Annotated in this window: 51 protein-coding genes, 1 tRNA gene and 3 rRNA genes (1 of these 55 running past the window's edge); 31 read left to right on the top strand and 24 right to left on the bottom strand. The window is 58.4% G+C overall.

All coding sequences use genetic code 11. The features are described 5' to 3' along the window. Positions 1–152, top strand: the final stretch of a protein-coding gene (yedA, locus tag ACL2XF_RS00275; protein ID WP_413727779.1) for a drug/metabolite exporter YedA. 787 nt of this gene lie to the left of the window's left edge; the window shows 152 of its 939 coding nt (coding positions 788–939); the start codon falls outside the window, past its left edge; its stop codon occupies positions 150–152. Positions 153–295: 143 nt separating this feature from the next. Here yedA and ACL2XF_RS00270 read toward each other — a convergent pair whose 3' ends face one another. Then, on the bottom strand, positions 296–1852 hold the full coding sequence (locus tag ACL2XF_RS00270; RefSeq protein WP_413721296.1) for a methyl-accepting chemotaxis protein: 1557 nt from the start codon (positions 1850–1852) through the stop codon (positions 296–298). A gap of 256 nt (positions 1853–2108) precedes the next feature. Here ACL2XF_RS00270 and ACL2XF_RS00265 point away from each other — a divergent pair, with 256 nt between their 5' ends. Then, on the top strand, positions 2109–2870 hold the full coding sequence (locus ACL2XF_RS00265; RefSeq protein ID WP_410013791.1) for a GntR family transcriptional regulator: 762 nt from the start codon (positions 2109–2111) through the stop codon (positions 2868–2870). 33 nt (positions 2871–2903) lie between these two features. Here the strand turns inward: ACL2XF_RS00265 and ACL2XF_RS00260 are convergent, their stop codons facing one another. Then, positions 2904–3791, bottom strand: coding sequence for an ROK family protein (locus ACL2XF_RS00260; protein WP_413727778.1), 888 nt, complete (start codon positions 3789–3791; stop codon positions 2904–2906). A 2-nt stretch (positions 3792–3793) separates the two neighbouring features. Further along, positions 3794–4477: an N-acetylmannosamine-6-phosphate 2-epimerase gene (locus ACL2XF_RS00255; RefSeq protein WP_413721298.1), complete on the bottom strand. Its 684-nt coding sequence runs from the start codon at positions 4475–4477 to the stop codon at positions 3794–3796. A 372-nt stretch (positions 4478–4849) separates the two neighbouring features. On the opposite strand from ACL2XF_RS00255, the gene ACL2XF_RS00250 reads away from it, so the two are divergent. From ACL2XF_RS00250 to speG, 7 genes are all read left to right on the top strand, one after another. Further along, positions 4850–5863 carry a Gfo/Idh/MocA family protein gene (locus ACL2XF_RS00250; protein ID WP_410013788.1) on the top strand — a complete coding sequence of 338 codons (1014 nt, stop codon included), beginning with the start codon at positions 4850–4852 and terminating at the stop codon, positions 5861–5863. Between the two features lie 34 nt (positions 5864–5897). Further along, positions 5898–7163 (top strand): ABC transporter substrate-binding protein, encoded by a 1266-nt coding sequence (locus ACL2XF_RS00245; protein ID WP_413727777.1) that lies wholly within the window; start codon positions 5898–5900, stop codon positions 7161–7163. 19 nt (positions 7164–7182) lie between these two features. Beyond that, on the top strand, positions 7183–8043 hold the full coding sequence (locus ACL2XF_RS00240) for a carbohydrate ABC transporter permease (protein WP_410013786.1): 861 nt from the start codon (positions 7183–7185) through the stop codon (positions 8041–8043). Beyond that, a complete protein-coding gene (locus ACL2XF_RS00235; protein WP_413721300.1) occupies positions 8036–8863 on the top strand; it encodes a carbohydrate ABC transporter permease in 828 nt (275 codons plus the stop codon). The genes ACL2XF_RS00240 and ACL2XF_RS00235 overlap by 8 nt, the downstream gene beginning before the upstream one ends. A gap of 33 nt (positions 8864–8896) precedes the next feature. Continuing rightward, positions 8897–10012: an ABC transporter ATP-binding protein gene (locus ACL2XF_RS00230; RefSeq protein WP_410013784.1), complete on the top strand. Its 1116-nt coding sequence runs from the start codon at positions 8897–8899 to the stop codon at positions 10010–10012. A 193-nt stretch (positions 10013–10205) separates the two neighbouring features. Continuing rightward, positions 10206–10535 (top strand): DMT family transporter, encoded by a 330-nt coding sequence (locus ACL2XF_RS00225; RefSeq protein WP_410013783.1) that lies wholly within the window; start codon positions 10206–10208, stop codon positions 10533–10535. 62 nt (positions 10536–10597) lie between these two features. Then, entirely contained in the window at positions 10598–11143 is a 546-nt protein-coding gene (gene speG / locus ACL2XF_RS00220) for a spermidine N1-acetyltransferase (RefSeq protein WP_410013782.1), read from the top strand. 92 nt (positions 11144–11235) lie between these two features. On the opposite strand, the gene ACL2XF_RS00215 is transcribed toward speG, so the two are convergent. The 3 genes from ACL2XF_RS00215 to glgX form a co-directional block, all read right to left on the bottom strand. Next, entirely contained in the window at positions 11236–11700 is a 465-nt protein-coding gene (locus ACL2XF_RS00215; RefSeq protein ID WP_413727776.1) for a GNAT family N-acetyltransferase, read from the bottom strand. A 20-nt stretch (positions 11701–11720) separates the two neighbouring features. After that, complete coding sequence (locus ACL2XF_RS00210) at positions 11721–12554, bottom strand: hypothetical protein (RefSeq protein ID WP_410013780.1); 834 nt, start codon at positions 12552–12554, stop codon at positions 11721–11723. A 274-nt stretch (positions 12555–12828) separates the two neighbouring features. Continuing rightward, entirely contained in the window at positions 12829–15126 is a 2298-nt protein-coding gene (gene glgX, locus ACL2XF_RS00205; RefSeq protein ID WP_410013779.1) for a glycogen debranching protein GlgX, read from the bottom strand. Positions 15127–15458: 332 nt separating this feature from the next. Here glgX and ACL2XF_RS00200 point away from each other — a divergent pair, with 332 nt between their 5' ends. The 3 genes from ACL2XF_RS00200 (at position 15459) to ACL2XF_RS00190 (ending at position 17414) form a co-directional block, all read left to right on the top strand. Further along, complete coding sequence (locus ACL2XF_RS00200; RefSeq protein WP_410013778.1) at positions 15459–16274, top strand: shikimate 5-dehydrogenase; 816 nt, start codon at positions 15459–15461, stop codon at positions 16272–16274. Between the two features lie 193 nt (positions 16275–16467). Beyond that, the gene (locus tag ACL2XF_RS00195) at positions 16468–16944 is read left to right on the top strand and encodes a hypothetical protein (RefSeq protein WP_410013777.1); all 477 of its coding nucleotides are present in this window, start codon (positions 16468–16470) and stop codon (positions 16942–16944) included. Between the two features lie 44 nt (positions 16945–16988). Next, positions 16989–17414 (top strand): hypothetical protein, encoded by a 426-nt coding sequence (locus ACL2XF_RS00190; protein ID WP_162366696.1) that lies wholly within the window; start codon positions 16989–16991, stop codon positions 17412–17414. On the opposite strand, the gene ACL2XF_RS00185 is transcribed toward ACL2XF_RS00190, so the two are convergent. Continuing rightward, complete coding sequence (locus ACL2XF_RS00185; RefSeq protein WP_410013776.1) at positions 17404–18411, bottom strand: alpha/beta fold hydrolase; 1008 nt, start codon at positions 18409–18411, stop codon at positions 17404–17406. The genes ACL2XF_RS00190 and ACL2XF_RS00185 overlap by 11 nt on opposite strands. Positions 18412–18570: 159 nt before the next feature. On the opposite strand from ACL2XF_RS00185, the gene ACL2XF_RS00180 reads away from it, so the two are divergent. Beyond that, complete coding sequence (locus tag ACL2XF_RS00180; protein ID WP_410013775.1) at positions 18571–19206, top strand: TetR/AcrR family transcriptional regulator; 636 nt, start codon at positions 18571–18573, stop codon at positions 19204–19206. Positions 19207–19279: 73 nt separating this feature from the next. Here ACL2XF_RS00180 and ACL2XF_RS00175 read toward each other — a convergent pair whose 3' ends face one another. The 12 genes from ACL2XF_RS00175 to ACL2XF_RS00120 form a co-directional block, all read right to left on the bottom strand. Then, complete coding sequence (locus ACL2XF_RS00175) at positions 19280–19705, bottom strand: VOC family protein (RefSeq protein WP_410013774.1); 426 nt, start codon at positions 19703–19705, stop codon at positions 19280–19282. A 21-nt stretch (positions 19706–19726) separates the two neighbouring features. Then, positions 19727–20713: a PDR/VanB family oxidoreductase gene (locus tag ACL2XF_RS00170; protein WP_413721307.1), complete on the bottom strand. Its 987-nt coding sequence runs from the start codon at positions 20711–20713 to the stop codon at positions 19727–19729. A gap of 91 nt (positions 20714–20804) precedes the next feature. Further along, positions 20805–22163 (bottom strand): type III glutamate--ammonia ligase, encoded by a 1359-nt coding sequence (gene glnT, locus ACL2XF_RS00165; RefSeq protein WP_413727775.1) that lies wholly within the window; start codon positions 22161–22163, stop codon positions 20805–20807. 38 nt (positions 22164–22201) lie between these two features. Then, positions 22202–23188 carry an aldo/keto reductase gene (locus ACL2XF_RS00160; RefSeq protein ID WP_413727774.1) on the bottom strand — a complete coding sequence of 329 codons (987 nt, stop codon included), beginning with the start codon at positions 23186–23188 and terminating at the stop codon, positions 22202–22204. A 43-nt stretch (positions 23189–23231) separates the two neighbouring features. Beyond that, positions 23232–24395: an aromatic ring-hydroxylating oxygenase subunit alpha gene (locus ACL2XF_RS00155; protein WP_410013770.1), complete on the bottom strand. Its 1164-nt coding sequence runs from the start codon at positions 24393–24395 to the stop codon at positions 23232–23234. A gap of 55 nt (positions 24396–24450) precedes the next feature. After that, positions 24451–25509, bottom strand: coding sequence for an LLM class flavin-dependent oxidoreductase (locus ACL2XF_RS00150; protein ID WP_413721310.1), 1059 nt, complete (start codon positions 25507–25509; stop codon positions 24451–24453). Between the two features lie 47 nt (positions 25510–25556). After that, positions 25557–26465, bottom strand: a complete 909-nt coding sequence (locus ACL2XF_RS00145) for an amino acid ABC transporter permease (protein WP_413727773.1) — start codon at positions 26463–26465, stop codon at positions 25557–25559. Positions 26466–26649: 184 nt separating this feature from the next. Further along, positions 26650–27432: an amino acid ABC transporter ATP-binding protein gene (locus ACL2XF_RS00140; protein WP_410013767.1), complete on the bottom strand. Its 783-nt coding sequence runs from the start codon at positions 27430–27432 to the stop codon at positions 26650–26652. A gap of 13 nt (positions 27433–27445) precedes the next feature. Beyond that, complete coding sequence (locus ACL2XF_RS00135; RefSeq protein ID WP_410013766.1) at positions 27446–28219, bottom strand: SDR family NAD(P)-dependent oxidoreductase; 774 nt, start codon at positions 28217–28219, stop codon at positions 27446–27448. Further along, entirely contained in the window at positions 28216–29946 is a 1731-nt protein-coding gene (locus ACL2XF_RS00130; protein WP_413727772.1) for an FAD-dependent oxidoreductase, read from the bottom strand. The genes ACL2XF_RS00135 and ACL2XF_RS00130 overlap by 4 nt, the downstream gene beginning before the upstream one ends. Positions 29947–29957: 11 nt before the next feature. Beyond that, positions 29958–30854, bottom strand: coding sequence for an ABC transporter substrate-binding protein (locus ACL2XF_RS00125; RefSeq protein WP_410013764.1), 897 nt, complete (start codon positions 30852–30854; stop codon positions 29958–29960). Between the two features lie 344 nt (positions 30855–31198). Next, a complete protein-coding gene (locus ACL2XF_RS00120) occupies positions 31199–31534 on the bottom strand; it encodes a DUF2002 family protein (RefSeq protein ID WP_410013763.1) in 336 nt (111 codons plus the stop codon). 272 nt (positions 31535–31806) lie between these two features. Here ACL2XF_RS00120 and ACL2XF_RS00115 point away from each other — a divergent pair, with 272 nt between their 5' ends. The 12 genes from ACL2XF_RS00115 to mprA all read left to right on the top strand — a co-directional run bounded on the left by ACL2XF_RS00115 (position 31807) and on the right by mprA (position 43287). Then, on the top strand, positions 31807–32121 hold the full coding sequence (locus ACL2XF_RS00115) for a YqjD family protein (RefSeq protein WP_410013762.1): 315 nt from the start codon (positions 31807–31809) through the stop codon (positions 32119–32121). 325 nt (positions 32122–32446) lie between these two features. Further along, a complete protein-coding gene (gene nrdH / locus ACL2XF_RS00110; RefSeq protein ID WP_413727771.1) occupies positions 32447–32686 on the top strand; it encodes a glutaredoxin-like protein NrdH in 240 nt (79 codons plus the stop codon). Positions 32687–32693: 7 nt separating this feature from the next. Further along, the gene (gene nrdI / locus ACL2XF_RS00105) at positions 32694–33107 is read left to right on the top strand and encodes a class Ib ribonucleoside-diphosphate reductase assembly flavoprotein NrdI (protein WP_413727770.1); all 414 of its coding nucleotides are present in this window, start codon (positions 32694–32696) and stop codon (positions 33105–33107) included. Beyond that, positions 33089–35239, top strand: coding sequence for a class 1b ribonucleoside-diphosphate reductase subunit alpha (gene nrdE, locus ACL2XF_RS00100; protein WP_413727769.1), 2151 nt, complete (start codon positions 33089–33091; stop codon positions 35237–35239). The genes nrdI and nrdE overlap by 19 nt, the downstream gene beginning before the upstream one ends. 20 nt (positions 35240–35259) lie before the next feature. Continuing rightward, the gene (nrdF, locus tag ACL2XF_RS00095; RefSeq protein ID WP_410013758.1) at positions 35260–36231 is read left to right on the top strand and encodes a class 1b ribonucleoside-diphosphate reductase subunit beta; all 972 of its coding nucleotides are present in this window, start codon (positions 35260–35262) and stop codon (positions 36229–36231) included. Between the two features lie 477 nt (positions 36232–36708). After that, on the top strand, positions 36709–37911 hold the full coding sequence (gene proV / locus ACL2XF_RS00090; protein ID WP_410013757.1) for a glycine betaine/L-proline ABC transporter ATP-binding protein ProV: 1203 nt from the start codon (positions 36709–36711) through the stop codon (positions 37909–37911). Then, positions 37904–39106: a glycine betaine/L-proline ABC transporter permease ProW gene (proW, locus tag ACL2XF_RS00085; protein WP_413727768.1), complete on the top strand. Its 1203-nt coding sequence runs from the start codon at positions 37904–37906 to the stop codon at positions 39104–39106. Before proV ends, proW begins: the two co-directional genes overlap by 8 nt. A gap of 80 nt (positions 39107–39186) precedes the next feature. Next, the gene (gene proX / locus ACL2XF_RS00080; RefSeq protein ID WP_413721315.1) at positions 39187–40188 is read left to right on the top strand and encodes a glycine betaine/L-proline ABC transporter substrate-binding protein ProX; all 1002 of its coding nucleotides are present in this window, start codon (positions 39187–39189) and stop codon (positions 40186–40188) included. Positions 40189–40314: 126 nt separating this feature from the next. Then, positions 40315–41514, top strand: a complete 1200-nt coding sequence (locus tag ACL2XF_RS00075; protein WP_413721316.1) for an MFS transporter — start codon at positions 40315–40317, stop codon at positions 41512–41514. An 80-nt stretch (positions 41515–41594) separates the two neighbouring features. Continuing rightward, complete coding sequence (locus ACL2XF_RS00070) at positions 41595–42338, top strand: AzlC family ABC transporter permease (RefSeq protein ID WP_410016739.1); 744 nt, start codon at positions 41595–41597, stop codon at positions 42336–42338. Continuing rightward, complete coding sequence (gene ygaH, locus ACL2XF_RS00065; RefSeq protein WP_410013753.1) at positions 42339–42674, top strand: L-valine transporter subunit YgaH; 336 nt, start codon at positions 42339–42341, stop codon at positions 42672–42674. A 94-nt stretch (positions 42675–42768) separates the two neighbouring features. Then, positions 42769–43287, top strand: a complete 519-nt coding sequence (gene mprA, locus ACL2XF_RS00060) for a transcriptional repressor MprA (RefSeq protein WP_413727767.1) — start codon at positions 42769–42771, stop codon at positions 43285–43287. 118 nt (positions 43288–43405) lie between these two features. Here the strand turns inward: mprA and ACL2XF_RS00055 are convergent, their stop codons facing one another. After that, a complete protein-coding gene (locus ACL2XF_RS00055; RefSeq protein WP_413727766.1) occupies positions 43406–44566 on the bottom strand; it encodes a tRNA/rRNA methyltransferase in 1161 nt (386 codons plus the stop codon). 222 nt (positions 44567–44788) lie between these two features. Between ACL2XF_RS00055 and trxC the strand changes: the two genes are divergently transcribed. The 6 genes from trxC (at position 44789) to ACL2XF_RS00025 (ending at position 51466) form a co-directional block, all read left to right on the top strand. After that, on the top strand, positions 44789–45226 hold the full coding sequence (trxC, locus tag ACL2XF_RS00050; RefSeq protein ID WP_410013750.1) for a thioredoxin TrxC: 438 nt from the start codon (positions 44789–44791) through the stop codon (positions 45224–45226). A 148-nt stretch (positions 45227–45374) separates the two neighbouring features. After that, positions 45375–46082 carry a tRNA-uridine aminocarboxypropyltransferase gene (locus tag ACL2XF_RS00045; protein WP_413727765.1) on the top strand — a complete coding sequence of 236 codons (708 nt, stop codon included), beginning with the start codon at positions 45375–45377 and terminating at the stop codon, positions 46080–46082. 47 nt (positions 46083–46129) lie between these two features. Beyond that, the gene (locus ACL2XF_RS00040; RefSeq protein WP_410013748.1) at positions 46130–48802 is read left to right on the top strand and encodes a bifunctional acetate--CoA ligase family protein/GNAT family N-acetyltransferase; all 2673 of its coding nucleotides are present in this window, start codon (positions 46130–46132) and stop codon (positions 48800–48802) included. Between the two features lie 136 nt (positions 48803–48938). Next, entirely contained in the window at positions 48939–50294 is a 1356-nt protein-coding gene (gene pssA, locus ACL2XF_RS00035) for a CDP-diacylglycerol--serine O-phosphatidyltransferase (RefSeq protein WP_413727764.1), read from the top strand. A gap of 157 nt (positions 50295–50451) precedes the next feature. Beyond that, positions 50452–50820 carry a YfiM family lipoprotein gene (locus ACL2XF_RS00030; protein ID WP_410013746.1) on the top strand — a complete coding sequence of 123 codons (369 nt, stop codon included), beginning with the start codon at positions 50452–50454 and terminating at the stop codon, positions 50818–50820. 166 nt (positions 50821–50986) lie between these two features. Next, the gene (locus ACL2XF_RS00025) at positions 50987–51466 is read left to right on the top strand and encodes a GNAT family N-acetyltransferase (protein ID WP_413727763.1); all 480 of its coding nucleotides are present in this window, start codon (positions 50987–50989) and stop codon (positions 51464–51466) included. Between the two features lie 520 nt (positions 51467–51986). Here ACL2XF_RS00025 and rrf read toward each other — a convergent pair. The 4 genes from rrf to ACL2XF_RS00005 form a co-directional block, all read right to left on the bottom strand. Next, positions 51987–52102: ribosomal RNA gene (gene rrf, locus ACL2XF_RS00020) — 5S ribosomal RNA — on the bottom strand. A 125-nt stretch (positions 52103–52227) separates the two neighbouring features. After that, positions 52228–55220 (bottom strand): 23S ribosomal RNA (locus ACL2XF_RS00015). Positions 55221–55535: 315 nt separating this feature from the next. Next, positions 55536–55611: transfer RNA gene (locus ACL2XF_RS00010), tRNA-Glu, on the bottom strand. 229 nt (positions 55612–55840) lie between these two features. Further along, positions 55841–57383, bottom strand: a 16S ribosomal RNA gene (locus ACL2XF_RS00005). Together the 16S, 23S and 5S rRNA genes with 1 tRNA gene alongside form the textbook arrangement of a ribosomal RNA operon. Between the last annotated feature and the right edge of the window lie 288 nt (positions 57384–57671).

The following is a 57671-nucleotide window of genomic DNA, read 5'->3' as shown; positions in this document are numbered from 1 at the left end:
CCGGCGAGCGCCTTAATCCCATCGAGTGGCTGGCATTGGGCATCATTATCCTGGCGGTGGTGATCGTCATGGTCGGCAAAACCTTCAGCGGTTCCGGCAAAGCCGGCGCCGTTAAATCGCCCGCCGGGGCGGCCCGCTCCTCCGATGGATAAAGACGGGCGGTTTTATCCCATGACGATGTCTTACGCCAAAGCCGGCGAAAATAGGGAAAGCATGCCCAAGCGCCATAAAAAAACTCCCGCCGGCTAAAACCCTCTCCAGGTCTTAGCCGCGGGAGCGTGTTACGCCGACGGCATCAGGCGGTTTGGAAGAAACTCACCGCCCGGCGCAGCTCCTGGCCCTGTTCGGTCAGCGAACGGGCGGCGGCGGCGGCCTGCTCCACCAGCGCCGCATTTTGCTGCGTAACCTGGTCCATCTGGGCCACCGCCTGTCCCACTTCCTGGATGCCCATATGCTGTTCGTTACTGGCGGTGGCGATTTCGTGGATGATGGCGGCCACCTTGTCCACCGAGTCGACGATTTCGGTCATCGCCTTGCTGGCGTTATCCGCCCGTTCAGATCCGGCGCTGATTTTGTCCACCGTGCCCTCGATCAACGATTTGATTTCCTTGGCCGCGTCGGCGCTCTTCTGCGCCAGCGTGCGTACTTCGCTTGCCACCACGGCGAAGCCCTTGCCCTGGGTGCCGGCCCGCGCCGCCTCGACGGCGGCGTTAAGCGCCAGCAGGTTGGTCTGGAAAGCAATGCCCTCGATAACGGCAATGATATTGACGATTTTTTTCGAGCTTTGGGAAATATCGCGCATATGCGTCAGCATTTCCGCCACGATTTTACCGCCCTGGGTGGCGGTGCGCGAGGTAGCGACCGCCAGTTCGCTGGCTTCCTTGGCGTTATCGGCGTTGTGGTGTACGGTCTGCGTGAGTTGCTGCATATTGGCCGAGGTCTGGATTAACGACGCCGCCTGCTCTTCGGTGCGCTGCGACAGGTCGGTATTGCCCTGGGCGATTTGACCGGAGGCCACCGAAATGGATTCGCTGCCGCTGATGATGCCGCTGATGGTATCGCGCAACTGTTGGCTCATGGCGTTGAGCGCGGCCAGCAGGCTGCTGCTGTCCTTGGCGCTCAGCTTAATGCCGGTGGTCAGGTTGCCGGCGGCGATTTTACGCATAATCGACGTGGCATAGGCCGGCTCGCCGCCCAGCTGGCGCCACAGATTACGGGAAATCACCGTGGCCAGCAGTCCGGAGATCAGCAGGGCGAACAGCGACAGGCCCATCAGGCTGTATTTGGCGATATCATAGCCCCGGGCCGCCTGTCTCGCCGCCTCCTGGCTACCGCCCACTTCCCGGTCGACCATGGTGGCCAGGTCGGCCATCAGCTGGGTGCGGTATTTGCGCGAGGTATCGCCGCTGATGCGGATGGCCCCGGTGACATCATTTTCCGACATGGCCGCGATCATCTTATCGTTCGCCAGGCTGAACTGATTGAAGTTGGCCATGATCTGACTGAATAACGGCGTGGAGCTTAAGGGCGTATTCAGCGCCAGGTAGGCATTCTGGGCGCGGAGGAAGTTCGCCACCGCCTGCATCAGTTCCAGCCGGTGTGACTCCCGATCCTGGTCCGTCGGAGAAGAAATATATTGTACCTGCTGCAAACGCAGTTCGGCTAGCGTACCGCGCATCTCCAGGGTATAGCGCACCCCGGGCAGCCAGTTATTGCGATAGGCGTCGATATGGTCATTATTGGCGCTGAGCTGGTAGAGGGACACGCCGCCCAGGCAAAGCATCAACGCGATAATAATAGCGAAGCCGCTGAATAGCTGCACCATAAAGGGTAAATGGAGTAATTTTTTCATGACCTTAGCCATCTAAAAAGAGAAGTAAGGGTTTATCGGCACGCAGAGGACGATAATGAGACTGCGCAGCGGGTTTAGTTGCGTTTCGTGATCAACCTGTCATTTTTGAACGCAAAGCTATCGTACCAATTCGCCCCGGCCTTTCACCCCAGGGGATATTCGCCGGACAGGACAATGCCGGGTAAGGGTATGCGCCCGCGGCGGCTTCGATTACAATCAGTGAACATCGTTAAACACGCACCAGCGGCCCGCCCTTATGGATGATAAGTTAATCGAGTTACTGAAGACCTATTGCAACGAGCGCAACCAGAGCGGCGGAGCCTTGTACCAGCGGCTGGAAAAAGGTTTCAGGGAACTGGTGGCCGGCGGCCTGATCAAAGGCGGCTATACCATCCCCAGCGAACGCGAGCTGTCGGAATACCTGGCGGTATCCAGGGTGACGGTGCGGCGGGCGTTAAGCCAGCTGGCCCAAGACGGGGTGATTATCCAGCGGCGCGGCGCCCGCAGCCAGGTTGCCGGCCGGCTGGAAAAACCCTTATCGTCGTTAACCAGCTTCAGCGAGGACATGCTGTCGCGCGGCCATCAGCCGGGAGCCATCTGGCTGGAGCGCGAGTTGATCCAGTCCTCGCCGTCGGAAACCATTGCGCTGAATCTCTCTCCCGGCGCGCTGGTCTACCGCCTTAAACGGCTGCGCACCGTGGACGGACGGCCGATGGCGGTGGAAATCGCCGTCATCCCCCAGGGTTTCCTGCCGTCGCTCGACGGGCTTGGCGACTCGCTGTACGCGGTGTTGCAACGCAGCGGCCATATGCCGAAACGGGCGTTGCAACGAATGCGCGCGGAACCGTTATCGGCCGAAAATGCGCTGCTGTTGGAGCTGCCGCCGCAAAGCGCGGCGCTGCATGTGGAACGCCACTGTTATCTTGAGGACGGACGCCCGATTGAATATACCCATACCTGGTATCGGGGCGACAGTTATGATTTTGTGGTGGAACTGCAGCGCGACGGCCTGTACTGACGGGCGGCAGACGCCGGGAACAGCCGGCGGGCATTAACCGGCGCCGCGCCGCGCCCAGCCGGCGGCGCCCATAAGCCCCGCGTCCGCGCCCAGCGCGGCGCCTGATACCGCGACCCGTCCCAGCGGCGGCAACGCGTCCTGCGCCTGGCGGATCCTGTCCAGCATGCCCGCCGCCAGCCCGACGCTGCCGCCAATCACCACCTCATCAATATCCAGCAGCATATGCGTATTGGCGATGGCCTCGGCCACCGCCGCCGCCGCGTTGTCGATGATATCGTTTGCCCGCGCGCTCGTGGCAGCCAGCGCAAACAGCGCGCGACTGTCGATGGCCCGCCCGAACAGCGCCCCGGCCTGGCGCGCCAGCGCGGTGCCCGAGGCAACGGATTCCAGGCAACCGTAACGGCCGCATCCGCACGGCCCCCCGCGGCCGGGCATCACATCGGCCGGCGGGCGGCTCACCGTGGCATGGCCGAGATGTCCGGCCAATCCGTGCCCGCCGGTGCGCAGTTCGCCGTCAAGCACCAGGCCGCCGCCGACGCCGGTGGACAACGTCATAAACAGCAGGTTGCGCACCCGTCCCTGCCGGACGCTATACTCGCCCCAGGCGGCGGCCTGGGCATCGTTCATCAACACTACCGGACAGGAATACAGTTGGCGCAGCGCCGCTTCCAGCGGGAATCCGCGCCAAAAGGGGATGGTGTCCAGATTGACCGAATAAACCCGCCCGGCGCGCACGAAACCGGTGGCGGCTACCGCGATCATGCCGGGCGTGACGCCAAACGCGGTCACCTCGCGCAGGGCGGTGATAAACCCGGCCTCGTCAAAACGCATCGGCGTTTGCCGCCGTTCCACGCAGCGCCCCTGCTCCACCCTGGCGGCGGAGATTTTGGTGCCGCCGATATCCAGCGCGATAGTCGCCATAATCAGCTCCGGGTTGCGGCCTGTGCCAGCGCCTCGATAAACCATTGGGTAATATGCTCAACGCGCGTAACGGCCGAGCCGACGGTTACGGCGAACGCGCCCTGCGCCAGGGCGGCGGCGGCATGATCCTGCGTGCGGATGCGCCCTTCCGCCATCACGTTATAACCCCGCGCCGCCAGGGCGGCAATCAGTGCCAAATCGGGGCGCGCCATCGGCTGATCGGCGGTGCCGGCCGTATAGCCGGACAGCGTGGTGCCAATCAGATCGCAGCCCAGACCTGCCGCCGCCACGCCGTCCGCCAGGCAGGCGCAATCCGCCATGATAAGGCGTTGACACGCCCGCGCCGCCCGGTAGAGTTCCGCCACCGGCACGGGCCTGACCCGGTCGGTGGCGTCAAAGGCGATAATCGACGCGCCCGCCCGCGCCAGATCCTCCACATCCGCTATAAAAGGTGTGATACGCACCGGTGAATCGATTAAATCACGTTTTACGATGCCTATCACCGGGATGGTCAACGCGGCGGCCACCCGACGCACATTCTCCACGCCCTCGATCCTTACCGCGGCCGCGCCGGCCGACTGCGCGCTTTGCGCCATGGCGACGATAATCTCCGGCCGGTCCATCGGTCCGCCGGTCACCGGCTGGCAGGATACCACCAGGCGGTGCTTAAGTTCATTCAGGGTCATCTGCGTCGTTTTCCTTAAAAAATAACCTCGGCACCGCCAGCTAACCACAACAATACCAAATATGTAAACTGGTATTTTATTTTATCGAGCAACGCACAAAAAAGGTGCTTAAAGCTATTCAAATGCACAATAATTGTGCTAATAGTTATGCGTAGCGTGAGATTAACAGCCTGATACTCAGGAATAAAAACGCAACAGTTTCGTTAAGTTAATAATATAGAACCCTTTTAAGCATCTGGCTCTAATCTGGACTTAAACTGGCATGCTTATTGTATTGCTTATCCTATAAAAACCAATAGCGACAGCGGCGGACCGCGGCCCCGAAGCCACCCGGCCGGGCCGCCGCCCAACAAAAAACCAAGAGGCCAGTCGATGAAAGACGGAACACTGAAAGTCGCCGTGGTGGGCGCGGGATTTATGGGCACCATGCATGCCAGGGTGTTCAGCCAGCTCTACGGCGTGGAAGTGATCGCCATCGCCGATCCGGATCCGGCGCGCTGCGAGGCGGTAAAGGCGTTTATTCCCGGCATCCAATGTTTTAGCGATTATCAGGACATGCTGACGCTTGAGGGATTGGATATCGTCAGCATCTGCACCAAGGATGATTTCCATCTGGCGCCGGCCCTGGCCGCCGCCCGGGCCGGCAAGCATATCTTCCTGGAAAAACCCATCGCCGCCGCCCTGGCCGACGGCGAGGAGATTGTCGGCGCGGCCCATGCCGCCGGCGTCAAGCTCGGCATCGGCTTTTTGCTGCGTTTCGACCCGCGCTATTCACGGGCGCGGGACATCATTGAAGCCGGCGAGGCGGGAGAGATCAGCCATATCGCGGCGCGGCGCAATAGCCCGGCCATTGAGGGACCGGCGCGCTACGGCGGCAGCCTGCCGCTGCCGCTGCATGTCACCGTGCACGACGTGGATATGGTCCTCTGGCTGTTGCACCGCACCAAACCGGTGAGCGTTTACGCCCAGACCACCAATAAGCGCCTCGGGCATTTGGGGACCGAGGACGCGGTTTTCGCCATTATCCGCTTTGCCGACGGCGCGGTGGTCAATCTGGAAAGCGCCTGGGCGCTGCCGGCGGGTTCACGGACCCTGCTGGACGCCAAGATGGAAATATTGACCACCGCCGGCCTGTTTGAAATCGAGTGCGGCGAGTCCGGCCTTTATCATGCATCCGAAACCGCCAACCGCTATATCGATACCCAGCACTGGCCGCTGAGCCAGGGCGAAATCAAAGGCGACCTGCGCGAGGAACTGATGGCCTTTATCAGCGATATCCGCAGCAACCGTACCACGGTCGCCACGGGAGAAGAGGCCAACGAGGCGTTACGGATTACGCTTGCGATCATGGCATCCGCCCGTACCGGTCAGGTCGTTGCCGTCTGATCGCCTCATTTATCCACTGAATAAGGATTTACGCATGAAAACGACGCTCTCCCGGTTTACCGCGCTCGTCTGCGCCTGGCTGTTCTGCGCCGGCGGCGCCCATGCGCAGGATACCCTGCGCGTATTGCTGGAAGGCCATAGTACCAGCGACTCCATCAAGGCCATGCTGCCGGAATTTGAAAAGGCGACCGGCATCAAGGTACAGGCGGAAATCGTCCCCTACGCCGATCTGACGTCCAAGGCGCTACTGGCCTTTTCCTCCAAAAGCGGCCGCTATGACGTCGTCATGGACGACTGGGTGCATGGGGTGGGCTACGCCTCGGCGGGTTACATCGCCCCGCTCGACCCGCTGATGAAAGCCGACGCGGGTTTTGATCGCGCGGACTTCGTCAAAAGCTATGCCGATACGCTGCGCTATAAAGACCGTTATTACGGCGTGCCGGTGTACGGCGAAAGCACGTTTCTGATGTACCGCAAGGACCTGTTCGCCCAATACGGCATCGCGGTGCCGACCACCTTTGACCAACTGCTGGCGGCGGCCAAAACCCTCAAGGAAAAAAGCGGCGGCCACATGGCCGGCATCACGCTGCGCGGCGGCCAGGGCATCCATAACACCTTCTCCTGGGCGGCATTTCTGTGGGGCTATGGCGGGCAATGGATCAAGGACGGCAAATCCGCCGTCGACAGTCCCGAAGCCATCGAGGCCACCAAGGCCTACGTTAATATCCTGAAGAATTACGGCCCCATCGGCGCGGCCAATTTCGGCTGGCAGGAAAACCGCCTGGTGTTCCAGCAGGGCAAAGCGGGCATGATTATCGATTCCACGGTCAACGGCGGCTATAACGAGGACGCCCGGGAATCGACGGTGGTCGGCAAGGTCGGCTACGCCCCGGTTCCGGCGCAGCCGGGCAGTCATCCCGGCGGCAGCTCGGCGCTGCAGGTGCATGGCCTGTACCTGGCCAGCGCCAGCAAGCACCAGCAGGCGGCATGGCAATTCATCAGTTGGGCCACCAACAAGCAAACGCAGATGAAATCGGTGGAGATTAATCCCAACGCGGGCGTCAGCTCCCTGAGCGCCATTAACAGCGAGGCCTTCGTGCGTAAGTACGGCGCGTTTAAGGACGGCATGCTGGCGGCGCTGAAAAACGGCAATCCCAACTACCTGCCCACGGTGCCGCAGGCCACCATTCTGATCAATAACACCGGCATCGCGCTGTCCCAGGCCCTGGCCGGCACCCTGTCCGCCGAGGACGCCATGGCGGCGGCAAACCGCCAGAACGATAAAGCCCTCGCGCGGTGAAACCGGGACCGGAGTCAACATGAAAGCAACGTTTACACGTTGGGCGTTTACGGTGCCGCTGCTGGCGGCACTGATGGCGGTGTCGGTCTACACGCTGGGCTATTCGCTGTACCTGGCGCTGCACGATATCGACATGATGGCGCCGCCGCCGTTTGGGTTTGTCGGGCTGGCCAATTTTATCGACGTGCTGCAGCAGCCGCGCCTGTGGTTTTCGCTGTGGCATACGCTGGTGTACGTGGCGGCGGCAACGCTTATCGAGCTGGCGCTGGGATGCGCCGTCGCCCTGTTTATCAGCCGCGATTTTCCCGGCCGCAAACTGACGCGGGCGCTGCTGCTGCTGCCGATGATCGTCACGCCCATCGTCGGCGGCCTTATCTGGCGCATTTTTTACGATCCCAACGCCGGCTTGTTTAATTACCTGGCCGGCCTGCTGGGCATCGCCCCCGTCGACTGGCTCGGCAATCCGTCCTATGCCATGGCGTCGCTTATCGTCGCCGACGTCTGGCAATGGACGCCGTTTATCATCCTGCTGGTATCGGCCGGCCTGGACTCGTTGCCGCAAGAGCCGCTGGAGGCGGCGGAACTGGACGGCGCGCGCGGCTGGCGCCTGCTGGCCTATATCAAACTGCCGATGCTCAAGCCGATTATCCTCATCGCCCTGTTCCTGCGCATGATTGACGCCTTTAAGTCGTTCGATCTGATTTATGTCATGACGCGCGGCGGGCCGGCGCTGGCCACCGAAACCACCAACATGTTCGCCTACCTGACCGGCTTTCAGGATTTTCGCATCAGCGAAGCGGTGGTGATCGCCATCATCAACACGCTGCTGGTTATCCTGGTGCTCTCCATGGCAAGCAACCGGATTATGAAAGATGCCTGATTCTCTGAAACGCACCGGCCGCTGGGCGGGGTTTTATGCTCTGTTAGTGCTTATCCTGGCATTTTTCCTGCTGCCGATTTTCTGGCTGGTGTCGATGTCGTTCAAAACCTATATCGACGCGTTCGCCATGCCGCCCAGGCTGTTTTTTACGCCCATCCTGGACAACTACGCCACCGTACTCGGTAACAGCGATTTTATCCGCGCCTTCTTTAACAGCGTGGTGATCTCCCTGGCCGCCACCCTGCTGTGCCTGCTGCTGGGGGCCTTGTTCTCCTACGGGCTGGTGTTTTTTGTCATCAAGAAGGCGCGCGCCAAGCAATTTATCATGAGCCTGCGTTTTGCCCCGGTGATCATGCTGGTGCTGCCGGCCTACTACCTGGTGACGTCCCTCGGCCTGACCGACAGCTACCTGGTGCTGATTGCGGTCTATACCCTCGCCAATGTGCCCTTCACCATCCTGATGATCACCACGTTTTTCGAGGATATTCCGCCGGAATTACGCGAGGCGGCGCTGGTGGACGGGGCCAGCGAATGGCAGGTCTTCGCCCGGATCATTCTTCCCCTGGCCCGTACCGGGCTGGCCGCGTCCGGGGTGCTGACGCTGTTTTTTATCTGGAATGAGTTCCAGATCGTGCTCACCCTGTCCGGCGAATCCACCCAGACCCTGCCGGTGGCCATCACCTCGTTCCTCACCTTCCAGGGCACCGAATGGGGGCCGCTCACCGCTGCCGGCACGCTGGTTATGCTGCCGATGCTGGTGCTGGGACTGCTGGTGCAAAAACATCTGGTCCGGGGTTTAACCATGGGCGGCGTGAAATAACGCCCGACCACCCTACAACAGGAGAGCCGGACGATGGCTGCCATACGCTTACGCAATGTCTTTAAAAGTTATCACAACACCCAGGTCATCAACGGGGTCAACCTGGATATCGAGCATGGGGAGTTCTGTGTGTTTGTCGGCCCCTCGGGCTGCGGCAAATCCACCTTGCTGCGCATGATAGCCGGGCTGGAAACCATCAGTTCGGGAGATATTATTATCGGCGACCGGGTAGTCAACCGCCTGCCGGCTTCGGAGCGCGGCGTGGCCATGGTGTTCCAGAGCTATGCCCTGTACCCCCATATGTCCATTTTCGACAATATGGCCTTCAGCCTGAAGCTGGCCAAGGTCGACAAGCGGGAGATAGCGCGGCGGGTGCACGACGCCGCCGGCATCCTTCAGCTTGACCCGCTGCTCGACCGCCTGCCGAAGGCCCTGTCCGGCGGCCAGCGCCAACGCGTGGCCATTGGCCGCGCCATCGTGCGCGACCCGGAGGTCTTTTTATTCGACGAGCCGTTATCCAACCTGGACGCGTCGCTGCGCGTCGCCACCCGGGTCCAGATTGCCAAACTGCATCATGAGCTGGGCAACAGCATGATTTATGTCACCCATGATCAGGTGGAGGCCATGACGCTGGCTGATAAAATCGTATTGCTCAACAGTGGCGCCGCCATGCTCAGCCAGGGTTCCATTGCCCAGGTCGGCCATCCGCTGGCGCTGTATCACCACCCGGTCAATCGCTTTGTCGCCGGTTTTATCGGGTCGCCCCAAATGAATTTCCTGGCGGCGAGGTTAACCGGCGCCGGGGCCGACCGGGCGACGGTCACCCTGGACGGAACCGACGCCGTCGAGCTTTGCGTCGACGCCAGGCTCGCCGACGGCGACGACGTCTGTGTGGGCATCCGTCCCGAGCACCTGCGGCTGTGCGCGCCGCAGGACCGGCAGCTGTCGGGGCGTATCCAGCACATTGAACATCTGGGCGAAGCGGCTTATTTATACATTGCACTGCCGGACCGCGAGCCGGTGATACTCCGGCACGGGGAAGACCGGCGCCTGGCATTGGGCGATACGGTGGATCTCGCCATCCCCGCCGACAAGGCGCACCTGTTTGACGGCGCGGGCAACGCTTTCCGGCGCACCGTGGATATTTAGCCTGCGGCGGCGTGGGCGGCGGCGCGGCGGCGACGACCCCCGCGCCCATCCGTTACCGTTGCCCGTAACACGTCCACGTTAGAGCAATGATTACAGAGATTATTCACTGAATTTGTCATAATATTGCCAATTTTCTTCTGCAGGCGGGCTATGATAATATCAGTAGCCATTTAGAAACCGAAAGAATAATCTTATGACCTATCTGTACCTGTTAATAGCAATAATTTCTGAAGTCATAGCCACAAGTTCGTTAAAAGCCTCCGCGGGTTTTACCAAAATGTACCCTTCCATTATCGTTATTGTCGGGTATTGTATTTCTTTTATATTGCTTTCCCAAGTACTCAAAACCATGCCCGTGGGCGTCGCTTATGCGGCATGGGCAAGCTTAGGCATTGTATTTGTTGCCGTTTCAGGTTATTTCTTTTTTGACCAAAAGCTCGATATCTATGCCATACTCGGTATGTTCATGATCATTGGTGGTGTTTTGGTCATGAATGTTATTTCTAAAACCACTAATCATTAATTAGCTTATAATATCATTCTTTTTATTATGGGGAATATAATCAAGCATGCCTGGCAGCCATCATGATTGTGGAAAATGAAATATCGCATAGTTATAATATTAAGCTTCGTCCATTAGAACGGGAAGATCTGCATTTCGTTCATCAGCTGGATAATAATGAAACTGTCATGCGTTATTGGTTCGAGGAACCTTACGAGGCTTTTGTCGAACTTAACGACCTTTATGACAAGCATATCCATGACCAAAGCGAACGGCGGTTTATCATCGATAAGGAAGGTGTGGGCATCGGCCTGGTGGAACTGGTTGAAATCAATCATATCCATCGCCGCGCCGAGTTCCAGATCCTGGTCGACCCGGCCCATCAGGGGCACGGCTATGCCAGCATTGCCGCGCAGCTGGCCATGAACTATGGATTTATGGTGCTTAACCTGCATAAGCTGTATCTGATTGTCGATCAGGAAAACGAAAAGGCCATCCATATCTACGGCAAGCTGGGTTTCAAGGTCGAAGGCGTATTGCTGAAAGAATATTTTGTCAACGGCGAATACCGCAACACCATCCGGATGTGTATTTTCCAGAACGAATATCTGGCGAGTAAGAAAAGATAACACGACGCAACCCGGCTGGCGCCGCCCGCGCCATGGGGAGCCGCCTGTCGCGGCAAGCGAACCCAAAATGCGGCGCCTGGCGCGAAGGGCGCTTAAAAGACATTATCCGCAATGGGCTTATGCATATAGAGGCTCAGGGGATCATCCGGGTAAGCGCCAAAACGGCCGACGCGGCTGAAGCCCTGTTTTTCATACAGCGCCACGGCATCCATCTGGTAAATGCCCGTTTCCAGATACAGGTCGCGAAATCCCTGGCCGCGCGCCCAACCCTCCAGCCGAGTCAGTAATGCCGAGGCAATACCGCAGCCGCGAAAAGCCGGATCGACATACAGGCGTTTGATCTCCGGCAGCGTATCCTCGCCCACAAACAGGCAGACGCAGCCGGCGGCCCGCATGCCCGCCCGCCAAACCCGCACCCCGGCTGCGCGCAGCGCGCCGATCGGCAGGCCATGATTGCTTTGCGCCGGGTACAGCGGTATTAAATACGCGTCGAGCGCGGCGACCAGGCGGGCAAACTCCGGGTCGCTGGCCTCAACCGGCATGATGCGCACGTCCATACCCTTCCTTGCGGTGACTTTTATATATTTATATTATAAAATTCCCTGGTATTGAACACCTCAGAACTGCAGTTAACGTAAAAATCATCCACCAAAGACATCGCGTTATCCAGATAAACTGAAATATCGCAACCGTAGTTAATTTTGCTTTTTTGCAGGGTATTGGTCGGCAGGGTCTTATTGATACAGGTGATCGCCGCCTTACAGCCGCATTTATCGGCGATAATCACCCGTTCCGGCGTAATAAGGTTTACATTCCAGCCCGCCTTGATCACCGTGGTCCGGATATCAACATCCTGGCCGGACACCGCCGCCACATCGCGCATGATGTCGACCTGCTCAAGAATAAAGGCCTTGACTGAATCGGCATCTAAAATAACCTTTTGATAAGGTTCAAGAATTTTACTCAGCACCCCTTTAACCATCAACGTGATTTCAGTATCTTTATTGAACTGGAAATAGGACCCGTAACCGTCGGTAAAGACCAGTTCCTGCCGTTTATCAAAAAAAATCGGCGCCAGGTCAATTAATTTATCATGGATCTGCGCATCAAGCTTCAACGCCGCGCCCTGATCCGAGCGGTGATGGTTAGACCAAAGCTTAACGGCATCGGCGATTCTGTTATTGGCTACATAAGACATGGCATAATAATTAGTCTTTAGGAATTTATTAACTTCAATCAACTTTTTGAATAACACATCCGATTGGATAAAACTCAGATTGAATTCGCGCGCTAATGTCGCCTGCGTCAGAAAAGGATTGCGCAGCATCAAATAGACCGCGTCCAGCAGCAGATCGTCGCCAAAGTCAAACTGGCGGATAAATCTTAAGGCGCTGTGGGGGAACGTATTCATCTCATCTCAAGTCCCATGGCATGTTGCCGTTGTTCGGTAGCCACAACAGGGCAACGGTTATCCTTCTGATTAACTCGTTCCAAAGGGTTTGCGTTTAAGGAGTATCGGCAGCGGGGCGTGAATATTTAGCAAAAAAACGTGAAAAGAGTGCGCAGGGTTTACCGCAGAGGTCGTGATGGGGAAACGTGGCCAGGGGGGCGGGCGGGTTTCCCCCGCCCGACCGGGGCCCCGCGACGTGGCAGGCCCGCTAACACCTTACTTGCTTAAGGCCGGCTTAAGCGACCACCATCGTGGTCTTGGTATTCACCAGTTCAAACAGCACCACCGTTCGCGACGGACAGGTATAGGCATGGCCGAAACCAAAGCTATGCTCATTGATATCATCCGGCTGAAAGGTATCAAATATATGCCGCCAGCCGTACCCGTGCGCCACCTCCGGCAGGGTAAAGACCAGATTCTCGTGGGAGGCGCTGAACAACAACAGCACGGTACTCTGCGATCCCACCCGCAGCAGCCCGGTAGGCTGCGCGCGACCGTCCAGCAGCATGCCGATGCTCTTCAGATTGGCGTCGCCCCAGGCCTCCTCCGACATTTCCTCGCCGTTGGGCTGCACCCAGGTCACATCCTTAATATTGAGCTTCTCATTGAGCTTGCCGCTGAGAAAACGCCCGCGATGCAAAATCGGAAAACGGTTGCGCAGGGCAATCAGCCGGTAAGTAAATAAAATCAGCGATTCGCCCTTATCGTTGATCTCCCAGTTTACCCAGCTGATATCGCTATCCTGGCAATAGCCATTGTTATTACCCTGTTGGGTACGGGCAAACTCATCTCCCGCCAGCAGCATCGGCGTACCCTGCGAGAACATCAGCGTCGCCAGCATATTGCGCATCTGGCGCAGCCGCAGCTCGTTAATCGCCGGGTCGTCGGTGGGGCCTTCGACGCCATAGTTGGCTGAAATATTATCACTGTGGCCGTCGCGGTTATCCTCGCCGTTGGCGTCGTTATGCTTATGCTCGTAGGACACCAAATCGTTAAGCGTAAAACCATCGTGGGCGGTGATAAAGTTTACCGACGCATGGGGTTTACGGCCGCGATGATTGAAGATATCGGCGGATCCGGCCAAACGGGTGGTAAAGTCCGCCAGTTGCCCTTCGTCGCCGCGCCAGAATTTACGTACCGAATCGCGATATCTGTCGTTCCATTCCGACCAGCCCGGCGGAAAACCACCCACCTGGTAGCCGCCCGGGCCGCAGTCCCAGGGTTCGGCAATCAGCTTGCACTGGCTCAGGATGGGGTCCTGGCGGCAGGTGTCCAGAAAGCCGCAACCCTCGTCAAAGCCGTACGCCTCGCGCCCAAGGATAGTCGCCAAATCGAAACGGAAGCCATCCACCTGCATCTCGGTGGCCCAGTAGCGCAAGGAATCCGTCACCATCTGCAGTACCCGCGGGTGGCTTAGGTTAATGGTGTTGCCGGTGCCGGTATCGTTAATGTAATAACGCTTCTCCTCGGGGAACAGGCGATAGTAGCTGGCATTATCGATACCTTTGAGCGACAGCGTAGGCCCAAGCTCGTTGCCTTCGGCGGTGTGGTTGTACACCACATCCAGGATCACCTCGATACCCGCGGCGTGCAGCGTGGCGATCATCTGTTTAAATTCATTGACCGTCGAGGTGGCCATATATTGCGGATGGGGCGCAAAAAAACACAGGGTATTGTAGCCCCAGAAATTATGCAGTCCGTTTTCCTGCAAATGACGATCGTCGGCGAAGGCGTGGATCGGCATCAGTTCAATGGCGGTCACGCCGAGTGATTTAATGTAATCGACAATCTGCGGCGTGCTCAGGCCGGAGAAGGTGCCGCGCTGATGCTCCGGTACCGCCGGGTGGCGCATGGTATAGCCGCGCACATGGGTTTCATAAATGAGCGTTTTTTCCCAGGGGATAAAACTTTTGCCGTTGGACGGCCAGGAAAACGCCGGATCGATCACCCGGCATTTCGGCATAAAAGGCGCGCTGTCGCGCTCATCCAGGCTCAGATCCTTATCTTCCGCCTCGAAGTCGTAGGAAAACAGCGCGTCATCCCACTTCAGCTCGCCCCAGATCTGTTTGGCATAGGGATCGAGCAGCAGTTTGGCGGGGTTGAAACGATGTCCTTCCTCGGGGGCATAAGGACCGTGGACCCTATAGCCATACAGCAGGCCGGGACGCGCGTCGGGCAGGTAGCCATGCCAGACCTCGTCGGTATATTCCGGCAGCTCTATCCGGTCATACTCCTCCCCCTCCTCGGTGAACAGGCACAGCTCCACCTTGGTGGCGTGGGCGGAGAAAATGGCGAAATTGACGCCCAGTCCGTCCCAGGTTGCTCCCAGCGGTACCGGCATGCCTTCCCTGACGCGCGTTTTGCGATCCGCGTCCAGGCGGCTGATAATGTCATGATCGCTATTGGGATGGGCAATGCGCACCCCTTTATTATCAATGGTCACCACCACCTGATTATCCACTTTGCTCGCCATGGTGGTGGTAGTGGTCGGAATAACAATTTCGTTAACCTTCTTCGACGATCCCTTAGCCATCAAACTCGTCTCCTGCGCATAATTTTTAGTATATCCAGTCACAATGCCGACCGCCGCCCGCAAGGTCTGCCAGCATGCGATGGACAGTCAGATAATCAATATAGTTCCTGCCGGTGAAGGCATGAGGTAAACGGCACGACGGCCGGGAAAATTGGAGTGGTAAGACACGCCTTATTGGAGTGTAGTACCGGTTCGCGGTTATGCCAGAAGCGCGCGGCAATGTTTCAGCCCGGCCATCCGCGCCGGTAACCGCCGGATGACGGCGCCATGATGTGATATCCTTTTATCCACAGCGTAACGGCATTTGTTTACGACTCAGGCAATAGGACCCTATGATGAATATCAATAAAGATACCCTGTTATGCATGTCTCTGGCCGCCCGCCCCGGCAACTTCGGCACGCGTTTTCATAATTATCTCTATGAAAAGCTCGGTCTGAACTATATCTATAAAGCCTTTACCACCCGCGATCTTGCCGCCGCCATCGGCGGCGTCAGGGCGCTGGGCATCCGCGGCTGCGCGGTGTCGATGCCGTTTAAAGAGGACTGCATCCCCTACCTGGACGAGCTTGACTCCTCGGCGCGCGCCATCGAGTCGGTGAATACTATCGTTAACACCGACGGCTATCTGAAAGCCTATAACACCGACTTCATCGCCATTGAGCGCCTGCTGGCAAAGCATCAGGTCAGCCCGGACAGCGCCTTTGCCCTGCGCGGCAGCGGCGGCATGGCGAAAGCCGTGGCCGGCGCGCTGCATAATGCCGGGTTCCGCCAGGGGGTGATTATCGCCCGCAATGAAAAAACCGGCCGTCATCTGGCGGAACTCTACGGCTACCGCTGGCAGGCCGATGAAACCGGGCTGGACGCCGCGCTGCTGATCAACGTCACGCCGGTGGGCATGGCGGGCGGCGCCGGGGCCGAAGAGCTGTCCTTCAGCGAGCCGTATATCGCCCGGGCCGGGCGGGTGTTCGACGTGGTGGCGCTGCCGGCGGAAACTCCGCTGATTCAATATGCGCGCCTGCATGACAAAGCCGTGATTACCGGCGCCGAGGTGATTGCCATCCAGGCGCTGGAACAGTTTGTGCTGTATACCGGCGTGCGTCCCGACGACGCGTTGGTGGAACGCGCGGCCGCCTACGCCCGCGGCTAACGTGGTGCAACCCATGCACCACTATCGTTCGCGCTGAACGGCGGGGAAAGACGGTCAGCGCGGATCCTTTGCAACACATTGATTATTCAAGAGCTCATCGCTGTTTCTCTGTTGGCATATTACTTGCTTATTAATTAGTTAATTAATTAATAAGCTTTAGATAGCTTTATCAAGCCAACCGGAGAGTATCAGAATGACCGTCGACGAAGTAATCGCGCGTTTCGAGCAGGAGCGCGAAAAAATATGGTTCGAGCAGCCGGACGAAGTGCGGGATCTGGGCAAGGGTATCGTGCCGCGCGGTACCGGCGCGCGCGGGCAATACCTGAGCACTATTATTTTCGCCGAGGGGGAAGCGCGCACCATGGCCGACGAAATGCTGTGGGGCCTGATCCGCGTGGCGGAGGATACCGACGCCGATTTGGCGACGCTGCAAGCCATTATTAAGGAAATCATCGGCTATAAAGCGGACTTTTTTGATTTTGTCAGCCTGCCCCACGCGGCCGCCATGATCCATCTGTATGTGGATACCGCCTGCCAATGCACCACCCTGCATGACCTGTGCCGGTTGTCGCATGCGGCGCTGTCCTACGCCAACCGCCTGCATATGTGGGTTGATTTTATTCTGCCATGGGGCCTTGGCGACGGCTTCCGCCGGGTTAAACCGGCCTGACCTCCCTTATCTTATTTCCTTTTACGTTATCATCAGGTGCCAGAATGAAACTCAGAATGAACGTTGCGGACGAACCTATTTGCATTATCGAGGTATGGGAAGATAAAGTGCCCAACCTGGTTAAGGAACTGCGGGCCAAATTGCCGATGAAAAGCGTCTTGCAGCACGGCAAGCTTATCGGCGATATGGTGTTTTTCACCATGCCCATCGTCGCCCCGTGGGAAAATAAATTCAAAACCGAAGAAGTGGGCAAAATGCGCCGGGAAAAATACGGCAAGGTTACCGGGTCGGTGTGTTTTTACAGCCCGCGCCAGCAATTTTGCGTCGTGTACGGCGATGATACCGCCGAAGAGCCTTTGCCTATTTCGTATATCGGCGAAGTTATCGAAGGCGACCTGCAGTTGCGCGTCACCGGCCTGGAAACCTGGTTTGACCAGGGCCGGGTGGTGGAACTGGAGATTATTGAGTAAGCAGTTCGCGTATCGCTTGCTCGATAACGGCGGTTTCCGCGGCAAAACGTCCGGGCGCGCCGGCGCAGTGGCCGTAGTCGGACGTAAGCGGCCGCCATTTCCCCTGTTTAAGCCATGAAAACTCCTTAAACGCCTCCTCCTGGGTGAAATACTGGTCGGTATTGCACGGCATCACAATGGTCCTGGCGGTAACCGCCGCCAGCGCCGCCTGAAGGCTGCCGCCATATCCCGGCGCCCGCCCCGCGTCGGCATCCTGCCAGGTGCGCAGCATGCACAGCAAGTCGTTGGCATCCCACGCCTGATGATCGCGCTCCCAGTCCCGCAGCAGATCCTCGCGCGTGGCGAAGTGGAGTCCCTGATACAGCGCGTCACGGTAAAAGGCCGCGCTATAGGCCCATCCGGCATAGACCCGGCCGAATGCCGCCAGCCCGGCCAGCGGCGGGGAGGCATAATGGCCGTCATTGAACGCCGGATCCGCGCGCAGCGCCGCCTTCACTCCTTCCAGAAACACATGATTCAGCGGCCAGCAGCGCGCGCTGCCGCAAATGGGCAATAGCGCCCGCACCGCCGCCGGATAGGCCGCGGCCCAGTGCCAGGCCTGCATCGCCCCCATCGACCAGCCGCATACCAGCGCCAGTTGCTCAATACCCAGAGAGTCGGTAATCAGCCGGTGCTGCGCCCGCACGTTATCCCCTACCGTCACCGCCGGAAACAGCGGTCCGCCCTGGCGCGGGGAGTTGCTGGGCGAGGTGGAAACGCCGTTGCCGAACATATTGACGGCGATAATGCAATGGCGCGCCGGGTCCAATGCCCGCCCCGCGCCGATAATCGCGCGGTAGGATCGGTGCGTGCCGGTGTACCACGACGGCAACAGCACGGCATTGTCGCGCCGCCGGTTAAGCCGGCCGTGGATTTCATAGGTCAATGTGGCGTCATAAAGCGTTGCGCCGCCTTCCAGCGCAAACGCGCCCAGGTCGCAGACGTGGTAATCCGGCATGATGCCTCCCTCCGGCGTAGCCGGTATGATAGATGTTAATTAATCAGCTAGTTAACTTGTTGCTGATTTCCCGCCTGTGGTAGTATTCACCTATTAAAACTGATTATCCCCATGCTGCAATAACGCCATTCAAAGAATTGGGCTGCCCGGACGCAATGTATGAAAACCAATGACATAAAAGAAAAAGTCGCGGCTAAAAATGGTAAGAATTTGCAAAACGATGTCGCTCATGCCCTGCAGGACTCCGCGCTGGAATTGTTTGCCAAACAAAATTACTCCTCGGTCCGCATCAAGGATATCGCCGAGGCGACCGGGCTTAATTCCGCTTTGATTTATTATTATTTTGGCTCCAAGGAAAACCTATTTCTCAAGGTCATCGAATCCACGGTGGAAAAGGCCTTCGAGCAATTTGATTCCATCAAAATGAATGCGGATAATCCCAAGGACGTACTGTTCCTGTGGATCCAAATCCACATTTTGCAATTCTACCTGCTGCAGAAATTAGCCAAGATTAGCCTTGATTACGCCGGCACCAACGGGCGTACGCCCGATATCGACAAAGCCGTGAAGAAATTTTATGAAAAAGAGTCGGTGATCCTGAAAAACACCATTAAGGACGGCATCGCCGCCGGCGTTTTCCGCGAGGTCAATCCGGTGGATATGGCGATGTTTATCTCCACCTTTCTCGATGGGGTGTTATTTCGCACCGTCATGTTCCCTACATTCAAATATAAACACGCCATTAACTGTATGCGGGACTTTGTCTTCGAGCATCTGGACGTCAAGACGAAATAAATCCGGCGCGCCGCCGGCCACGCGGCGGCGCGGGGATAATCGGGTTATTAAAGAACGCCGGCGGCGCCGGACCTCAGTGCGCGAACAGCTGGCCGATATCCTTGAACGCCTTGAACTCCAGGGCATTCTGGCAGGGGTCGAGCAAAAACATCGTCGCCTGCTCGCCGATTTGCCCTTTGAAACGAATATAGGGTTCAATCACAAAGGCGGTGCCGTGGGCGGTCAGCCTGGCCGCCAGCGCTTCCCAGTCGTCCCAGGCCAGTACCACGCCAAAATGCGGCACCGGCACATCGTGGCCGTCCACCGGATTGGTATGCGCGTGCTCCTGGCTCGGGGTTTTCGGGTGCTCGTGGATAACCAGTTGGTGGCCGAAAAAGTTAAAATCCACCCACTGCTCGCTGCTGCGTCCTTCTGCAAGGCCAAAAATTTCACCATAAAAATGGCGCGCGGCGTTCAGGTCGTAAACAGGAATTGCCAGGTGAAAAGGTGCAACGGACATAGCTTGACTCCTCTGATGGTATTAAAGATCGATCACTAAACGTGTAGAGCGCGCCCGTGAGCAGCACAGCATGATTTTGTTGTTCGCGTCCTTCTGCGCGGCGCTAAGGTACTCATCCCGGTGATCCGGTATGCCCGCCTTGACCCCGGCCAGACAGGTGCCGCAAACCCCCAGTCCGCACGATACTTCCACCGCCACCCCCGCCTGGTTAAGCGCCTCGGCAATACTCAGATCGGCGGGTATCGGGATAACCGCGCCGGTGCTGAAAATCTCGACGTCAAACGTGGTCTCGCCGCGCACCTCCGGCGGGGTAAAGGACTCATAAAAACACGCCTCGGCGGGAATTTCCGCCGCGGCGCATTGATCGCGCACGCTTTGCATAAACGGCAGCGAGCCGCAGAAGTACAGGCTGAACCGGCCGTGCCGCCGTTGCCAGTCGCGGATCACCACCGCCAGGGACTGCTGATAATCCGCGTCAGCAGGGGCTGCGCCGTCCCGGCAATGGGGGACGATATGCCGCGCAAGCCGCGTATAATCCGGCTGTTCCATAAAGGCGCCGAGGGTGTCGGGCCTGCCGTAATAGTGCAACCCGAACTCCCGCCCCTGCGCCCTAAGCGTCAGCGCCATCGCCAGCAGCGGTGTAATGCCGATACCGCCCGCCAGCAGCAGCGCCGGCTCCCGCCGCTCCGCCAGCGGGAAATCATTGCGCGGCGCGGATATCCAAAGGCTATCCCCCCGCTGCAGGCTATCGCGGATATAGCTGCCGCCGCCACGGGAGCGGCGGGCGGCCAGGATCGCCAGCCGGTAGCTATCGCGCCGCGCCGGATCGCCGCATAACGAGTACTGCCGCAGCAGTCCGTCCGCCAGGCGCAGCTGGATATGCGCCCCGGCGGAAAACGGCGGCAGCGGCGCGCCGTCGGAACGGGCCAGGGTGAGAAACACCACCCCGTCGCCCCGGTGGCTTTTCGCCACCACCATGACCTCAAAAAAATGCTGTGATACGTTCATAAATCGCCGCCCTGCCGGCATCGCGACGGTGGAACGCATCCGCCGCCGCGTGGTTTAACGGTATCGCGTAACGGGCAATACAGGCCCCGCCTCAGAATATCGTGCTGTATTGATCGATTTCCCACTGGCTGACGTGCAGATGGTAGTTGTTCCATTCCTGGGTTTTATATTTCACGAACTCATCGCGCAGCGCGGTGCCGAGCGTGGCTTCGATAAAGGGATCGGCGGAGAACGCCTCCACCGCTTCCTGCAGGTTTTGCGGCAGGAAATCGATGCCGCGGGCGCGGCGCTCCTGTTCGCTGATGGCATACAGGTTGTCCTCGTTCGGCTCGCGCGGGTCGATTTTTTCGCGGATGCCTTCCAGGCCCGCCGCCAGCGCCAGGGTGGCCGCCAGATAAGGATTGACCGCGCCGTCCGCGTTGCGCGATTCGCAGCGGCCGCCGCCGGCGGGCACCCGTACCGAGTTGGTGCGGTTGTTGGATCCATAGGAGTTAAACACCGGCGCCCAGGAGAAATAGTTCATCGCGCCCTGGCGCACCAGGCGTTTATAGCTGTTGACGGTGGGGGCGAACGCCGCGCACAACGCCCGGCCGTGCTTGAGCAGGCCGCCGATAAAATAATAGCCGGTATCGGACAGGCCCAGGCCGCGCGGGTCGTCTTTGCTGGCAAAGATATTGGCGCCGCTGCCGATATCGTATAACGACATATTGAAATGGGCGCCGGTGCCTGTTTTATTGGCAAAGGGCTTGGGCATCATGGTCGCCACCAGGCCCAATTCCTTGGCGTAATGTTTGGCCATAAAGCGGAAAAAGATAAACCGGTCGCAGCTGGTCAGCGCATCGGCATAGTTGAAATCAAATTCGTATTGCGAATTTCCGTCCTCGTGATCCAGGGAATAGAGGTCCCAGCCCAGATCGTTGATGGTGGTGGAGACCTTATCCAGCCAGGCGAACTGATCGACAAAGCCGCGCAGGTCGTAACAGGGCTTATTCAGCTTATTGTCTTTTTCCGGCACCGACAGTCCGCCGTCCTCGCCGCGTTTGAGCAGATAGATTTCGCATTCGATGCCCAGGTTAAAACCAAATCCCATTTCTTTCGCCTGCGCCAGCACGTTTTTCAGCGCCACGCGGGTATTAAGGGCGTAGGGTTCGCCCTTAAAGGCGTTGTCCGCCGGCATCCAGGCGATTTTCGGCTCCCAGGGCAGCTGGATGATATGATCCAAATCCGGTATCGAGGTCAGCTCATCCTCATTGGGCAATTGGCCCAGTCCGTCCAGCGCATAGCCGGTGTAGCGCTCCGATCCGGCCGCCATCTGGCTGAAATGGCCGATGGGCACCACCTTGCCTTTGGGCACGCCGTGGATATCCACATAGGCGCCCATGCAATATTCCACCCCTTTCTGCTTTAACTGCTGGGCAATTTCCGCTATCTGCTGCTGACTTTTTTTCATAATAGGCTCTGCTCTGTAGGTAAATATCGCGTATCGGATCAGGTGTGCTCGACGATCGCATGGGGAATATAAGGGGCCTCGAGCGCCGCGATTTCATCAGGCGTCAGGGTCATTTCCGTGGCGCCGGCCGCGTCCTCAAGGTGACGGAAAGACGTGGCGCCGATAATGGGCGCCGCCACCTCGGGTTTGGTAAACAGCCATGCCAGCGCCACCTGGGCCTGGGGTACGCCGCGCGCGGCGGCCACCTGGGTGACCGCTTCAATCACCGCCCGGTCGGCCTGTTCGGTGGCCGAGTATAAAAAGCCGGCATACGCATCGTTGGCGCCGCGTCCGGTGGCGGCCGCCTGCTGCCATGGCCGGGTCAGGCGTCCGCGCGCCAGCGGGCTCCACGGCGTTACCCCGATGCCCTGCGCTCGGCACAGCCCCATCATTTCCCGCTCTTCCTCGCGATAGAGCAGGTTGAGATGGTTCTGCATGGCGATAAACGGCGTCCAGCCGTTTTCCCGCGCCACGTGCAGCGCCGTGCAAAATTGCCAGGCATACATGGAGGACGCGCCCAGATAACGCACCTTGCCCATCTTCACCAGGTCGTGCAGCGCCTCCAGCGTCTCCTCCAGCGGGGTGTCATAATCCCAACGGTGGATCTGGTAGAGATCGATATAATCCGTTCCCAGGCGTTTCAGGCTGGCATCGATTTCGGTCATGATGCATTTGCGCGACAGTCCTTTACTGTTCGGTCCCTGGCGCATGGGGTTGAACACCTTGCTGGTGATCACCACATCCTCGCGCCGGGCGAGATCCCGCAGCGCGCGGCCGAGGATTTCCTCGCTGTCGCCTTTGGCATAGGCGTTGGCGGTGTCGAAAAAATTAATCCCCAGCTCCAGCGCCTTTTGGATAAACGGCCTGCTTTGCCGCTCATCCAGCGTCCAGGCGTAACCGCTTTTTTCCGGGCGGGCATAGGTCATGCAGCCCAGGCACAGTGCGGAGACCTCAAGCCCCGACCGGCCGAGTTTTACCATTTTCATGCAACGTCCTTTCGTTATCGTGCGGCGCCACGCGCCGTCCGCCCTAGATGCGGGTGCGGATATAATTGGCCAGATGCCAGACCGTGGTTTCCAAATGTCCCAGTCGTCCCGGCCGCGCCAGCGAAGACAGGCTGCCGCGCTGCTGGGCGGCGTTGATGGCCAGATCCTCATCGATAATCGACAGGCTGGACGCCTTCATGGCGGCGGCGGTGTCGGCAAAACCGGGTTGGCTGCTTGACGCTTTCGACACCAGCACCAGGCGGTGCCAAACGGTCATATGCTTATTGATGGGCAGCAGCTGGCTGATGCTCAGCCGGTCGGGATTGAGGCCGATAAGGCAGCTGGGGTAGATCAGCATCAGGTCGATTTGGCGCATATCCTGCTCGCTGAACCCCGACAGCGGGATCAGTCCCTCGGTCAGCACCTCCGAGAGTTCGCCATTCTTGCGCAGCGGCTGGTGGCACAAGGTCCAGCCGGGACCGTCCTCGCCGATATAACTCAGGCGTCCGGGAAAGCTGTCTTCCAGGGTGGTGCGGTGAACGGCGGAATGGTGGTAGCACTCCATAAAAGTTTCCACCGCCATTTTCCAGTTGAACGGACAGTCGTAATCCAGGGTATAAGCGGTATCCAGCTCCGCCACCTGGTACTTGTCGAACATGGCGTTGAGCGGCTTGAGCCGTTGCGCTATCGATTCCACCTGATCCGAAAAGGTGATAAAAATCAGGCCGTGGAAAATCTCGTGCCTGATCCGCGGCAGCTTGCATTGCTTACGGTCGAATTCCGCCGCCTGGTTCATATAAGGCGCGCCGATCAGGTTGCCGGTCAGATCATAAGTCCAGTTATGGAACGGGCACACCAGGGCCTTGGCGTTGCCGCTGCCCGAGACGATAGGCGCCCAGCGGTGCAGGCAGACGGCGGACATCACGTTTATCCCTTCCGCGTCGCGCGTCACCACCAGCGGTTCGTTAACGATATCCAGGGTAAAATAATCTCCGGCATGGGGTATTTGCGATATATGGCCGGCAAAAATCCAATCCCCCCGATATATTTTTTCCATTTCATGGGAAAAGAACGCATCGCTATTATAGGCTTCCGGCGGCAGCGTCGATGATAAGGCGGCATCATCGGAACGCTGCTGTTTAATTTTTTCCACGATAGTGGCGCTGTCGTCAATTGCGCAGTCAATCCGCCGTGAATAGTCAGGCATGATTTATCCCCTCGATTAACAAATATTGTGGGTAAGAGGTTATACGGGATAGTCTTTAATGAATATCCACCGTGACCTTACCCAGCGCTTTTTCCAATAGCGGAATCACCTCACGCCCGAATTTCTCCAAAGATTGCCTGGCGGCCTCGATCGGCATATCGCCAAATTGGAAAAAACAGTTATAGTGCGAAGGATTAATATCCGTTACTTCGTTAATAATCCGCTCGGCGACATAATGCGCGTCGCCAATAATCAAATTATCACGCACCACCGATGCGTCCGGTTCATCGGGGAATTTAGGCGCGGTGATAAACGCGCCCTGGGTCTCCAGCGTCTTACCGTGCAGGGCGCTTATCATCCTGGCGACGAATAATGCGCGTTCCGCCGCGTCCAGCGCCGCTTTTTTACTGTCGGTGACGTGGATATACTGCTGCACCGCCAGCGGCGTGGACGCCATCAGGCCGGCCTCGCGCCATTGCCGCCTGGCGTCCAGGGCCATCTCCTTCAGGCGCGGCGAACCGCGCCAGCCGGCGGTGATAAACGCGGTGGCGCCCCAGCGTGTAAACCGCTGCAACAACGCCGGATTGGTGGTGGTGATAAACAGCGGCGGCAGCGGCTGCTGGAGAGGCGTCAGTAAAAAGTCCGTTTCCACCCGCTCGCCGTTATGGGATAAGGATGCCGCCTTGCCGCCGGTCAGCGCCGTCTCGATAAATTGCCAGTTATCCAGCAGGACGCGATTGCGCTGTTCAACATCAATATTGTAGCGTTCGAATTCATAGGCCTGGTAGCCGCTGCCGATGCCCAGCACCAGCCGCCCTTCGGTCAGGCGATCCACCAGGGCGATTTCCTGCGCCAGGCGCATCGGCTGGTATAACGGCAGGACGATAACCGCGGTGCCGAGCTTGATGCGCCGGCTATATCCCGCCATATGGGCCGCCATTAATAACGGCGAGACGCTGATGGAATAATTGGTAAAATGATGTTCGGCAAACCAGGCGGTTTCAAAACCCATTTCTTCAGCCAGCGCCACCATCACGCGCGTATCTTTAATCACCCCTTGTATTCCCTGGGGATTATCCTGGTAAGACATTAAATTAAACAGGCCTAATTTCATCACAATCCCCTGAAGATAATATCAACCGATGTCAACGCTATTTATGATCATGCCGGCGCACCCTGGCCCTTGCGGAAATATTTTTCAATCCGCCCCTGGAGCCAGCTCAGCACGGTGGTGGCGATCAGGTACCAAATACAGGCCACGATCAATAGCGGAATATTTTCAAACGTCCGCGAATAAATCGACTGCGCTGAATACAATAAATCCGATAATGAAATCACGCTCACCAGCGACGTGGTTTTCAGCATGCCGATCACCTGGTTGCCGGTGGGCGGAATAATAAAAGGTATCGCCTGGGGCAGAATAACCCGCCGCAGCCATTGCGCTTTATTCATGCCCAGGGCGCGGGCCGCTTCCTGCTGGCCGTTATCCACCGAGGACATGCCCGCGCGGATAATCTCCGCCATATACGCCGCTTCATTCAGCCCCAGCCCCAGGATGGCGGCGGTATAGGGGGTAATGATATCGTTCATGCTGCCCTGGTAGAGGGTAAACACATGAGGTATCCCGATATAGGCCTCTGGATACAGCGCCGCCAGGTTGTACCAGAAAATCAACTGCACCAGCACCGGCGTGCCGCGGAAAAACCAGATATAACCGGAGCTGAAGTGCGCCAGCAATGGGTTGGCGGACAGGCGCAGGGTAGCTATCACCACGCTCAGCACAATCGCCAGCAGCATAATCGTCAACGTCAGCCACAGGGTGACCCATAAGCCGGTCAGGATGGTCGGCGAAAACAGATAATGTCCGACGGTCGGCCAGCCGAAGTTCTCATTCATTACCATCGAATGCACCAGCATGATCAGCAGCAGCGTGCAGACGGCCACTGAAATCCAGCGCCCCGGATAGCGGGTCGGCACCACGGTCAGGGCGTCGTGGGGAAAGGCCGGCGCGTCATGGCCCTTATTGCGCGGGTGTTGCCCCACGGCCTGATATTGCTGGTTATCTGTCATGTTATCTCTCATTCATGCTCGCTGACTTCTGTTAACACAGGCAGGATACGGCGCCGGCAACGGTATTAATTAATCAGTTAATTAATAATATGCACCTGCATTCTGATACTGTCAATAAAAAAACCGACGCAATTTAATTTTTTAATTAAAATTAAATCCATATAAAACAATTCGTTAGTTAAATTCATTTGCCGGCAAGATGTTTAGCCAGGAAAGCACGCGTCCGGGAGTGCTGTGGGCGCTGAAACATTTCCGCCGGCGGGCTTTTTTCGATGATCGCCCCGTTATCCATAAACGCCACGCTATCCCCGACTTCGCGGGCAAAGGCCATTTCGTGGGTCACCACCACCATGGTCATGCCCTCCTCGGCCAGGCCGCGCATGACATCCAGCACTTCGCCGACCAGCTCCGGATCCAGGGCGCTGGTCGGTTCGTCGAACAACATCAGCGCGGGTTTCATCGCCAATGCCCGTGCGATGGCGACGCGCTGCTGCTGGCCGCCGGAAAGCTGCGCGGGATAAGCATTCAGCCGATGCGACAATCCCACCCGCGCAAGCAGGCTCCTGCCCTGCTCCAGCGCCTCGGCGCGCGGCACTTTACGCACCCGCATCGGCGCTTCGATCACATTTTCCAGCGCGGTCATATGGCCGAACAGGTTAAAGCGCTGGAACACCATGCCGATGCCGGCGCGCTTGCGGGCGATTTCCGCCTCTTTCAGTTCATAGAGCTTATCGCCCACCCGGCGATAGCCCATCAATTCCCCGCCGACGTACAGCGCGCCGCCGTCAATTTTTTCCAGGTGATTGATACAGCGCAGAAAGGTCGATTTGCCGGAACCGGAAGGTCCGATCAGGCAGACCACTTCCCCCTGCCGTATTTGCAGATCCACGCCCTTGAGGATCTCCTGGCCGTGAAATCGTTTTACCACCTGATAAGCGGCCACCGCCGGCGTATCGTGTTCTGACATCGTTACCGCCTCTCTATCTCGTCATATACCAGGTACACAGCCCGCCGCCGTCCACCACCAGCATCTGGCCGGTGGTATAGGCGGCGCCGGGGGACAGCAGGTACCCCACCGCCGCGGCCACCTCCTCCGGCAAGCCGGCGCGCCGCAGCGGCAGGCGCGCCACCTCGGCGGCCAGCTGCGGTTCACGCCGTTGCCAGTCGCCGGCCGCGGATCGTATCGGCCCGGGACTGACGCCATTGACCCGGATGCCATAGTCCGCCCATTCCACGGCCATCTGCCGGGTCAGATTGACCACCGCCGCCTTGCTCGGGCCGAAGGCCCCGGCGCCGGGATAGCAGCGATGGGCCGACGCCCCGGCAATATTCACGATGCCGCCCCCGCCCCGGGCGCGCATGATCTTCGCCACTTCGGTGCCCACCACAAAACACCCGGTCAGGTTGATATTCACCACCTGCAGCCAGGCGTCATCGTCCAGGCTGAGCAACTCGCCGGCGGCGGTGGCGCCGGCGTTATTCACCAGCATATCGATCCCGCCGAACTCGGCGGCGATCGCGGCCACCTGAGAACCAACCGCGCCGCGATCGGTGATGTCGCCATAATAGGCGCGCGCCTGGCGCCCGGTTTGGCGGATCTCCGCCACCAGCCGATCGGCTGAATCCCGATCCCGCCTGAGCAGCAATGCAATATTGGCGCCAGATCGGGCGAGCGCCAGGGAAACGGCGCGGCCGATGCCTTTGGATCCGCCGGTTACCAGGGCGGTTGGCGCGGGTTTGATATCAGGTATCATGACAACTCCGTGGTGATGGCCGGGGAAGCGACGCCCGCGGCCGGTAAAACATCATCCCCGCCTCCCGACGCCGGACCGGCGGCCAGGGTCCGCCCGCAGATATAGCCCCAGGTCAGGTTAGGTCCAAGCGTGGTGCCGGCGCCGACGCCGCGGGTGCCGATGGGATTGGCCATGGCCACGCCGGCGCAGAACAGCCCGGGGATCACATGGCCGTCAAGGTGGATCACGCGGCCGAACTCATCGGTGCGCGGGCCGCCTTTAGTGGCGGTGAAGCTGCGGTTAAACGGCACGGCGATAAACGGCGCCCGCTGGATAGGCAGCAGGCCGCCGTGAAAACGCCGATCGCCCCGCCCATGGCCCGCGGCCAGATGCCGCTGGAAATCCTCATCCACGCCGCGGGCGCAAAAATCGTTAAAACGCGCAACGGTTTCCTCCAGGGATGCCCGCGGCAAACCAAGCTGGTCCGCCAGGGCGCCGATGCTGCCGGCCCTGCGCATCCATCCCCGGCTGCGCAGGGCGCAGGCCAGCAAAAACGGCGCGCGCCACAGCAGGCGGGCATCGGCAATCAGCCAGGCGGGAAGATGCCGCGGTAATCCGCCCTGCCCATCACGCGCATCCAGCGCTTCGCCGAGGTTAAAGGCAAACTCGTTGGTAAAACGCCGGCCCTCTCGGTTAACCAGGATGGCGTTGGGTTCGTATTGAAAAAACACCGACAGGCCATAGGGACGCCCTTCGTAGCGGGTCGGCAGCGATCCGCTCATATTCGCCTGATCCATGTGCGCCAGCCGCGCGCCCACGGCCTGGGCCATGCGGTGGCCGTCGCCCTCGTTGGTGCGCGGGCTGGAAATGGCGTCAAACGGCCCGGGAAAATGCGCCGCGCGCCGCAGCGCATCCCATTCAAAACCACCGCTGGCCAGCACCACGCCGCGCTGGGCCGTAATCCGGGTCAGACGGCCGTCGCGGCTGAACCAGGCGCCCGTGACCGCCCCCGCGGCGTCGGTGATGAGATCAACGACCCTGGCCGACATTTCGATCCGGCAGCCATGGGCCAGGCAGCCGGCCAGCAGCCCGGTAATCAGCGCCGCGCCCTTGGTGCGGGTGCGGGTGATGGCGCGCCATAGCAGCCGTGGCGCCAGCTTGAGCGCTACCCTGACCGGATGATGATAGATATCCTCGCCGATGACTTCCTGGTAGGTATAGACCTGAGGCAGGGGGGAACGCCTGACCGGACAGCGTCTTTTGCCCAGCACCCCGGCCCGCAGCGGATCGGGCGTCAGCATACGGCCGAAGGCCTTGGCGCCGGCGCAGTCCATCAGCGGATCGGCCTCCGGCGTCAGGCTGAAACGCAATGGCGTATGGGTTTCCAGAAAACGCAGCATCTCGGGCGCGGAACGCGCAAACTGTGCCCACAGCCGGTCTTCGCCGGCGCGCCAACCCGCGGGCGCGGCGGCGCGCAGGTATTCCAGCGCCTGCGCGGGGCTATCCTCGACCCCGCGGGCCAGGGCGTGATGATTGGCGGGCACCCATACCGCGCCGCCCGACATGGCCGAGGTGCCGCCCAGGACAGCGGCTTTTTCCACGATCAGCACCGCCAGTCCCGCCGCCGCCGCGCTCAGCGCCGCGCTTAACGCGGCGCTGCCCGACCCCACCACCAGCACATCGCACCGCAGCTGGCTGTCGGCAATCGGGACAGGGGCTGTCCCGGTCTGTTTATCCGCCCGCATCATCGGTTGCGCGCTTATTGCATCGGGCGGGTGGTGAACAGATTAATACCCGGCTGTTCCAGCATCACGGGTTCCAAATCCCATTTTTTCATGATGCGGGCGTATTCGCCGTTGGACCACAGTACCTTCAGCGCGCCAAGCAGGGCCTGGGCCAGTTGCTGGTTATCGGGCTTGACCACGATGCCAAGATAATATTTCGGCATCAGCGGCATGGTCACGGTGCGAATCGGCCGGGGCGCCACTTTTTTGATTTCGGCGGCGGCGGCGGCGTCGTTGAGCACAAAATCGATACGTCCCGCGTACAGCGCCAGCAGCACGGCGTCAGCCGACGGCAGGGTGGTCACCTTAATGGCCGGTTTATTATTCTTCGTGCAGTTAGGTGAAAAAATTTCGCTGATGGCATGTTCAAAATCGGTGCCTGACTGCACGCCGACCTTCAGGCCGCACAGCGATAACGGATCGTTGACGATGCTTTTATTACTGGCCAGGGTATAAACTTCATTGGTGGCATAGGCATAGTTCACGAAGGTCACCTGCTTTTCACGCTCCAGGCTGTCGGAAATGCATTCCATCGCCATATCGTAACGTCCGCTTTTCACGCCGGGGATCAAGCCGGCGAAATCGATGGAGACCGGATTGATGCCCACCCCCAACACTTTGCCGATGGCGTTCCACAGATCCGGCTCAAACCCCACCATGGTTTTATTATCATCGGCGAACACCTCGCACGGCGGGTAATGGGCATCGGTCACCAGATTGATAACGCCCTGGGTTTTGATCTTGTCCGGCAATAGCGCGTGCAGGGCGTTGTCCATGGCGATCGGCGCCGGGTCCTCGGCGCTCGCCGCGCCGCACAGAGTCAGGCCGGCGCACAACAACACAGCGTGGAGCAGGGATGGTGTCATTCTCATGCTTGCAATACTCCCGAAAGGTCTTTATCTGGTTTACCCGATGATCTGGGCGTAAACACCGGCAGACACGTCATGACGCCTGCGGCGATGGCCGGCCGTGGTAGCGTACCGATAAAGGGGAAGTAGCAACTAGCGTGCCATCGGTTAACTAATCAATTAATTAACTGATTAATGGCTCAATCCCGCCGTGCGAATCGATCCGCCCGCCGGGATCATGCTGGAAAAATGACCTATGAAAGTGCAGATGTTGCAATTTTTCATCATAGTAGTGCGCGTCCACCGGCGATTGATGGCATGACCAAACGCCGGTATAGCATGATGAATCCACCGTGGAGGGGATCGGGTTAATTGAACATTTTCTGCAAATAGCGGGTTAACGAGGCGCGGGAAGAAAAACCATGGGGGATGCCGTAATGGCTGTCGGGCTTGCCGTCCGGATCGGAAGGAAAGACTTGATAGTTGTCGCTGGAGCGTACCGGCGACGTCGGGGCGGCAAACAGGCTGCTTTTATCGCGCAGCGAAGGATGAACGACCAGGGCGGTTCGGCCCAGTTTAGCCTCCCGATTCACATAGACATAGTGGTGACCTTTACGGTAACCGTAACATTGTCGGGTGATATAATCTCTTTCGAATCCGGAGTTTTCCAGTTCGCGAGCGACTTCATCGGGTCTTAAATACATTATTTGTCCTCTCTTCAGTCACAGTGAAGTGATCCCAGCTAATGTAATCAGTTAAGCGTCCGGTCAGTAGACGCAGCGCGTGATTTCGGATTAATCCAAAAACCGGCTCCGGCCGGGCTCCGGCAACGCGCCAGACCGCGCCAAGCCGCCCGTCGCGCTTGTTCCGGCCCCGCCGACGCCTGTCCCGACGACGGCAGGCGGCCTTACCGCCGCGGCAGGAATGGCGTGGATAGTCTACAGTTAAACTATCATTAGCCAAAAGGGAGAAACAAATGTTTACGAAAGCTGAAAAAAATGATCTGCAAAGAGATATTAAAGACGATGTTTCTCTGTTAGCCGATACACTGGATGAATTGCTTAGTACGTCTGAAAAAACCACCAAAGAACAGCTGGACGCGCTGCGCAGTAAAGCTAAAGACGTTTTGAAAGACGCGCGCGCGCGCGCCGGCGGCACCAGCCGTATCGGACAGTACGCCCGCGACACCGCGGTCCAGACCAAAAATTACGTGGTCGAGAAACCGTGGCAGAGCCTTGGCATCACTACCGCGGTCGGTATCGTGCTCGGCGTGTTGCTCTCGCGCCGTTAAGGCCGATGGGCAATAAGAGACGCGGGGGTGATGCAGGACCTCCTACCTGGTAACCGTGCCGGGTGATTTTCAAGACATCACTATTTTCTTGCACCGCCAGCCGTATCCTTTGCAGTACCGCAGCCCGCGCTCCCCAAGGAGCGCGGGCTTTTTTGTCGCCTGTTCCCCGCCCTCAGTAAAAAAATGTCGCATCATCCCATATATTGTGTGGTTGATAAAAATAATATCTACATATAGTATTAGTTCCAGGCAAGCCACCCTACCGGCCAGCACCGCCTGGGCGATATTACCACTATAATGTTAACGCGTAAGGGGAATGCGAATCATGACTATTACTATTTACACTAAACCGGATTGCGTCCAATGTCACGCCACCTGCCGCGCGCTGGACAGAAAAGGCATCAGCTATCGGTTAGTGGATCTGGTGGCAGACGGCCAGGCGCTGGCCCATGTGAAATCGTTGGGGTATCAGCAGGTTCCGGTAGTGCAGACGCCCAGCGAGCACTGGAGCGGCTTCAGGCCGGATAAAATCAACCTGCTTGCCGCCGCCGCCCTGGCGTCGTGAGCCGATCATGTTATCTGCGCAACCGCTGCTGGTGTACTTTTCCAGCAGCTCGGAAAATACGCATCGGTTTGTCGGCAAGTTAACGCTGCCGGCGCTGCGCATTCCCCTGGCGACCAGCCAGAAACTGCAGGTGGACCGGCCCTATATCCTGATAGTGCCGAGCTATGGCGGCGGCAGCCAGCACGGCGCCGTGCCGCCCCAGGCCATCCGCTTTCTTAACGATGCAACTAACCGTTCCTGGCTCCGCGGCGTCATCGGTGCCGGTAACCGTAACTTTGGCGCAGCCTTCTGTCTGGCGGGCGATATTATCGCCAGGAAATGCCAGGTGCCGTTCCTTGATCGCGTTGAGCTATTGGGTACGGCGGAAGACGTGGCGCGGGTACGTATGGGAGTAACCACATTTTGGCAACAGCAGAACTGAACATCACTCAACCCGGTCCGGCGCTGGCGGATTATCATGCCCTGAACGCCATGCTCAATCTCTATGACGAGCACGGCAATATTCAGTTCGATAAGGACCGGCAGGCCGTCGAGCGCTATTTCGAGCAGCACGTGGTGCCCAACACCCGGCGGTTTCCCTCCCTGGCCGCCCGGCTGCGCTATCTGGTGGATGAGGGTTACTACGAGGCGCAGGTACTGGCCCCCTACTCCCAGGACACCCTGGAGGCATTGTTCCGGCAGGCCGACGCGCGCCAGTTCCGTTTCCAGACGTTTATGGGCGCGCTGAAATTCTATACCAGCTATACCCTGAAATCATTTGACGGCAAACAGTATCTGGAGCGCTTCGAGGACCGGGTATGCATGGTGGCGCTGACGCTTGCCGCCGGCGACGGCGCCCTGGCGTCCAGGCTGGTGGATGAAATGCTGTCGGGACGTTTCCAGCCCGCGACCCCCACCTTTCTCAACTGCGGCAAACAGCAACGCGGGGAGTATGTCTCCTGTTTCCTGCTGCGCATCGAGGATAATATGGAATCCATCGGCCGCTCGGTCAACGCGGCGCTGCAGTTGTCCAAACGCGGCGGCGGCGTAGCCTTTATGCTCACCAACCTGCGCGAGGCCGGGGCGCCGATCAAGCGTATCGAAAACCAGTCGTCCGGCGTTATTCCGGTGATGAAAATGCTGGAGGACGCCTTTTCCTACGCCAACCAGCTTGGCGCGCGCCAGGGCGCCGGCGCCGTCTACCTGCATGCCCATCATCCGGACATCATGCGTTTCCTCGATACCAAACGGGAAAACGCCGATGAAAAAATCCGTATCAAAACCCTGTCGCTGGGCGTGGTCATTCCGGATGTCACCTTCGAGCTGGCGCGCGACAATAAGCCGATGTACCTGTTCTCGCCCTACGACGTCGAGCGGATTTACGGCCAGCCTTTTTCGCAACTCAGCATCAGTGAAAAATACCATGAGATGGCGGCCGACCCCCGCATCCGCAAGACCAGCATCGACGCCCGGCAGTTTTTCCAGACGCTGGCGGAAATCCAGTTTGAGTCGGGTTATCCCTATATGGTGTTCGAGGATACGGTAAACCGCGCCAATCCCATCAAAGGCCGCATCAATATGAGCAATCTGTGCTCGGAGATCCTGCAGGTCAACAGCGCGACTGAATATAACGAGGATCTCAGCTACCGGCAGGTCGGCCATGATATCTCCTGCAACCTGGGCTCGCTGAATATCGCCCGCGCCATGGACGAACCGGATCTGGGCAATACGGTGGAAACCGCCGTGCGCGCCCTGACCGCCGTATCCGACATGAGCCGGATAAATTCTGTGCCCTCCATCGTCAAAGGCAACGACGCCTCCCATGCCATCGGCCTTGGGCAAATGAACCTGCACGGCTTTCTGGCGCGCGAGCATATTTACTACGGCTCGGAGGAAGGCGTGGATTTTACCGATATGTACTTTTACGCCGTCACCTACCATGCGGTGCGGGCGTCAAACCGCCTGGCCATCGAACGGGGTGTGACCTTCGCGGGTTTCGCCGACTCCCGTTATGCCAGCGGAGACTACTTTACGCCCTATGTCGAACGGCAATGGCGGCCTAAAACCGAACGGGTGCGGGCGCTGTTCGCCCAGGCCGGCATCGCCCTGCCCACCCGCGAGGATTGGCTGGCGCTGCGCGCGTCGGTGATGGCGCATGGACTCTACAACCAGAACCTGCAGGCGGTGCCGCCGACCGGCTCCATTTCCTATATCAATCATTCCACATCCAGCATCCATCCGATTGTCTCGCGCATCGAGATCCGCAAAGAGGGTAAAACCGGCCGGGTCTATTATCCGGCGCCCTTTATGGACAACGATAACCTGCACTATTACCAGGACGCATATGAAATCGGGCCGGAAAAAATCATCGATACCTACGCCGCCGCCACGCGCCATGTCGATCAGGGCCTGTCGCTGACGCTGTTTTTCCGGGATACCGCCACCACCCGCGATATCAACAAGGCGCAAATCTACGCCTGGAAAAAAGGCATCAAGACGCTGTACTACATACGTATCCGCCAGTTGGCGCTGGAAGGCACTGAAGTCGCCGGCTGCGTCTCGTGCGCGCTGTAACGGTAAAGGAGACTATCACCATGACCACCGCTCAACCGATCTCCCGCGTCCAGGCGGTAAACTGGAACCGGATTGAAGACGATAAGGATCTGGAGGTGTGGAACCGCCTGACCGCGAATTTCTGGCTGCCGGAAAAATTACCGCTGTCCAATGATATCCCCTCGTGGTCGACATTATCCGCGCAGGAACAGGAACTGACCATCCGGGTATTTACCGGGCTGACATTGCTGGATACGGTGCAAAATACCGTCGGCGCGCCGGCATTAATGGCCGATGCGGTAACGCCGCACGAGGAAGCGGTATTCTCCAATATCAGCTTTATGGAGGCGGTGCATGCGCGCTCCTACAGTTCGATATTTTCCACGCTGTGCGCCATGCCGGAGGTGGATGCGGCATACCGCTGGAGCGAGCAGAACGAAGCCTTACAAAATAAAGCGGCCATTATTCTGCGTCATTACCGCCATGACGATCCGCTGACGAAAAAAGTCGCCAGCGTCTTTCTGGAGTCCTTTCTATTTTATTCCGGTTTTTACCTGCCGATGTATTATTCCAGCCGGGCAAAACTCACTAATACCGCCGACCTGATCCGGTTAATTATCCGTGATGAAGCGGTGCACGGTTATTATATCGGCTATAAATTCCAGCGTGCGCTGGAACGGGCCACGCCCGAGCGGCGCGAGCAGATCAAGACCTTTACCTACGACCTGCTGCAGGACCTGTATGAGAACGAACTGCTTTACAGCGCGCAGCTGTATGACGGGGTCGGCTGGACAGCGGACGTTACGGCATTTTTGCATTACAATGCCAATAAAGCCTTGATGAACCTGGGTTATGAAGCATTATTCCCGGCATCGATGACCAACGTCAATCCGGAAATCCTATCCGCGCTGTCGCCCAACGCCGACGAAAACCACGATTTTTTCTCCGGTTCCGGGTCGTCTTATGTGATGGGCCGCGCGGTCAATACCGAGGACGAGGACTGGGCCTTTTAATCTCCCCGGCGCGCAGGAGCTATTTTTCCGCGCCCGGTAAGAGACTATTTCCGCTGATAACGGCTTACCCATGCCGTTATTTATTATAAATTCCGCCATCCCGATTTAATTGTTTCCCTCCCATGGGAGGGAATTATATATCCAGGGTTCATCCCCGCGGTTCCCTGCGTATCACCTGCCCCACACGACCTATCGTCTTTTCTGCCGTAAAATTATTCACTCTTAGCCCTTGACGCATGAAATTCACGCCAAAACCGTGCCTGTGCATTAAAAAAATTCGCAAGACTGTTTATTTCCCTAAGCCCTTGTCACGTTTAGCCGAAATGGCTGAAACGATAGCGGCTCAAGGACGGGATATTCAACTGGATTAGGCCTTGGGGGTTGTCTCAAATGCTCAGTATGTTAGGGTATACAGCGTTTTTATTTTGGCAGGACCCTTAAATATATTAGAAAACCATACGGGAATTTGATAATTGCATGGCTGTTAAACTTGAAGTAAAAAACCTCTATAAAATATTCGGCGAGCATCCCGAACGGGCATTTAAGCTAATTCAGGCAGGGCACGATAAGGATACCCTATTCGCCAAGACCGGTCTGACGGTGGGCGTGAAAGATGCCAGTCTGGCCATTGAAGAAGGCGAGATATTCGTCATCATGGGATTATCCGGTTCCGGTAAATCCACCATGGTACGCCTTCTCAATCGTCTGATAGAACCGACCCGCGGCGAGGTGCTGATCGACGGCGTCGATATCGCCCGGATATCCGACAACGCCCTGCGCGAGGTGCGGCGAAAAAAAATCAGCATGGTGTTCCAGTCCTTTGCGCTGATGCCGCATCTGAACGTGCTGGACAATACCGCGTTTGGCATGATGCTGGCCGGCATACCGGCGCAGGAACGCCACGCCAAGGCGCTGGAAGCCTTGACGCAGGTGGGGCTGGATAAGCATGCGTTGTCCTGGCCCGACGAGCTGTCGGGCGGCATGCGCCAACGCGTCGGCCTGGCGCGGGCGCTGGCGAACGACCCCGATATCCTGCTGATGGATGAGGCTTTTTCGGCGCTCGACCCGTTAATCCGCGCCGAAATGCAGGACGAATTGGTGAAGCTGCAATCCCGCCATCAGCGCACCATCGTATTTATCTCCCATGATCTCGACGAAGCGATGCGCATCGGCGACCGCATCGCCATCATGCAGGGCGGCGTGGTGGTGCAGGTGGGCACGCCGGATGAAATTCTCAACAATCCGGCCAACGACTATGTGCGCACGTTCTTTCGCGGCGTAGACGTCAGCCATGTTTTCAGCGCCAAGGATATCGCGCGCCGTCGTCCGGTAACGCTTATCCGCAAGACGCCGGGGTTCGGCCCCCGCTCCGCCCTTAAGCTGCTGCAGGATGAAGACCGCGATTTCGGTTATGTCCTGGAGCGCGGCCAGAAATTTATCGGCGTGGTGTCCATCGATTCGCTGAAAGCCGCCCTTGCGGCCAATCTTCCCCTGGAACAGGCGCTGCTCGAGAGCCCCGTGCCCGTGCCGGGAGATATGCCGCTCAGCGAGCTGATCTCCACCGTCGCCCAGGCGCCTTGCGCCGTACCGGTGGTCGGCGAGGAGAATCAATATATCGGCATTATTTCCAAGGGCATGTTGCTACAGGCATTAGACAAAGAAGGGGCGACCAATGAGTAAGCCAACCACCGATCCATGGGGCGGCGCGCAGGCCGCGCCCGCAGCCGACGCCAGCCAGGCCCAGTCCGCCGCGCCGCAGTCCGCCGATCCCTGGGGCGGGGCCGCCGCGCAGCAGCATGACGCCGTCGCGCAGACCGCCCCCGCCAACGGAGCGGGCAGCGCCTCCGACGCCTGGGGCAATACCGCCACGCCTCCCGCCGACGGCGCCGGGGCGCACACCGCCCAGCAGGGCGCCGACTGGCTCAACAGCGGGCCGGCTCCCGCGCCTGAGCATTTTAATCTGCTGGATCCGTTTCACACTACCCTGATCCCGCTCGATACCTGGGTCACCCACGGCATCGATTGGGTGGTGCTGCATTTCCGGCCGTTGTTCCAGGGTATCCGCGTGCCGGTGGATATCATCCTCGGCGGCTTCCAGCATCTGTTGCTGGGCATGCCCGCCCCGGTGGCCATCCTGGTGTTCGCCCTGCTGGCCTGGCAGATGTCGAGCCTGGGCATGGGCATCGCCACCCTGGTCTCGCTGGCGATTATCGGCGCCATCGGCGCCTGGGCGCAGGCCATGGTCACGCTGGCGCTGGTGCTCACCTCGCTGTTTTTCTGCGTGGTGATAGGCCTGCCGCTGGGCATTTGGCTGGCGCGCAGCGATGGCGCGGCCAAAATCATCCGCCCATTGCTGGACGCCATGCAGACCACGCCGGCGTTCGTCTACCTGGTGCCCATCGTCATGCTGTTCGGCATCGGCAATGTGCCGGGGGTGGTGGTGACCATTATCTTCGCCCTGCCGCCGGTGGTGCGCCTGACCATCCTGGGTATCAAACAGGTGCCGGAAGACCTGATAGAAGCCGCCGAATCGTTCGGCGCCAGCCCCGGCCAGCTGCTGTTCAAAGTACAGTTGCCGCTGGCGATGCCGACCATCATGGCCGGGATTAACCAGACGCTGATGCTGGCGCTCTCGATGGTGGTCATCGCCTCGATGATTGCCGTCGGCGGCCTGGGCCAGATGGTCCTGCGCGGCATCGGCCGCCTGGATATGGGGCTTGCCACCATCGGCGGGGTCGGCATCGTGATACTGGCCATAATCCTCGATCGTCTGACGCAATCCCTGGGACGCGACAGCCGCAGCCGCGGCAACCGCCGCTGGTACGCCGCCGGTCCCCTGGGCCTGTTCACCCGCCCGTTTGCCAAAAAAGCCTGACCCTTTGCCGGGCGCGGGCTCCCCGCCCCCGGCGTCTGACAGTTAAAATACATGATGAAAATCAACGAGAAGGATATTCCATGCATCACACCGGAATCTGGGCGTTAGCGCTCACCGCGGCGCTTGCCGCGCCACTCTCTTTTGCCGCCGATCTGCCGGGCAAGGGCGTGCAGGTGCAGCCCCTGCAAAGCACGATATCCGAAGAGACGTTCCAAACGCTGCTGGTCAACAAAGCGCTGGAAAAGCTGGGCTACGATGTCAAATCGAGCCGTGAGGTGGATTATAACGTCGCCTATACTTCCATCGCCTCCGGCGACGCTACCTTTATGGCGGTTAACTGGGATCCCCTGCACGCGGACCAGTATCAGGCGGCCGGCGGCGACGCCAGGTTCTATCGCCAGGGCAACTATGTCGAGGGCGCGGCCCAGGGCTACCTGATCGACAAAAAGACCGCCGATCAATACCATATCAAAACCATCGATCAGCTTAAGGATCCCAAGCTGGCTAAACTGTTCGACGCCAACGGCGACGGCAAGGCCGATTTGACCGGCTGCACCCCAGGCTGGGGCTGCGAGGCGGTGATCAACCACCAGATCCAGGCCTACGGCCTGGCCGATACCGTGGAGCACAACCAGGGCAACTACGCGGCCATCATTGCCGACACCATGGCGCGCTTCAAGGAAGGCAAGCCGATCCTGTATTATACCTGGACGCCCTATTGGGTCAGCGACGTGCTGGTTCCGGGCCGGGACGTGGTATGGCTGCAGGTGCCGTTCTCTTCCCTGCCCGGCAAGCAGAAGGACATCAGTACCAAACTGCCCAACGGCGCCGACTATGGCTTCCCGGTAAACACCATGCGTATCGTCGCCAATAAAGAGTGGGCCAAGGCCAATCCCGCGGCGGCGAAACTGTTCGCCATCATGCGTCTGCCCATTAGCGATGTGAACGCGCAGAACCTGCGTATGCATGAGGGCCAGGCCTCGGAGGCGGATATCGAACGCCACGCCAACGGCTGGATTGCCGCGCACCAGGCGGTATTCGACGGCTGGATAAGCGCCGCCACGGCCGCCGCCGCTAAATGATACGGCGTCTTCGCGCCCGTTTATGGCGCGAAAACAGGTCACGTTAACCGACGGGGGGCATTCGCCCCTCGTTTTTTTGGCGCTTATGGGGAATAATAGCCCCCCGATTGGTAAACAGACTCACCAATGAAAACAAAAACAGATCACCCAAGTTTAAGTCCGGCGCTGATTATTATCATGGCTATCGCCACCGGATTGTCGGTCGCGAGTAATTATTACGCGCAACCCCTGCTGGACACCATTGCCCAGTCGTATCACCTGTCGGTGAACCAGGCCGGGTTTATCGTCACCGCCGCCCAGCTGGGTTATGCCTGCGGCCTGATGTTTATCGTGCCGCTGGGGGATAAGTTCGAACGGCGCGGCATGATAGTGGTCATGACGCTGCTGGCCGCCGCCGGTATGCTGGTCACCGCCTCGGCCGGCAGCCTGTGGCTGATGATAGCCGGCACGGCGCTGACCGGTCTATTCTCGGTAGTGGCGCAGATCCTGGTGCCGCTGGCGGCGACGCTTGCCGATCCGGCGAAGCGGGGCAAAGTGGTCGGTATGATCATGACCGGTCTGCTGCTGGGTATCCTGCTGGCGCGTACCGTCGCCGGCGCCCTGGCAAGCTTCGGCGGCTGGCGCACCGTGTACTGGTTCGCCAGCGCGCTGATGGTGGTCATGGCGCTGATACTGTGGTTCGCCCTGCCGCGTTATAAACAGTATTCCGATCTGAATTACCCGCAGCTGCTGGCCTCCATCCTGCGCATGTATGTCACCACGCCGGTGCTGCGCACCCGCGCGCTGATAGGCTGCGTGACCTTTGCCAGCTTCAGCAACCTGTGGACTTCCATGGCGTTCCTGCTGGCCGCGCCGCCGTTTTTTTACTCCGAGGCTAAAATCGGCCTGTTCGGCCTGGCGGGCGCCGCCGGCGCCCTGGCCGCATCCAGGGCCGGGCATCTGGCCGACCGGGGCAAGGCAAAAATCACCACCCGCTATGGCCTGCTGCTGCTCCTGGTCTCCTGGGCCTTTATCTGGTACGGCCAGCATCAGGTGATGGCGCTTATCGCCGGCATCGTCGTGCTGGATCTGGCGGTGCAGGGCGTGCATATCACCAACCAGAGCGTCATTTACCGCCGCATGCCGCAAGCGCGTAACCGTCTCACCTCCGGCTATATGACCAGCTATTTTATCGGCGGCGCCCTGGGCTCGCTGATTTCCGCCTCGGCCTACCAGATGGCCGGCTGGACCGGCGTATGCGTCGCCGGCGGGGCGCTGGGCGTGCTCAACCTGCTGTTATGGTGGCGTGGCCAGCATCATGAGGACAGCGGCGTAGCGGCCGCCTGAGGGCGTCGCACGGCGGGATGACTGTCGCGGCGTTCCGGAGGGCGATAGTCGCCGGAAGTGTCGCCATGGGAGATACGCACATGGACGCAAGCCAGGATCACCTGCCGGCGGCCCCAGGGACGCCGGCCACCTTTCGCGAGGGCATCAAGGACAGCCTGCCCATCGTCATCGGCTACCTGCCGGTGGCGTTCGCTTTTGGCCTGAACGCGGTTAAGCTGGGCTTTACGCCGCTCGAAAGCCTCTTCATTTCCTGCGTTATCTATGCCGGCGCCAGCCAGTTCGTGATAACCACCCTGCTCAGCGCCGGGATATCGCTGTGGGTCGCGGCGTTGACCGTCATGGCCATGGATGTGCGCCATCTGCTGTACGGCCCGGCGCTGCGTCACCGTATTCCCGGCGCCCTGTCGCGGCGCGCCACGGCGCTATGGGCCTTCGGCCTGACCGATGAGGTGTTTGCCGCGGCCATCGCCAAACTGATTAAGGATAACCGCCGCTGGTCGGAACGCTGGATGATAAGCGTCGCGGTCTGTTCGTGGCTATCCTGGGTCGTCGGCACCGCCGTCGGCGCGCTGTCGGGCAACGGCCCGCTGAACGACTACCCGGCGGTTGAGGCCGCGCTGTCCTTCATGCTGCCGGCGCTGTTCCTCAGTTTCCTGTTGGCGTCATTTCAGCGCCGGCAAAGCCTGGTATTGGCCGCGGCGCTGGCCGGCGCGCTGGCCGGGCTGCTGCTGCTGTCGATTCCGATGGCGATCCTGGCCGGCATCGGCGGCGGATGCCTGGGGGCCTTGCTGGGCCCGGCGCGCGCCGCCAGGGAGGAAAAATAAATGCATACCAGCGTGATTATCATCGGTTTGGTGGTCGGCGCGGCGAATTATCTGTTCCGTTACCTGCCGCTGCGTTTTGGCGGCGGGCGTAAATCAGCCGGCCCCGCCGGCGCCTGGGCCGGACGTCTTTTGGACGGCATAGGTTTGGCCTCCATATGCGCGCTACTGGTGGTCTCCAGTGTGCCGGAGGTGCTGCGCGCGCCGGCGAAACTACTGCCTACCCTGGCGGGTTTCGCGGTATTGGCGGCCTGTTTTTACCGCACCCGCAGCATCGTCATCGCCACCCTGGCCGGGGCGCTGTGCTTTGGCTTGGTATATAAATTAGTCATGCCCTAATCTATAGCTCTCTAAACTTTTCAGGACGACAATATTTACTTGAGTGATTACATTAGTTATTATATCCATAGAAACTAATGAGGCATAAATCATCATGGACAGTTCCTTCACCCCCATTGAGCAAATGTTGGCGCAACGCGCTAAGCAGCGTCCCGAGTTTCCCTACCAGGAAATCCTGCTGACCCGGCTATGCATGCATATGCAGGGTAAATTGCTGGAAAACAGAAACCGCATGCTGAAAGCCCAGGGCATCAATGAAACGTTGTTTATGGCCCTGCTGACCCTGGAGTCCCAGGAAAATCACAGTATCCAGCCCTCTGAACTCAGTTCCGCCCTGGGATCGTCGCGCACCAACGCCACCCGCATCGCGGATGAGCTGGAAAAACGGGGCTGGATTGTGCGTAAAGAGAGTGAGAACGATCGCCGCTGCCTGCATTTGCAGCTGACCGACGCCGGCGAAAACTTTCTTAATAATCTCTTGCCGCCGCAGCATAAGTGCCTGGTAACGCTCTGGTCTACCCTCAATACCGACGAGCAGAAGCAGCTTGAAACGCTCACGCGCAAGCTGCTGGCCAAACTGGACGAATTAATTGTCGAAGACGAAATAGCCTGACCTGCGCGCGCGATTATGGCTCACCTCCCTGTGAGCCTCCCTGCGCGTCAATGAGTGCGGCGTTTTTGTCCCTGCGCGCTTCGCGTTATTCTTTTTGCCCGGCAAACCCGCCGCACACTCAAGCGTGGTTTTGCCGCCACCACTCCGCCAGCAGTATGCCGGTAGCCACCGACACGTTCAGGCTTTCCACCCGCCCGGTACCGCCGATGGAAATCGCCAGATCCGCCTGTTCCACGATGGCGTCGGACAACCCTGCCCGCTCCTGGCCTATCACCAGCACCATCTTCGCCGGCATATTGATCCGGCCAAGCGACGCGCCTTTGTGGCTCGAGGTGGTGACGATGGTATAACCCGCCTGGCGGAAACGGTCCAAATCGCCGAATAAATCATCGGTATGTATGGCGCTGATATGCTCCGCGCCACCTTCGGCGGTACGTACCGCGGCGCCGGACTCCAGCGCCGCGCTGTCGCTGGTCATGACGCCTTTCACGCCAAAATGCGCGCAGCTGCGCAACATTGCGCCGAGGTTATGGGGATTGGAGACATCCTCAAGCGCCAGCACGCAATCCTTATCCAGGGCTTTATCAAGATAGGTAACGGCATCCAGGCCGATGCGCTTTTTAATCAGGAAACAGACGCCGCCGTGATGATCGGTGCCGGATGCCAGCGCCAGCTCGTCCTCTTCCACCACATGGTAGGCTTTGCGATTGGCGGCCATCCAGCGCAGGGCGTCGCGAAAGCGCGGCGTAACGGATTGCACGAACCAGGCGCGCACGATGGAATCGGGACGGCTTTTGAATAAGGCCTGGCAGGCATTTTCGCCGTAAACCCGGGTTTCTTCCGCCCGCTGGCGCCGCAGCTGTTCGGGGTCGATCAGGCTTTTACCGCTGATGCCGCCGTGATCGGCCACCGCGGGGGTCTCATCGTTTTGGTACAGGGTCTTCCAGGGGGAGTCCGGCGCGGTGGAAGGTCTGTCCCTGCGGGGCGCGTCGCCGCGGCGGGCATCACCGCGGGGCGCGTCACCACGACGGGCGTTACCCCGGGGCGCGTCGCCACGGCGGGCGTCACCACGGGGCGCGTCACCACGACGGGCGTCACCGCGGGGCGCGTCACCACGGCGGTCATCACCGCGGGGCGCGTCGCCGCGGCGGGCATCGCCCCGGGGCGCATCGCGGCCCGGCTGGGGTGGACGAGAAGGACGACGAGGCTGCTCTTCTTCTTCTTTGCGCACGTACATAACACGGACCTTGCCGTTTTTACCCTTTAATGAATCGCTCATTTGTCTCTCCACCCATATGCTGGGCGCGAAGATTACCTGATCTTGTCTTTTTTAGCTACCGGGTAGAGGTAAAAGCCAGCAACTATCGAAGCCATCGGATAAATCATTTTGTACCTTCACATTTCTTTCACCATACTTCAGAACATCATTTCGATAAAGCGTGGATCTCATCGCCCGGCCGCCCTGTTGCCGGTTTAACCTCCACCCATAAGAGGCAATTGTATGAATACAGTATGTGCATCCTGTCTGGCCACCAACCGGCTGCCGGAACAGAAGGTCAACGACGGCGCGAAATGCGGCCGTTGCGGCGAGGCGCTGCTGGACGGCAAAGTGGTGCATGCCACCACCGACTCCCTCGATAAGCTGCTGCAAGACGATCTGCCGGTGGTGGTCGACTTCTGGGCGCCCTGGTGCGGCCCCTGCGTCGGCTTCGCGCCGATTTTCGAGGCGGTTGCCGCGGAGCGCCGCGGCTCGGTACGTTTCCTGAAGGTGAATACCGAAGCGGAGCCCCAGTTAAGCACCCGTTTCGGCATCCGCAGCATTCCCACCATCATGGTGTTCAGGCACGGTAAAATGGTGGATTCGCTGCACGGCGCCATGCCCAAAGGGCCGTTTGAAGAGTGGCTGGACGAAGGCCTGTCCATTCCGAGCCCGTCTTAAGCGGCCGCCGCCGGGCCACCCCCACATGCTGTGGCGGCGGGTGGCCCGGCGCGGCGCGACACTGCGTTTCCCGACAGCTCCGTCGGTAAATAGTTGTCCGCTTTCCCCGCCCGCTCCGGTAAACTCTCTCTTTTCTTGCGGGCTTCCCATGACAAACAACGCCGTGCTGGCGCTACGCCAATATCGTCTCGATCGCGCCACCCGGCCGTACCGCGCGCGCGGTTGCCGGGTCGTGCGCTGCGAACACTGCCTGCTGCCGCAGCCCGTTTGCCTGTGCGATCGCATTGTCCCCATGACGTCGGTCAGCCGTTTCTGCCTGATCATGTTTGACTCCGAGCCCCTGAAACCCAGCAATACCGGACGCCTGATCGCCGATATCTTGCCGGATACCCAGGCTTTTCTCTGGTCGCGCACCGAGCCGGATACGGCACTGCTATCGGCTATTGCCGACCCCGCCCGCCAGCCTTATGTGGTATTCCCGGCGCACAACGTCGCCCCGGACCGGCGCGTGGTGCCGCAAATCGATGCCTGCGGCAAGCCGCCGTTGTTTATTCTGCTTGACGGCACCTGGTCCGAGGCCGGCAAGATGTTTCGCAAAAGCCCCTATTTGGCGAATTTTCCGATATTATCCCTTAACCTGGCTACCGTCTCCGCCTATCGTCTGCGGGAAGCGCACGGCGAAGGCCACCACTGCACCGCCGAGGTGGCCGCCACCCTGCTGCGCCAGACGGGGGACGCGGCGGCGGCGGATCGCCTGGGCGCGCATTTTGCGCTGTTTCGCAGCCGCTACCTATTGGGTAAATCGCACCATAACACCGCGCAAATATCTTCCGCCATCACAACACCCCGGCCTTAATGCGCTTACACTTGTCGGATGCGGCTGGACTGGATAGGAGACCACCGATGAGTCAACGAGGTTTGGAAGCGCTGCTAAGACCAAAATCCATCGCCGTGCTGGGGGCGTCCGACAAGCCGGGCCGGGCCGGGAACCTGATGATGCGTAATCTGCTGAACGGCGGGTTCGGCGGCCCGATATTGCCGGTAACGCCGCGCTATCCCGCGGTATGCGGCGTTTTAAGCTATCCGGACGTGGCGAGCCTGCCCCTGGCGCCGGACCTGGCGATCCTGTGCACCCGCGCCAGCCGCAATCCCGGTTTGCTCGACGACCTCGGCAGGCTGGGTTGCAAAACGGCGATTATCCTCTCAGCGCCACCGGCCCAGTTTACCGAGCTGAAAGCCTGCGCCGCCCGTCACGGCATGCGTCTGCTCGGGCCGAATAGCCTGGGGGTACTGGCGCCGTGGCAAGGATTGAACGCCAGTTTTTCCCCGGTGCCCATCCATAAAGGCAAGCTGGCGTTTATCTCCCAGTCCGCCGCGGTATCCAATACCGTGCTGGACTGGGCGCAGCAGCGCGAAATCGGGTTTTCCTATTTTATCGCGCTCGGCGACAGTATCGATATCGATGTGGACGATGTGCTTGATTTCCTGGCGCGCGACGGCAAAACCAGCGCCATTTTACTGCACCTGGAGCACCTCAGCGACGCCAGGCGCTTTCTGTCGGCCGCCCGGGGCGCCGCGCGCAACAAGCCTATACTGGTCATCAAAAGCGGGCGCAGCCCGCAGGCGCAGCGCCTGTTGAACTATCCCCAGGGAAGGGATGCCGCCTACGACGCCGCAATCCAGCGTGCCGGGCTGCTGCGGGTGCGCGATACCCACGAATTATTTTCAGCGGTGGAAACCCTAAGCCATATGCGCCCGTTGCGCGGTGAACGGCTGATGATCGTCAGCAACGGCATTGCCCCGGCCGCCCTGGCGCTGGATGAGCTGCTCAGCCGTCATGGCAAGCTGGCGACGTTGAGCACCGCGACCCGTCAGGCCCTGCAGGCGGTATTGCCGGAGGGCCTGCCCGCCGCCAACCCGCTTGATTTGGCGGACGACGCCACTCCGGCCCGCTATCGCGCCGCCCTGACGGCGCTGCTTGACAGCACCGACTACGACGCGCTGCTGATTATCCACGCGCCCAGCGCCGCCGCCCCCAGCAGCGAGACGGCGCAGCAGGTTATCGAGCTGGCCAAGCTTCACCCCCGCGGCCGGCAGGTCACCCTGCTGACCAACTGGAGCGGCGAATTTTCCTCCCGGGAGGCCAGACGCCTGTTCACGGAGGCGGGGCTACCCACCTATCGCACCCCTGAAGGCGTGGTCACCGCTTTTATGCATATGGCGGAATACCGGCGCAATCAAAAGCAATTGATGGAAACACCGGCCCTGCCGGTCGGCCTGACGGTGGATACCGCCCAGGCGCACGCCCTGATCCGCCAGGCGTTGGAACAGGGCATTACCCGGCTGGCGACCCACGAGGTGCGCCCCATTATCGAGGCTTATGGCTTAACCACCCTGCCCACCTGGATCGCCGGCGACACCGCCGAGGCCGTCGCCGTTGCCGACCGTATTGGTTACCCTGTGGCGCTGAAGCTGCGCTCGCCGGACATCCCCCATAAATCCGAGGTCCAGGGCGTGATGCTGTCGCTGCGCAATGCGCAGGAAGTTGCCCAGGCGGCCAACGCCATGGCGGAACGCGTGGCGCAAACCTTTCCTCAGGCGCGCATCGAGGGCATGTTGGTACAAAGCATGGCCAGCCGGGCCGGCACCCAGGAACTGCGCATCCTGGTCGAACAGGATCCGGTGTTCGGCCCGCTAATCCTGCTGGGTGAAAGCGGGCATGAATGGCGACAGGCCGACCAAACGGCGGTAGCCCTGCCGCCGCTTAATATGACGCTGGCGCAGAATATGGTGCGCCAGGGCCTGAAAAAAGGCGCTATCCGCACCCATAGTCCGCTCTATTCGCTGGATATTGTCGCGTTAAGCCGCCTGTTGGTGCAGGTCTCCAACCTGCTGCTCGACTGCCCGGAAATCGTCCATCTGGATATCCATCCGCTGCTGGCCTGCGGCGGCGATATGACGGTGCTGGATGTCAGCCTTGAACTGGCCGAACGCCCGGGCGACCCCGAGGCACGCCTGGCGATCCGTCCTTATCCGCAGGCGCTGGAATCGGTGGTCACGCTGAAAAACGGCGAGCAATGCCTGTTCAGGCCCATCCTGCCCGAAGACGAACCGCTGCTAAAGCAGTTTATCGGCGCGGTCACGCCGGAAGATCTTTATTATCGTTACTTCAGTGAGATCACAGAATTTACCCATGAAGATTTGGCTTATATGACCCAAATCGACTACGATCGAGAAATGGCGTTTGTCGCGATCAGACAAAACGACGCGGGAAACACCATTATCGGCGTCACGCGCGTTTTTTCCGACCCGGACAATACCGAGGCCGAGTTTTCGGTACTGGTCAGGTCCGATCTCAAAAAAATGGGCTTAGGCCGCCTGCTGCTGCAAAAAATGATTGCCTACGCCCGCGATCACGGGCTCAGACGCTTGAACGCCATCACCATGCCCAGCAACCACGGCATGATTTCACTGGCAAAAAAACTGGGATTTACCGTCGATCTGCAGTTGGAAGACGGCATTGTCGCGCTATCGCTGTCGCTTGCGGGCGAAACCCGGCAACCACCCCCGGTCTAACATCAAGCGCGCATCAACCTGCGGCGAAACATAGCCACAATGGAGAAAAGTAATGTTATTATGGCCGATTCCACACATTTGTGTTTTTGCATATGGTCATTCCACCATACGATGACAAGAGAAGAAGCGCACTGTGATGTTGTCAAACTTTAGACGTACCAAACACCAACAACACCTTGCACAACTGCCCAAAATTCCCCAGACGGTTGCTGACGTACAAACGCTGTACAGTCCTGAAGATTTCCGTATCGCCTTGCTTAACGCCATTGCGGGTGCCAAGAAGCGTATTTATCTGGTGGCGCTGTATCTTGAGCAGGATGAAGGTGGCGAGGCTGTGCTCTCGGCCCTCTACCAGGCCCGCGAGCTGCGGCCGGAGCTTGAGATCTGTGTGCTGGTCGACTGGCATCGCGCGCAGCGTGGGCGCATAGGCGCGGCGGCGGTAAACACCAACGCCGACTGGTATTGCCGCATGGCGCAGGATCATCCCGGCACGTCGGTACCGGTGTACGGCGTTCCGGTCAATACCCGCGAAGCCCTGGGCGTATTGCATCTCAAAGGCTTCATTATCGACGATACCGTTATTTACAGCGGCGCCAGCCTGAACGATGTCTACCTGCATCAGTTGGATAAATACCGCTACGATCGTTATCAACTGATCCACAACCCTCAGCTTGCCGAGTGCATGCTGGGTTATATTAAGCGGCACCTGCTGACGGCGCCCGCGGTCAACCGGCTGGATAATCCAAATCGTCCCAAAAGTATTGAAATCAAAAACGATACGCGCATGTTCCGCCAGTCTTTGCGCGATGCCGATTATGCCTGCAACGGCTCGGCCGGCGATGACGAACTGACCATCACGCCCCTGGTGGGATTAGGCAAGCAAAGTCCGCTGAATAAAACCATTCATCACCTGATGTCATGCGCCGACAGTAAACTGACCCTGTGCACCCCCTATTTTAATATGCCGGCGCTGCTGGTGCGCAATATCATTTCTCTGCTGCGCCAGAACAGGCAGGTGGAAATCATCGTCGGCGATAAAACGGCCAATGATTTTTATATTCCCGAAGATCAGCCGTTTAAGATTATCGGCGCCTTGCCCTATTTATATGAAATCAACCTGCGCCGTTTTCTCGGAAGGTTGCAGCGTTATGTGGACAATGGGCAACTGGTGGTCAGGTTATGGAAAGACGGCGATAATACCTATCACCTCAAAGGCATGTGGGTTGACGACGAATGGCAATTATTGACCGGCAATAACCTTAATCCCCGCGCCTGGCGCCTGGATCTGGAAAACGCGCTGTTGATCCACGACCCGAAGGGCGAACTGCGCGCGCAGCGCGAGCATGAACTCGAACTTATCCGTACCCATACCATTTCGGTCACGCATTATACCGAGTTGCAAGGTATCGGCGACTATCCGGTCAAAGTACGCAAGCTGATCCGCCGGCTGCGGCGTATCCGTATCGATCGCCTTATCAGCCGTATTTTATAGATTCGCCCTTGGGCACACAGGAATGTCATTCCGGCATCATCGCGGTTTTCCACCGGCGGCCTCCTTGAAATGACCCGCCGGAGACAAACCGGCGCCGTCGGTTCAGGGATGCCGTAGTGTCCGCCAGGCCGACGGTTTGAACCAGCGGAACGCAACCATGTCAAAAAGCCCCAGGCAGCCATTTCATCACGTCAGTCATCTCGCTTGTCGCACGGTTATTATTCTTCCGCTGATTTTTTGCAGCGCCTGCGCCCATATGGCGCAGGACAACTGGACAGGGCGCGATAAAACAGCGCATTTTATTTCTTCCGCCACACTGGCCTATGCGGGTAGCGCGGTGGCGGAACACCAAAATGCCTCCCCGGCCCGCAGCCGCAATATCGGGTTTGCCTTCGCCCTTTCGCTGGGCGCGCTGAAGGAAACGTTCGACAGCCGCGCCGCCGGCAGCGGCTGGAGCTGGAAGGACTTCGCCTGGGATGTGGCGGGGGCTTCGGCGGGTTATAGTCTGTATTATCTCAATAAATGATTAACTAAAATAACTGTATACTCAATAACCGAGGATATTGCCGTATGCTAACAGGCCAAGACGTTGCATCTGGACCTGTTCCCAGCAATTTTCGTCTGCGCGGAGCGCAAATTAAGACTTCTATTATGATAAGTTCATATTTGGATTAATCCGCAGGGAGGCATTGATGTCGCGACATGAAACGCCAGACAATTTACCTGGCGAAAATCATGATAAAATACGTGTCCGGTTGGCCAAGATCACGGATATCGATACTATTTTTGCTATTCGCTTAAGCGTAAGAGAGAACCAGATCTCACGCGCTCGGCTTACGGAAATGGGAATTACTGCTGTTGCCATCAGGGACGCGATTCTTGCCTCCCCCTGCGTCTGGATTGCCGAGATAGGGCAAATTCCTGCTGGTTTTTCTATGGCCTGCACCGCTGAAGCAAGCGTATTTGCCCTGTTCATACGCCCTGAATTTGAAGGGCTTGGACTAGGCCGCGTTCTGCTGGCCAACGCCGAATCCCATCTTTTCAAGCACCATCAAAAAATATGGCTGGTAACAGACGGCAACAGCCGCGCCAGCGGTTTTTATCGCCAGCTCGGGTGGCACCCTAAGGAATACTTAGCGGATGGTGATATTCGATTTGAGAAGTCAGTTTAATGTCTATTATACATTCAAATTACCTCGCCACGGTAAACTAAGCGCTTTCCAGATCACCGTGGGCCGTCGCCTGCGGCTCCGTTCCACCGGCGTTGCCGGGGGTCCTACTCTCTTACTCGAGTAGCGAACCGCCAGGGTTACGCACATGAAAAAGCCCTCTGTTTTCTTTGAGGGCTTCGTCAATGGGATGCCTGGCAGTGGATGCCTGACTGCGTCAGGCACCCTGCGGGCCGTCGCCTGCGGCTCCGTTCCACCGGCGTTGCCGGTGGTCCTACTCTCTTACTCGAGTAGCGAACCGCCAGGGTTACGGACATGAAAAAGCCCTCTGTTCTCACAGAGGGCTTCGTCAATTGGATGCCTGGCAGTTGATGTCCGCCTGCGGCGGCCACCCTTCGGGCCGCCGCAAGCGGCGTTCAACAGGCTCCGCCTGTTGTCCTACTCTCTTACTCGAGTAGCGAACCGCCAGGGTTACGCACATGAAAAAGCCCTCTGTTTGCACAGAGGGCTTCGTCAATTGGATGCCTGGCAGTTCCCTACTCTCGCATGGGGAGACCCCACACTACCATCGGCGCTACGGCGTTTCACTGCTGAGTTCGGCATGGGGTCAGGTGGGACCACCGCGCTAGTGCCGCCAGGCAAATTCGTTACCAACCGTCATCCTGCTTCTGATGACCATCGGCCTTTATCCGGAACTTCGCTGAAAATTCTCTCGTCGCCCCTCGGGGCGACGCTCTCTTTGCGTCAAACACTTTAGGTGTTGTAAGGTTAAGCCTCACGGGTCATTAGTATCGGTTAGCTCAACGCATCGCTGCGCTTACACACCCGACCTATCAACGTCATCGTCTTTAACGTCCCTTCAGGTGGCTTAAAGCCACAGGGAAGACTCATCTCGAGGCAAGTTTCCCGCTTAGATGCTTTCAGCGGTTATCTCTTCCGCACGTAGCTACCGGGCAATGCCATTGGCATGACAACCCGAACACCAGTGGTGCGTCCACTCCGGTCCTCTCGTACTAGGAGCAGCCCCTCTCAATCTTCCAACGCCCACGGCAGATAGGGACCGAACTGTCTCACGACGTTCTAAACCCAGCTCGCGTACCACTTTAAATGGCGAACAGCCATACCCTTGGGACCTACTTCAGCCCCAGGATGTGATGAGCCGACATCGAGGTGCCAAACACCGCCGTCGATATGAACTCTTGGGCGGTATCAGCCTGTTATCCCCGGAGTACCTTTTATCCGTTGAGCGATGGCCCTTCCATTCAGAACCACCGGATCACTAAGACCTGCTTTCGCACCTGCTCGAGCCGTCACTCTCGCAGTCAAGCTAGCTTATGCCTTTGCACTAACCTCACGATGTCCGACCGTGATTAGCTAACCTTCGTGCTCCTCCGTTACTCTTTAGGAGGAGACCGCCCCAGTCAAACTACCCACCAGACACTGTCCTCGACCCGGATTACGGGCCGGAGTTAGAACATCAAACATTAAAGGGTGGTATTTCAAGGTTGGCTCCATGCAGACTGGCGTCCACACTTCAAAGCCTCCCACCTATCCTACACATCAAGGCTCAATGTTCAGTGTCAAGCTATAGTAAAGGTTCACGGGGTCTTTCCGTCTTGCCGCGGGTACACTGCATCTTCACAGCGAGTTCAATTTCACTGAGTCTCGGGTGGAGACAGCCTGGCCATCATTACGCCATTCGTGCAGGTCGGAACTTACCCGACAAGGAATTTCGCTACCTTAGGACCGTTATAGTTACGGCCGCCGTTTACCGGGGCTTCGATCAAGAGCTTCTCCTTACGGATAACCCCATCAATTAACCTTCCGGCACCGGGCAGGCGTCACACCGTATACGTCCACTTTCGTGTTTGCACAGTGCTGTGTTTTTAATAAACAGTTGCAGCCAGCTGGTATCTGCGACTGGCTTCAGCTCGGGGAGCAAGTCCCTCCACCTAATGCCAGCGTGCCTTCTCCCGAAGTTACGGCACCATTTTGCCTAGTTCCTTCACCCGAGTTCTCTCAAGCGCCTTGGTATTCTCTACCTGACCACCTGTGTCGGTTTGGGGTACGATTCGATGTGACCTGGAGCTTAGAGGCTTTTCCTGGAAGCGTAGCATCAATTCCTTCACCACCGTAGTGGCTCGTTATCACGCCTCAGTGTTGAATGAAAAAGCGGATTTACCTGCTTTTTCCACCTTCACGCTTAAACCGGGACAACCGTCGCCCGGCGAACCTAGCTTTCTCCGTCCCCCCTTCGCAGTCACACCCAGTACAGGAATATTAACCTGTTTCCCATCGACTACGCCTTTCGGCCTCGCCTTAGGGGTCGACTCACCCTGCCCCGATTAACGTTGGACAGGAACCCTTGGTCTTCCGGCGAGCGGGCTTTTCACCCGCTTTATCGTTACTTATGTCAGCATTCGCACTTCTGATACCTCCAGCAGCCCTCACAGGCCACCTTCGCAGGCTTACAGAACGCTCCCCTACCCAACGGACATATCCTTAAGTCAACTCGACGTGATGAACGCATTGACGTCGCTGCGCTCCGTCAATCGTTTTCCGTACAATTGTCTTAAGTGATATGTCCGCTGCCGCAGCTTCGGTGCATGGTTTAGCCCCGTTACATCTTCCGCGCAGGCCGACTCGACCAGTGAGCTATTACGCTTTCTTTAAATGATGGCTGCTTCTAAGCCAACATCCTGGCTGTCTGTGCCTTCCCACATCGTTTCCCACTTAACCATGACTTTGGGACCTTAGCTGGCGGTCTGGGTTGTTTCCCTCTTCACGACGGACGTTAGCACCCGCCGTGTGTCTCCCGTGGTAACATTCTTCGGTATTCGCAGTTTGCATCGGGTTGGTAATCCGGGGTGGACCCCTAGCCGAAACAGTGCTCTACCCCCGAAGATGAATTCACGAGGCGCTACCTAAATAGCTTTCGGGGAGAACCAGCTATCTCCCGGTTTGATTGGCCTTTCACCCCCAGCCACAAGTCATCCGCTAATTTTTCAACATTAGTCGGTTCGGTCCTCCAGTTAGTGTTACCCAACCTTCAACCTGCCCATGGCTAGATCACCGGGTTTCGGGTCTATACCCTGCAACTTAACGCCCAGTTAAGACTCGGTTTCCCTACGGCTCCCCTATTCGGTTAACCTTGCTACAGAATATAAGTCGCTGACCCATTATACAAAAGGTACGCAGTCACCCTGATAAATCAAGGCTCCCACTGCTTGTACGTACACGGTTTCAGGTTCTATTTCACTCCCCTCGCCGGGGTTCTTTTCGCCTTTCCCTCACGGTACTGGTTCACTATCGGTCAGTCAGGAGTATTTAGCCTTGGAGGATGGTCCCCCCATCTTCAGACAGGATATCACGTGTCCCGCCCTACTCATCGAGCTCACAGCACTTGCACCTTCGGATACGGGGCTATCACCCTGTGTTGCCGGACTTTCCAGACCGTTCTCCTGATGCAGGCGCTGATGGTGACTCTGGGCTGTTCCCCGTTCGCTCGCCGCTACTAGGGGAATCTCGGTTGATTTCTTTTCCTCGGGGTACTGAGATGTTTCAGTTCCCCCGGTTCGCCTCAATACGCTATGGATTCACGTAATGATAGTGCAACGAATTGCACTGGGTTTCCCCATTCGGACATCGCCGGCTGATAGCGCTTCATATCAGCTCACCGGCGCATTTCGCGGATTAGCACGTCCTTCATCGCCTCTGACTGCCTAGGCATCCACCGTGTACGCTTATTCACTTAACCTCACAACCCTAAAGTGTCTTCGGAATGGCTGCGAAAGGTCCCTGCCGGTGTTGCGCGGTGCTCGCCATGCTCATGGACATACAGTCCACTCCGCTGGCTGCGCGCCGTGCGCCTTGGCCGGGACTTTCTCGCTCATCCCTCAACAAGGTCACCATCGACACGGCGACCTTATTAGGTTTGCTTGCTTTGAGAGAATCGCATACTGATTTTGCTCAGCATGTTTTTTTTCAAATTTTCAGCTTGTTCCGGATTGTTAAAGAGCATGTATTTCGCAGCATACTCATAAGAGTGTGCTCTGAAATAGACAGCGGGATATGGCGTCCCCTAGGGGGTTCGAACCCCTGTTACCGCCGTGAAAGGGCAGTGTCCTAGGCCACTAGACGAAGGGGACACGGAAAATGCTTGCAACGCGCCGCGTTGCTTTTCCGTGTAAGGCGAAACTTTCATTAATGAAAGTAAGCGACCTCTTTCTAGTCGAACAACGCATCGCGTTGCTCTCCTATCATCGGACGATGCCTTGCACGTGCGAAGCCGGGCTTCACGTGTAAACCATACGAGCTGTTTGCTCATTACAGTTATCAGACAATCTGTGTGGACACTTCACATTACGTATCTTTCGGTAAGGAGGTGATCCAACCGCAGGTTCCCCTACGGTTACCTTGTTACGACTTCACCCCAGTCATGAATCACAAAGTGGTAAGCGCCCTCCCGAAGGTTAAGCTACCTACTTCTTTTGCAACCCACTCCCATGGTGTGACGGGCGGTGTGTACAAGGCCCGGGAACGTATTCACCGTGGCATTCTGATCCACGATTACTAGCGATTCCGACTTCATGGAGTCGAGTTGCAGACTCCAATCCGGACTACGACGCACTTTGTGAGGTCCGCTTACTCTCGCGAGTTCGCTTCTCTTTGTATGCGCCATTGTAGCACGTGTGTAGCCCTACTCGTAAGGGCCATGATGACTTGACGTCATCCCCACCTTCCTCCGGTTTGTCACCGGCAGTCTCCTTTGAGTTCCCGACATTACTCGCTGGCAACAAAGGATAAGGGTTGCGCTCGTTGCGGGACTTAACCCAACATTTCACAACACGAGCTGACGACAGCCATGCAGCACCTGTCTCAGAGTTCCCGAAGGCACAACCTCATCTCTGAAGTCTTCTCTGGATGTCAAGAGTAGGTAAGGTTCTTCGCGTTGCATCGAATTAAACCACATGCTCCACCGCTTGTGCGGGCCCCCGTCAATTCATTTGAGTTTTAACCTTGCGGCCGTACTCCCCAGGCGGTCGATTTAACGCGTTAGCTCCGAAAGCCACGGCTCAAGGCCACAACCTTCAAATCGACATCGTTTACAGCGTGGACTACCAGGGTATCTAATCCTGTTTGCTCCCCACGCTTTCGTACCTGAGCGTCAGTCTTCGTCCAGGGGGCCGCCTTCGCCACCGGTATTCCTCCAGATCTCTACGCATTTCACCGCTACACCTGGAATTCTACCCCCCTCTACGAGACTCTAGCCTGCCAGTTTCAAATGCAGTTCCCGGGTTAAGCCCGGGGATTTCACATCTGACTTAACAGACCGCCTGCGTACGCTTTACGCCCAGTAATTCCGATTAACGCTCGCACCCTCCGTATTACCGCGGCTGCTGGCACGGAGTTAGCCGGTGCTTCTTCTGCGGGTAACGTCAATCAACAAGGTTATTAACCTTATCGCCTTCCTCCCCGCTGAAAGTGCTTTACAACCCGAAGGCCTTCTTCACACACGCGGCATGGCTGCATCAGGCTTGCGCCCATTGTGCAATATTCCCCACTGCTGCCTCCCGTAGGAGTCTGGACCGTGTCTCAGTTCCAGTGTGGCTGGTCATCCTCTCAGACCAGCTAGGGATCGTCGCCTAGGTGAGCCATTACCTCACCTACTAGCTAATCCCATCTGGGTTCATCCGATGGCGTGAGGCCCGAAGGTCCCCCACTTTGGTCTTGCGACGTTATGCGGTATTAGCTACCGTTTCCAGTAGTTATCCCCCACCATCAGGCAGATCCCCAGACATTACTCACCCGTCCGCCGCTCGCCGGCAAAGTAGCAAGCTACTTTCCGCTGCCGCTCGACTTGCATGTGTTAGGCCTGCCGCCAGCGTTCAATCTGAGCCATGATCAAACTCTTCAATTAAAAGCTTGATGCTCAAAGATTGTCATACTGTTAATCTTATGAATTAACTGTTTGTTCACTCTTCAAGACTTGGTATTTTTGTGTTTCGATACGGTCTTGTGAGTGCCCACACAGATTGTCTGATAAATTGTTAAAGAGCAGTGCGCCGCTGTAATCAGTCTGGCGCGAGGTGGCGTATATTACGCTTTCCTCTTTCAGTGTCAAGCCCGTTCGGCCTGTCTTCTGACTCGTTTCCGGTAGAGTGTGATACTGCTCACGTTACCGGTCGATGGAGGCGCATTATAGGGG

It is taken from the genome of Sodalis sp. RH19, from assembly GCF_047324215.1.
Classification (GTDB): Bacteria; Pseudomonadota; Gammaproteobacteria; order Enterobacterales; family Enterobacteriaceae; genus Acerihabitans.
This window is presented reverse-complemented; position numbering and strand designations above follow the sequence as displayed.

Excerpts from the sequence above, each read along its gene's own strand:
- ACL2XF_RS00175 (WP_410013774.1), bottom strand. The coding sequence starts at position 19,705 with ATGTCCGTTGCACCTTTTCACCTGGCAATTCCTGTTTACGACCTGAAC.
- trxC (WP_410013750.1), top strand. The coding sequence starts at position 44,789 with ATGAATACAGTATGTGCATCCTGTCTGGCCACCAACCGGCTGCCGGAA.
- proV (WP_410013757.1), top strand. The coding sequence starts at position 36,709 with ATGGCTGTTAAACTTGAAGTAAAAAACCTCTATAAAATATTCGGCGAG.
- ACL2XF_RS00230 (WP_410013784.1), top strand. The coding sequence starts at position 8,897 with ATGGCTGCCATACGCTTACGCAATGTCTTTAAAAGTTATCACAACACC.
- ygaH (WP_410013753.1), top strand. The coding sequence starts at position 42,339 with ATGCATACCAGCGTGATTATCATCGGTTTGGTGGTCGGCGCGGCGAAT.
- ACL2XF_RS00120 (WP_410013763.1), bottom strand. The coding sequence starts at position 31,534 with ATGTATTTAAGACCCGATGAAGTCGCTCGCGAACTGGAAAACTCCGGA.
- speG (WP_410013782.1), top strand. The coding sequence starts at position 10,598 with ATGATTGTGGAAAATGAAATATCGCATAGTTATAATATTAAGCTTCGT.
- ACL2XF_RS00250 (WP_410013788.1), top strand. The coding sequence starts at position 4,850 with ATGAAAGACGGAACACTGAAAGTCGCCGTGGTGGGCGCGGGATTTATG.
- glnT (WP_413727775.1), bottom strand. The coding sequence starts at position 22,163 with ATGAAAAAAAGTCAGCAGCAGATAGCGGAAATTGCCCAGCAGTTAAAG.
- ACL2XF_RS00030 (WP_410013746.1), top strand. The coding sequence starts at position 50,452 with ATGTCAAAAAGCCCCAGGCAGCCATTTCATCACGTCAGTCATCTCGCT.
- ACL2XF_RS00245 (WP_413727777.1), top strand. The coding sequence starts at position 5,898 with ATGAAAACGACGCTCTCCCGGTTTACCGCGCTCGTCTGCGCCTGGCTG.
- ACL2XF_RS00215 (WP_413727776.1), bottom strand. The coding sequence starts at position 11,700 with ATGGACGTGCGCATCATGCCGGTTGAGGCCAGCGACCCGGAGTTTGCC.
- ACL2XF_RS00160 (WP_413727774.1), bottom strand. The coding sequence starts at position 23,188 with ATGAAAATGGTAAAACTCGGCCGGTCGGGGCTTGAGGTCTCCGCACTG.
- ACL2XF_RS00180 (WP_410013775.1), top strand. The coding sequence starts at position 18,571 with ATGAAAACCAATGACATAAAAGAAAAAGTCGCGGCTAAAAATGGTAAG.
- proX (WP_413721315.1), top strand. The coding sequence starts at position 39,187 with ATGCATCACACCGGAATCTGGGCGTTAGCGCTCACCGCGGCGCTTGCC.
- ACL2XF_RS00225 (WP_410013783.1), top strand. The coding sequence starts at position 10,206 with ATGACCTATCTGTACCTGTTAATAGCAATAATTTCTGAAGTCATAGCC.
- ACL2XF_RS00130 (WP_413727772.1), bottom strand. The coding sequence starts at position 29,946 with ATGATGCGGGCGGATAAACAGACCGGGACAGCCCCTGTCCCGATTGCC.
- ACL2XF_RS00140 (WP_410013767.1), bottom strand. The coding sequence starts at position 27,432 with ATGTCAGAACACGATACGCCGGCGGTGGCCGCTTATCAGGTGGTAAAA.
- nrdF (WP_410013758.1), top strand. The coding sequence starts at position 35,260 with ATGACCACCGCTCAACCGATCTCCCGCGTCCAGGCGGTAAACTGGAAC.
- ACL2XF_RS00185 (WP_410013776.1), bottom strand. The coding sequence starts at position 18,411 with ATGCCGGATTACCACGTCTGCGACCTGGGCGCGTTTGCGCTGGAAGGC.
- ACL2XF_RS00260 (WP_413727778.1), bottom strand. The coding sequence starts at position 3,791 with ATGGCGACTATCGCGCTGGATATCGGCGGCACCAAAATCTCCGCCGCC.
- ACL2XF_RS00265 (WP_410013791.1), top strand. The coding sequence starts at position 2,109 with ATGGATGATAAGTTAATCGAGTTACTGAAGACCTATTGCAACGAGCGC.
- ACL2XF_RS00075 (WP_413721316.1), top strand. The coding sequence starts at position 40,315 with ATGAAAACAAAAACAGATCACCCAAGTTTAAGTCCGGCGCTGATTATT.
- ACL2XF_RS00240 (WP_410013786.1), top strand. The coding sequence starts at position 7,183 with ATGAAAGCAACGTTTACACGTTGGGCGTTTACGGTGCCGCTGCTGGCG.
- ACL2XF_RS00200 (WP_410013778.1), top strand. The coding sequence starts at position 15,459 with ATGATGAATATCAATAAAGATACCCTGTTATGCATGTCTCTGGCCGCC.
- ACL2XF_RS00045 (WP_413727765.1), top strand. The coding sequence starts at position 45,375 with ATGACAAACAACGCCGTGCTGGCGCTACGCCAATATCGTCTCGATCGC.
- glgX (WP_410013779.1), bottom strand. The coding sequence starts at position 15,126 with ATGGCTAAGGGATCGTCGAAGAAGGTTAACGAAATTGTTATTCCGACC.
- nrdI (WP_413727770.1), top strand. The coding sequence starts at position 32,694 with ATGTTATCTGCGCAACCGCTGCTGGTGTACTTTTCCAGCAGCTCGGAA.
- nrdH (WP_413727771.1), top strand. The coding sequence starts at position 32,447 with ATGACTATTACTATTTACACTAAACCGGATTGCGTCCAATGTCACGCC.
- ACL2XF_RS00195 (WP_410013777.1), top strand. The coding sequence starts at position 16,468 with ATGACCGTCGACGAAGTAATCGCGCGTTTCGAGCAGGAGCGCGAAAAA.
- ACL2XF_RS00255 (WP_413721298.1), bottom strand. The coding sequence starts at position 4,477 with ATGACCCTGAATGAACTTAAGCACCGCCTGGTGGTATCCTGCCAGCCG.
- ACL2XF_RS00055 (WP_413727766.1), bottom strand. The coding sequence starts at position 44,566 with ATGAGCGATTCATTAAAGGGTAAAAACGGCAAGGTCCGTGTTATGTAC.
- ACL2XF_RS00270 (WP_413721296.1), bottom strand. The coding sequence starts at position 1,852 with ATGAAAAAATTACTCCATTTACCCTTTATGGTGCAGCTATTCAGCGGC.
- ACL2XF_RS00145 (WP_413727773.1), bottom strand. The coding sequence starts at position 26,465 with ATGACAGATAACCAGCAATATCAGGCCGTGGGGCAACACCCGCGCAAT.
- ACL2XF_RS00070 (WP_410016739.1), top strand. The coding sequence starts at position 41,595 with ATGGACGCAAGCCAGGATCACCTGCCGGCGGCCCCAGGGACGCCGGCC.
- proW (WP_413727768.1), top strand. The coding sequence starts at position 37,904 with ATGAGTAAGCCAACCACCGATCCATGGGGCGGCGCGCAGGCCGCGCCC.
- mprA (WP_413727767.1), top strand. The coding sequence starts at position 42,769 with ATGGACAGTTCCTTCACCCCCATTGAGCAAATGTTGGCGCAACGCGCT.
- ACL2XF_RS00235 (WP_413721300.1), top strand. The coding sequence starts at position 8,036 with ATGCCTGATTCTCTGAAACGCACCGGCCGCTGGGCGGGGTTTTATGCT.
- ACL2XF_RS00125 (WP_410013764.1), bottom strand. The coding sequence starts at position 30,854 with ATGAGAATGACACCATCCCTGCTCCACGCTGTGTTGTTGTGCGCCGGC.
- ACL2XF_RS00040 (WP_410013748.1), top strand. The coding sequence starts at position 46,130 with ATGAGTCAACGAGGTTTGGAAGCGCTGCTAAGACCAAAATCCATCGCC.
- ACL2XF_RS00135 (WP_410013766.1), bottom strand. The coding sequence starts at position 28,219 with ATGATACCTGATATCAAACCCGCGCCAACCGCCCTGGTAACCGGCGGA.
- pssA (WP_413727764.1), top strand. The coding sequence starts at position 48,939 with ATGTTGTCAAACTTTAGACGTACCAAACACCAACAACACCTTGCACAA.
- ACL2XF_RS00210 (WP_410013780.1), bottom strand. The coding sequence starts at position 12,554 with ATGAATACGTTCCCCCACAGCGCCTTAAGATTTATCCGCCAGTTTGAC.
- ACL2XF_RS00190 (WP_162366696.1), top strand. The coding sequence starts at position 16,989 with ATGAAACTCAGAATGAACGTTGCGGACGAACCTATTTGCATTATCGAG.
- ACL2XF_RS00115 (WP_410013762.1), top strand. The coding sequence starts at position 31,807 with ATGTTTACGAAAGCTGAAAAAAATGATCTGCAAAGAGATATTAAAGAC.
- ACL2XF_RS00170 (WP_413721307.1), bottom strand. The coding sequence starts at position 20,713 with ATGAACGTATCACAGCATTTTTTTGAGGTCATGGTGGTGGCGAAAAGC.
- ACL2XF_RS00155 (WP_410013770.1), bottom strand. The coding sequence starts at position 24,395 with ATGCCTGACTATTCACGGCGGATTGACTGCGCAATTGACGACAGCGCC.
- ACL2XF_RS00025 (WP_413727763.1), top strand. The coding sequence starts at position 50,987 with ATGTCGCGACATGAAACGCCAGACAATTTACCTGGCGAAAATCATGAT.
- ACL2XF_RS00150 (WP_413721310.1), bottom strand. The coding sequence starts at position 25,509 with ATGAAATTAGGCCTGTTTAATTTAATGTCTTACCAGGATAATCCCCAG.